This is a genomic window from Streptomyces sp. CB01249 (genome assembly GCF_001905735.1).
Classification (GTDB): domain Bacteria; phylum Actinomycetota; class Actinomycetes; order Streptomycetales; family Streptomycetaceae; genus Streptomyces.
Genome location: NZ_LISW01000004.1, coordinates 511314 through 568984 on the forward strand (window position 1 = coordinate 511314; position 57671 = coordinate 568984).

Here is a 57671-nt window from a genome sequence, read left to right on the forward strand (position 1 = left end):
ACAATGGGAGATCGGAGCGACGGGAGCCACGCGTCGAGCGAAGCGGAAAGGCGGTGCCCCATGTCCGTGTGGGACGACCTGGTCGGCCAGGACCGGGTGCAGGAGCAGCTGGGCGCCGCCGCCCGGGACGCCGATGTGCTGGTCACCGCCGACGCGGCGGGGGAGCCGGTGCCGCCCGGCTCGAAGATGACGCACGCCTGGCTGTTCACCGGCCCGCCGGGCTCCGGGCGCTCCACCGCCGCCCGGGCCTTCGCCGCCGCGCTCCAGTGCACGAGCCCCGACCGCGCCCTGGGCGGGGCGCCGGGCTGCGGCTTCTGCGACGGCTGCCACACCAGCCTCATCGGTACGCACGCGGACGTCGACGTGATCCGCACCGACCTGCTCTCCATCGGTGTGAAGGAGACCCGTGAGCTGGTGCGCCGCGCCCAGCTCTCGCCGGCCGTCGGGCGCTGGCAGGTCATCGTCATGGAGGACGCCGACCGCCTCACCGAGGGCGCGGGCAACGTTCTGCTGAAGGCGGTCGAGGAGCCCGCCCCGCGCACGGTGTGGCTGCTTTGCGCGCCCTCGCTGGAGGACGTGCTGCCGACGATCCGGTCGCGGTGCCGCCACCTCACCCTGCGTACGCCGCCGGTCGATGCCGTCGCGGACGTCCTGGTGCGCCGGGACGGCATCGACCCGGAGCGGGCCGCCGCCGCGGCCCGTGCGACGCAGGGGCACATCGGCCGGGCGCGCCGCCTAGCCACGGACGAGCGGGCCCGGGCGCGGCGGGCCGCGGTGCTGAAGCTGCCGCTGCGCGTCGAGGACATCGGGGGCTGCCTGAAGGCGGCTCAGGAGCTGATCGACACCGCGACCGAGGACGCGAAGCAGGCGTCCGAGGAGGTGGACGCGAAGGAGACCGAGGACATGAAGGCGGCGCTCGGGGCCGCCGCCGGAGGCCGGATGCCGCGCGGCACGGCCGGGGTGATGAAGGAGCTGGAGGACAAGCAGAAGCGGCGCAAGACCCGCACCCAGCGCGACAGCCTCGACCTGGCGCTCACCGAGCTGACCGGCTTCTACCGCGATGTGCTCGCCCTGCAGTTCGGCTCGCGGATCGCGATAGCCAACGCCGACGCCGAGGACGCCCTGGACCGCGTCGCCCGCGCGTCCACCCCGGAGCGCACGCTGCGCCGGATCGAGGCGGTGTCGGCCTGCCGCCGCGCCCTGGACCGCAATGTGGCGCCGCTGCTGGCGGTGGAGGCGATGACGATGGCGCTGCGCGCCGGCTGAGACGGCGTGCCCGTACACCTGCCGAATCACCCGAAAGAGCGCGGAATCGGGTGAACGACCGGGCTGCGGCTACGCTCCGGGCATGGACACCAGGCGCCCGTTCCGCACTCTCGCCCTCGCGCTCGGCACTGCCGGCCTGCTCGTCTCCGGGTGCAGCGGCGGGGATTCGTCGTCGGGAGCCTCGTCCTCCGCCGACGCGGCGTCCGCGTCGCCCTCGGCGGTCCCGGCCGCTCTGAAGCCGTACTACGCGCAGCACCTCAGCTGGCGGGACTGCGGAGTCAGCGGCTTCCAGTGCACGACGATGAAGGCGCCGCTGGACTACGCGAAGCCGGACGGCGGCGACATCAAGCTGGCTGTCTCGCGCAAGAAGGCCACCGGCCCCGGCAAACGGCTCGGCTCCCTCCTGGTCAACCCGGGCGGCCCCGGCGGATCGGCCATCGGCTACCTCCAGGGCTACGCCGGGATCGGCTACCCCGCCCAGGTGCGGGCCCGCTACGACATGGTGGCCGTCGACCCGCGCGGGGTGGCGCGCAGCGAGCCCGTCGAGTGTCTGACCGGGCCGCAGATGGACGCGTACACGCAGGTGGACCAGACCCCGGACGACGACGCCGAGGTCACGAAGCTGAGTGACGCCTTCCAGAAGTTCGCCTCGGGCTGCGAGAAGCGCTCGGGCGAGGTGCTGCCGCATGTCTCGACCGTGGAGACCGCCCGCGACATGGACATGCTGCGCGCCCTGCTCGGCGACGAGCGGCTGAACTACGTGGGGGCGTCGTACGGGACGTTCCTCGGCGCCACGTACGCCGAGCTGTTCCCCGGCCGCACCGGCCGCCTGGTCCTCGACGGGGCGATGGACCCCTCGCTCTCGTCGGTGGAGATGAACCGGGCCCAGACGGCGGGGTTCGAGACGGCGTTCCAGTCGTTCGCGAAGGACTGCGTGAAGCAGGCGGACTGCCCGCTCGGGAGCACGTCCGCCTCGGATGCGGCGGACCGCCTGAAGAAGCTCTTCGCCGACCTGGACGAGAACCCGATCCGCACGGGCGAGTCCCGCGAGCTGGGCGAATCGCTCGCCACGACGGGCGTCATCGCCGCGATGTACGACGAGTCGGCCTGGCCCCAGCTCCGGAGCGCGCTGACCGGTGCCCAGTCGGGTGACGGTGCCGGGCTGCTGGCCCTGGCCGACAGCTACTACGAGCGGGAGCCGAGCGGTAAGTACACCAATCTGATGTTCGCCAACGCCGCGGTGAACTGCCTCGACCTCCCGCCCGCCTTCACCAGTCCCGAGGCCGTCGAGAAGGCGCTCCCCTCCTTCGAGAAGGCGTCCCCGGTCTTCGGCAGGGGCTTCGCCTGGGCGGCCCTGAACTGCGGCCACTGGCCCGTCCCCGCCACCGGCACCGCCCACCGCATCGAGGCGAAGGGCGCCGCCCCCATCGTCGTCGTCGGCACCACCCGCGACCCGGCCACCCCGTACGCCTGGGCCGAGTCCCTGGCGGACCAGCTCGCCTCGGGCACCCTCCTCACCTACGAGGGCGACGGCCACACCGCGTACGGACGCGGCAGCGACTGCATCGACACGGCGATCAACACGTACCTCCTGGAGGGCACCCCGCCCACCGCGCACAAGAAGTGCCGCTGACCTGCGCGAACGGTGCCGGAACAGGCTGGTTCGGAGCACCCCTGGAAACTGTGTAGACTTGGCGTCGCTGCTGTTCGCATCATGGTGCGAACAGGGCGCGCCGCCTTAGCTCAGTTGGCCAGAGCAACGCACTCGTAATGCGTAGGTCTCGGGTTCGAATCCCGAAGGCGGCTCAGCGAAACCCCAGGACTCACTCGCCGTGACCTGGGGTTTTGTGCTTTTCGAGATCAATCCTTAGTGGCGGGGCACTCCTCTAGGGGCACCATGGTCGCCTCCGGTGGACGACCGGTGGACAGGCGGACGGCGAGCGTGCAGAGCGGTGGACGAGCGAGCGACCCACGACAGGGCCGAGTCAGGAACTCATCTGTGGTTCAGCACCGATGGTCTTGCGGGAGGGTTCCGGGAGTTCCTATAAGACGGAGGCTGAGGTGCGAGCGATGGATCCGTATGCGTCGGCAACTGGCCAGTTCTATGGGTGATTCGGGCAGCGCGGTCGTGGAGGAACGCCTCCTGCCGGTACTCCTGTCCGACCTGGCCTGTAGCGGAGGCCAGGGCAGCGGTCCGGGACGGCGCCGCAGGGATGGCCGGTCGGGCGGTCGCCGAACGCTTGCGTACAGTGACCGCGGCGACGTGCCTCGGACTCATTCAACTAGGGTGTGCTCGCAGTGCGTGCAGGCCCCTCGCGCAGCGTGGACGGGGCTGGACGGTAGTCGGGACGGAGCAGACGGCGGATATGGCGGACGAGCAGCTGGGCCTTGGATTTTCCGTGCCGGAGGAGCCCAAGAAGCGTTCCGAGGCGGCCGCACCGCCTCGTGCGCTCGGGGATGACGAGACGATCGACTACATCACGGGCAAGGACATCCTCAAGCTGACCGAGGCCGAGAAGGTCCGCCAGCACATCGCCCGGGTTCTTGTGCACCAGTACGGAATCAACCCCGATGACATGAAGCGGGACTACACGATCGAGATTCCGGCCCCTGATGGCGGCCGCAAGACCCGCAAGAAGGTCAGCATCGCGGTCTTCGCGCCGGGCGAGGCGAAGACCCCCGATCATCTGCGGCGCATCGTCATGACCAAACCGCGTCCCAGGACCGGCCGCACCGTCACCAAGATCCGTACGCACGAGCAAGCGACGAGCGACATCGAGGAGCTCCAGTTCCTGATGAGCGTGGCAGGGCCGGAGTGTCATCTGGGGCTGTGGACCGACGACATCGACCTGTACTTCGTGGAGAAGCTCAAGCGCGACGACGAAGGGCGGAAGGTCCGCTTCGAGGACAGGTTCCGGCCGCTGCCGAACTGGCCCCGAGGGGACGACTCGGCCTTCGACGCCACCGGTGACGCGACCTCGCTGAAGGAGATCAGGCGGGCGGACAAGTACATGCTCCGTTTCGCCTTCCGGCGCTGCCACAACTACATCCACGGCAACGAGGGGCTGCCCAAGGATGCGGCGTTCTGGCAGTTCCTCTACGTCCTCTTCGCGAAGATCTACGACGAGCGCCAGGTCCGCGAGGAGGGCAGGGACTCGCGCTTCCGTATCGACATTGCGGACCTGGTGCGGACCGAGACGACCGCCACCGGGGCCAAGCGCAGGTCAGGAAGCCCTGAGGTGGCAGGCCGGGTCAAGGAGCTTTTCCAGGAGGTGAGGGAGTTCTACAAGGACCAGAAGCTCTTCGACCACCGGGACGAACTCAGCCTGACCGACCAGGCGCTCACCTTCATCGTCGGTGAGCTGGCCCCCTACGACTTGGGAAGCACCGACATCGACGCCAAGGGCGTCGCCTATCAGGAGTTGGTCGGCGACAATCTGCGCGGCGACCGAGGTCAGTACTTCACGCCCAACGAAGCGGTGAAGCTGGTCGTCGACATCCTCGACCCGAAGGAGCACGAGACCGTCTTCGACCCGTGCTGCGGCACGGGAGGTTTCCTGCGCGAGACCCTGAACCATCTGCTGCGCAAGTGGCAGAAGGCCGAGGAGGACGGCGCCACCTTCACCAACGCCAAGGAACTGGCGCTGAAGATGGCCGACCACCGCCGGAAGCTGGCCGCCTACGCGGACGAGCACCTCTTCGGCGCCGACTTCGACCCCTTCCTGCGCCGGGCCACCGTGATGAGCCTGATGACGCTCACCGACACGGCCGGACACGCCTTCCACATGGATTCGCTCGCGTTCCCGGACAGTCACCTGGCGGGCAACGACGAGGCGATGCGTTTCCCGCAGATACAGCTTGGCAAGCTGGATGTACTTATGACGAACCCGCCGTTCGGTTCGGACATCCCGGTGTCCGAGGACATGATCCTCACGAAGTTCCGCAAGACCGGAGGCCAGTTCGGCGTCGCCTACAACTGGACCCGTGACAAGGACACCGGGAAGCTGGTCAGGGCGGGCGAGTCGACCGCGGTCTCGCCGGAACAACTTTTCGTCCAGCGGGCTGTGGAGTGGGTCAGGCCCGGCGGGCGTATCGGCATCGTCCTGCCGAACGGCATCCTGTCCAACCCAGGCCCCTCCGACGAGGCGGTCCGGCGCTACATCCTCGACCAGTGCTGGGTCCTGGGCAGCGTGGAACTCCCCGTGGAGACCTTTATCGCCGAGGCCAACGTCAACATCCTCACCACCCTGCTCTTCCTGCGCCGCAAGACGGTCGAGGAGCGGCAGGAGGAGGTCGAGTTCGGCAAGGCCGACTACCCGGTGTTCATGGCCGTCGCCGAGAAGGTCGGCATCGACCGCCGAGGGAACAAGGTCTACGTGCGCACCCCGGACGGCGAGATCGTGACCGAGGAGAAGACGGAGCACGAGATCCTGCGGATCGGCGGTGCCGAGGTGCGGCGCAGTATCAGCCGCCGCGAACCCGTGCTCGACAACGACCTGCCGAAGATCGCCGAGGCGTACCACGAGTTCTCCGAGCGCCACGCTCACGAATTCCCCTGGAACGCGCGCTCGTGATCACCCGTATCGAGGCCTACAACTACCGCTGCTTCGAGAACCTTGCCGTCGACCTGGCCGGTTTCCATGTGCTGGCCGGTGCCAACGGCTCTGGCAAGAGCACGCTGCTCGACATTCCGCTCCTGCTCGCCGAGCTGCTCGGCGCCGAGCGGATCGAGGACGCCTTCCTGCGTCCGTCCACCCGCACCGGCCGGCCGCCGCGCGCCCAGTCGCTTAGCGAGCCCGCGCACCGGGGCCGGGCCGGCGGTTTCGGCTTCGCGATGGAGGCGCGGCTCCCGGCGGAGATCACCGAGCTTCTCGCCGAGGCCACCCGCAACCCGCGCCTTCCGCTCCCCACCCACCTGCGGTACGAGTTGCACCTCGCCCCGGTCGAGGGCGGCCGGGGGGTCGAGATCGCGGGGGAGTACCTGGTGCTGTTCCCCGAGGAGCATCCGGTACGTCCGGTGCCGGGGGAGCGGGCCTTCGAGGACCCGGACGAGACCGTGACCACCGGGCGGGGTGGCAGTCGCCGGGTCCGGTGGGCCTGGGAGGAGAACTGGCGCCCGGTGATCGCCCGCACCGGCGGTCCGGTGGCGCGTTTCACCTCTGAGACCGGGGGACAGCCCCCGCTGACCTGGCAGAGCCCGCACAGTCGGCTCGCGCTGGACACGGTTCCGTTCGACGAGGCGCAATTCCCGGTCGCCCTGTGGTTCCGTTCCCTGCTGAAGGAGGGAACGCTCGCCTACGCCCCCGACTGGGCCGCGCTGCGCCAGGCCGCCCCACCCGTCGGCCGCAACCCCCAGCTCGATCCCGTCGGTCGCAACACCCCCTGGCTGGCCCTTCGCCTCAAGGGTGAGGACAAGGAGCTGTACGACGCTTGGGTGGACCTGGTCCGGATTGCGCTGCCGCAGGTCCAGGCCATCGACGTCGTGGAACGCCCGGACGACCACCACGCCTATTTCCGCGTGACGTACGCGGGCGGCCACGAGGTCACTTCCTCGGGCCTGTCCGACGGCACACTGCGCGTCTTCGCCCTGACGCTGATCGCCTTCATGCCCGACCCGCCGGCCCTGCTCGTCACGGAGGAACCGGAGAACGGCATCTACCCGCAAGCCATCGAGATCGTCACGCAGGCGCTGCAAGCCGTACGGGACTGTCAGGTGCTGGTGGCCACACAGTCGCCGCTGGTCCTGGCCAACGTGGAGCTGCCGGACGTGCTCGCCACGCGTGTCGACTACGCCACCGGTGCGGTGACCGTCGTGGGCGGGGACCGGCATCCGCGGCTGGCCGACTGGCGGGGAGATCTTGATCTGGGGACGCTGTTCGCGACAGGGGTGTTCGAGTGAACAAGGGGGCTGGGTCGAGGGCAAGGCGCGGTGGGAGAACGACCGCTCCGGTTCCTCGGCAGGCGACCGCGCCCGAGGCCGCATCTGGGAAGCGGGATGTGGTTTTCTTCGTCGCGGACCGGGGGATGAAGGCCATGATCGGCGCCTTCCTCGACCGCAAGGACATCCACCGCAAGGTGGGGTGTGGTCCCTTCGTCTTCGACGGTGAGCGGGACATCAAGGTCAGTGACAACAAGGACTCAGAGTTGCCGGTACGGGCTGGCGCGCTGCTGCAACCGTGGCGGGGCGAGTACGAGCGCGCGATCGTGGTTATGGACCACGCCTACGCGGGCGCGCCACCCGTTGTCGAGATTCGCAAGCGCATCAGCAAGCAGCTGGAGGACTTCTGGCCGCAGTACGAGGTTGTGGTCATCGAGCCGGAGCTGGAGAACTGGTTCTGGTCGGACCACACCGAGGTGATCAAGAAGGCCCTCGTGTGGCGGCCGAGGAAGGGCGACGAGCGCACGCCGCGTCAAGTCCTGGAGGACGCCGGCCTGTGGATTCAGGGCAGGGACAAGCCCGACGATCCGAAGGGGGCCGTCGAATACCTGCACAGGCTGAAGTACACGGGCCCTAAGAACAACGGCATCTTCCGGCGCTTCGCCGAGCAGGTTCCTTCCGTACGGGGGTGCACGGACGCGTCGTTCAGGCAACTCACGGCGACTCTTGCGGCCTGGTTCCCGCCGATCGGTACCACGACCGCATACATGACGACCACGACGACGGAGCACGGGCAGTGAAGATCGCGGCGAAGGACAATCCGGTACGGCTGGGGTGGCTGCGCGAGCAGGGGCTTCGGATGGACGCGGCGCCGTATCTGTCGGGGGCGTTCGAGGCACGGAAGTTGTTGGAGCGGTTGCCGCGTACGGTGCTGTTGCGGGAGGTCACCCGGGGCGGGGCAGGGATCTTCCATGCGGGGCGGCCTTTGCGGCGCTGGGTCACCGCGCCGGAACACGGGGTTCGGTTCTTCTCCAGCACGGACATCATGGAGGCGGACTTCTCGAATCTGCCGTTGATCTCCAAGACATCCGTCGCGCTCAATCCGCGCCTGACGATTCGGGCGGGCTGGACTCTGATCACGCGCTCAGGAAACGTCGGCCGTATCGCGTACGCCCGTCCTGACATCGACGGATACACATGCAGCGAGCATGTGATGAGAGTCGTACCTGGCCAGGGACTCATTCCCTCTGGGTACCTCAACACGTTCCTACGCAGCCGCTTCGGTGTTCCGATCGTTGCCAGCCAGGCGTACGGCGCGATCATTCAGCACATCGAGCCGCATCACATCGAAGGGCTTCCGGTTCCGCGCTTTGATTCGGCGCTCGAAGAGGAGATCCACGACCTTGTCGAGGAGTCGGCCAAGCTGCGGGCCGAGTTCCAGGCGGGTGTGGTCGGGGCGACCGAGGATCTGTTCAGGACAGCGGGGCTTGAGGAACTGATCGACCTGAGGTGGCATGACCAACCTCGGGATCTGGGCTTCGAACAGCGGAAGTTGACGCCTACGACGCTGCGGGCGTTGAACTATCAGCCGAAGGCTCGGCGGATTTTGGACGCGTTGCGTGATGTGGGCCATCGAACGCTTGGTGAGATCTGCAAGGAGAAGGAGGAGGGGGGGCAGCTCAGTCGGGGCCTGCGCTTTATGCGTGTGGACGGAGCAGAAGATCCTCGCTACAGCTATCAGCTTGTGGGGCAGAGGCAGGCGTTTTGGCTGCGGCCAGAGGGGCGTTGGATCAGTAAGGCAAAGACGTCGCGTGAGGTGCTGGCCAAGGATGAGACGATCCTTGTTGCCTCTCAGGGCACGCTGGGTGAGAACGAGGTGTACTGCCGACCGATCTTTGCCACCGGAGCATGGCTGTCGTACGCGTACTCGGAACACTTCCTCCGGATCAGGAGCGGCGATCCCGACATCCCAGGCGCCTACCTCTTTGCTTTCCTCCGCTCCGAAGCTATGTTCCGCGTCCTGCGTTCCATGTCCACCGGCGGGAAGCAGCAGGACATTCACGAGACGCTGCGCGCTCAGATCCCCGTTCCTGTCCTCACCGCACCTGACCGAGAGCGCATTGCAGAAACGGTCCGTAGCGCCTTCCGGAAGCGGGATGAGGCTGACAAGAAGGAAGACAGGGCTCTGGAGCTGTTGGAACAGGCGGTGTTGGCGCACAGCGCGTCTTGAGTCGTGGTCAGCTCTGTTCCGTCTGACATGGCGGAACAGAGCTGGATAACTCGGCTCGCCGAGCGTTGTGGGACCGGGGCGTCAACAGAACGGGTCAGATGGTGCGTTCCGCGCTGTTCTTCACCGACGTAATGAACGCGTCCCATGGGCCTGGGGTGAAGAACAGCGCGGGGGCAGCGGCGTTTTGCTGTCACGTACGGGAACCAGACCATCGAGGCCGTCGGCCACTTCGGCACACTCGCTTCCGCTATCGCCTGTGCTGTAGCCGGACTTGCGCCAGTGGGCGACGCTCAGGTCTGGGGTAGCTCGCATGGCTTCAAGTTCTCCATCGCCGCTTCGATCAATGTTGCCGACGCCTCCGGCGAGAGAGCGCAGGCTTTCGTGCGATCGTAGTCTCGAAGTCGCTGACCGACGGTCGCCCGGTCGTCGAAGATATCTCCGCTGGCCCCACCTTCCTGATGGGCGGTGGTGGAGTTGTCGGGCAAGGTGAGCAGGATAGTGATGCCGTTCATCCCTGCGTACTCTCCGGCCTCGAAAGGGATGACCTGGATCGTCGTGCGCTCAGTGTCCACAAGTGGGGAGTAGCGCTGCGAGTTGCTCGCGCATCACAGCTGGCCCGCCTACTGTGCGGCGTAGGACTGCGCATTAAGAATCGCCTAATAGTCTGGTGGGTTGTCACTCCGCAGAACCTCCTGGCGGCTCATCTGGTCCGCTGCCAGGCTGGCGATCTTCTCTGAGGTAGCAGACGGATGGGAACGGCGGAAAGCGGCGCGGGCGTACGCTGGCGTCTGGAGCAGCCCCGGCACAAGCGTCGCCCCGTACGCTTGAAACCGCGCCGCCTTCGCCTCCAGCTCCAAGCAGTGGTCGAACCGCCTCGGCGTGTGCTCCTGCTTGACGCCCTCCACAACCCCTGGAACAACTCCCCCGTCCCAAACGCCACATCCAGCTTCTCCGAGAGCGGCGGCAACGGAAGTCGTTCCGCCGTCTCCACCCCGTGCAGGTGCGTCTTGATGTAGTTGACCACGTACGACAGGCCGTCCAGGGACATCCGCGCGATCTGCCGCTGGCGGTGCAGCTCGGTGCCGTACAACTCCCCGGCCGAACGGGCAGGTTTCAGGTCACGTGCGCCAATGGCCATTGGGAGCGCACCCCCGGTCAGGTGCCCCTCCGGCGGTGGACCGCGCGGCTCGAGCACGTCGAACTCGTAGGTGCAGGCGCGGCGTTGAGCTCACAGGTGGCGCGCGTCGACGCCCGCAGCCCGCAGGAGGTCCTGTGACCCGGCCGCCGTGCAACTGACGTACGACCGGAAACGCCACCGTGCCCAGGACGGCCGTACCGTCGTCCGAGCCCCGGACCTTCCGAAACCCAACGCCTACGACCCGCCCGTCGGTCTTCCCGGCCTCTTCGTCGGAGCCCTCGTGCTCGACCAGGAGACCGGACGCGACGGCACCTTGCGGGACGTGGTCCTCTATCTGCCCGCCGACGTTCTGCTGGGCCCAGAAACACGCCCTGCCCGCCGGCTTGCCTTTCTCCGTCCGGTGGGCGGAGGCAGAGAGTGGACCACCGAGGTGGACCAGGTGGTTCCGGCGAGGCGTTTCCGTACCCACCGTGTGTCCGAGCCGGAGCCGGACTGAGCGCATCGATCAGCTGTACGCGGTGTCTAGCTCAAGCTCACCCCTCCGCGTCCAACTCGTCCTCGGCCCGCAGTTCTGCCGCCAGGTCGACCAGTGAGCCCTCCCCCGGGATGTGCCAGTACAAGGTGCCCTGGACCTGCTGGCTCTTGCCCATGGCGTCCTTGCGCATCTTACGGACCAACGTGCTCGGCGCGTACGCCTCGCCGTCGACAGCCCAGATCAGCGGCTTGGACGCACTGGTGCCCCAGGTCGCACGGGCCCGGTCGGGGTTCTCCGAGAGCCATTCGGACAACCCCTGCCGGTCGGGCCTGGTGACTGGGCGGAACTCCAGCGTCGTACCGACCGGAATCCGCTCGGCCTTGACGATGAGGCTCACCGCGTTGGTCGACCGGGCCGGGCTGCCCTGCACCCGCTCTTCGACGCGGTAGTCGGCGTTGTCGGGCGCAGGAATGCCGGCAACCATGGCGCTTAGGACGCGGCGCGAGATCACGCGGACGCGTTCCGGGGTGCGCACGCTGGTCAGGATCTGGCTGTTGCGGCCGTATGCCTTGTCGATCGTGTCCACCAGCCAGCCGAGAGCCTGCTCGACGAGGTCCGGCACTTTCGCCAGCTCGGCGTCCCAGTCCTTGTCCTCGCTGTCGAGACCGTCGCTGTCCAGGTTCTGGAAGACGACGTGGCTGATCAGCAGGTCGCCGTTGCTGGCGGTACTGGCGGCCCGGCCGAACAGGTTCTCGCTCTGCTCAGCGAGCGCTGCCGCCACGGCGCGTACGAGTTGTACGCAGCGCCACACTCGCTGGGCGCTCGGCGCCGTGTTGAGTGCCTTGCCGAAGATCTCCTGGTAGTTCGCCTTCTCCCAGAGAAGCGACGGGTCTCGCTTGGCCTTCGCGCCGAGCTCTGGGAAGCGGTGGGTCGCAGCGAGGGCTATCGCGGCCTCGGTCATGGTGCAGCCGCTTTCCGGGGCGGGCTCGGACTCGCCGCGCTTCAGCACGTAGGTGCGGCCGAGAGACAGCGAGAAGTCGTCCCGCAGACCCGCCTGGATCGGGTCACGGGACTTCCAGTCCCGCTCTTCGATGGGATTCTGTGTGTTGGTGTTGAGCGTGACCTGGTCACCGAATCCCTCGGGGCAGTTCTCCAGGGAGATGATGCGGACGAGCACCCGACCACGGCTGGCCGACGTCGGGTTCCGCTGCATCGCGCGGTGCATTGCGCTGACGGTTTGCGCGCCGTTGACGATGCTCGCCCCCTCCAGGACGAAACCGGCTCCCGCGCCGGGGGCGAACGCCCCCTTGCCCTTCTTGCGGATACGGTCGCAGAGCAGGGTGATGCCGTTGCTGAAGTACCAGAAGTTCTCGGGCTCCTGGAGAAGAGTGGCGCGGATCTTGTCGTTGACGTCGCTGTCCAGCGAGTCACGGATGTTGCGGGCGAAGAGGTGCCGGTCGTGTGTCTCGTACCACTCGGCCACCTCGGCCGCCGAGAGCGTGCCGTAATAGGCGGTGAAGGGGTGTTCCTCGCGGCCGACGCCCTCGACCCAGGCCTCCAGCTCGATCTTCCGGTCGGCGTGCTCACCCAGGATTTCCTGGTACAGGCCCCGGAGGTCGAGAACGCGCCACTCCACCATGTCCTCGGCCCAGTTGCGTTTCTTGACCTCGGAGTCGAGCAACGTCCGGATGTCCCGATGCAGTTCGGTGTCGGTCACCAGGGCCAGCAGCAGTGTGATCTTGGGGGACCCGCTGTCCAGGGCTTTATCGAGTGCCTCGACGTGATGTTCGATGCGCTTGTTGAACCGGTTGAACTCCAGGTTCATCAGATAGTCGAGACCGCGGAAGAGACGGTCCACCTCGCTCTGCCCGAAACCGGCGGTGGCGTTCTCGCTCCACTTCGCCTGGGCCAGAGTGATGTGCGGGCGGCCGCCCTGGCCCGAGGCGGACAACTCGACCGCGATCGCGTCGATTCCCCAGTCGTCACGGCCGTCGATGATCGACAGAGCCGCGTCCCGGTCTGTGCAGCCGGTCTCACGCTTGATGGCGAGGGCAGCCACTCCCCGACTCAGGAACTTCTCTTCTCTCTTCTTCTCGGACGCCCCGGGTTCGTCCGACATATCGATCAGAGTGTCGAAGCGTTCGAGGAGTCGTTTCTTCAGATTTCGGATATGGAACGAATGCGACACATGCCCTCCCCGTAACCGGCTGACCGACAATCACCCTAACCAAGAAGGGGGTGTCGTCCCCTGGTACTAAAGTGACCCTGGCACATTGCGGTGCGGCTCACTCACAACCGTCCGCACTTGACCGAAACGGACGGGGGCCCGGGTACTCATGGCGCGCATCATCAAGGTCGGCGACCCCGTCAACGACGCCGAGCGCATGGTGTTGCGTCACCTTCGCGACCACGCCCCCGACGACTGGTCCGTGATCTCCAACTTCGAGATCTACCGGGGCCGCCAGTGCTTCGAGGTCGACCTCGCGATCCTCACCGACGGGGCCTGCTATATCGCCGACACCAAGGGCACCCACGGGCGCATCGAGGTCTGGGGCAAGAAGTGGTATCCGCAGGGGCGGCAGCCGTTTCCGAGCCCCGTCAAGAAGCTCCGTGAGCACGCCAAGACCGTCGGGAGCTTGTTGCGGCAGTCGCACCTCTCACCGCTGATCGGCTCGGTGTGGTGCGAGGAGCTGGTGATCCTGCCGTACGACGACGCGCTGTTCGTCGACCACGACGGGAAGGACGAGAGGAACACGGTCCTGCTGAAGGACCTGGTTTCCTTCCTCTCCGCCCACCGGCCCTCCCGGCTCGCGCCGAACACGCCGGAGATGCCAATCACCGGCCTGCACGACGATGTCGCCCGCGCGTTGAACGCGGTGTCGCGGGCCCCCTCGGGACGGCGCAGGTTCGGGATCTACGAGGCCCGCGAGACCCTCGTAGAAGCGGACCCCCAACCGGAGGCCGGCCCGGAGGCCGACGCAGAGGACCGGGTGTCGGTGTACCGGGCGGTGCAACCCGACCAGCCGAACGCCGGGACGTACCTCATTCAGGTGCACACTGTGGACCCACTGCTGCCCGAGGCGGAGCACACCCGCGAGCGGGAGCGGATCGGCAATCCCCTCCAGGCGCTGAACAAGCTGCCGCCCAATCCGCACATCGTGCCGTGCGTCCAAGTATTGCCGCTTGAGGACGAAACCGGATACTTCGTCGTCCTCAAGGACGTACAGGCCGAGGCGCTGAGGGTGCGTATGGCGGACGGACCCGCAGCGGTCGGGGCGGACGCCCGGCGCCGCATCCTGTCCGGTGTGCTGGCCGGTCTCGCGCTCGCCCACGCGTACCGGGTGGTGCACCGCCACCTCTCCCCGGACACGGTCCTGGTCGCGCGCAACGGCACTGCGATGCTCACTGGCTTCGACTTCGCGCACACCGGGCAGAAGCGGGCCGGGACCGTCGCAATGGACGCGTACGAGCAGGCCGAGGCCACTTATCTCGCGCCCGAGTGTCTGGATGAGCCCGGACGGTTCTCGGCCGCCTCCGACATCTTCGCAGCGGGAGTGCTTTTTCATGAGCTGTACACCGGAGAGTTGCCTTCCGTTACCGGTGGGGCGCGGCTTGTGGACAGCCTGCACTCGGCCGAGATCAGCCCGGAGATCAGGGAGCTGATCCGGCGGATGCTGGCCGCCGATCCGGCACTGCGGCCGACCGCCCGCGAAGCGATCGCCGAGCTGGAGCCGCTGCTGCGTGGCGGTTCGGGCGGTGGTACCGGTGGCTTCAGCGGTAACGCGACCGCGGGCGCTTCGCCCGAGGACCCCTTCGACTGGGGGAACCCGTACAGCTACCGGAACCTGCCCGACGGCTTCCGGCTCACCGAGAAGTTCCAGGTTCGAAAGAAGCTCGGGCAGGGCAAGTTCGGCGTCGTCTATCAAGTGTTCAACACCCTCGACGACACCGACGAGGTCCTGAAGATCATTACCAGTGACCCGGAATCGGTAGGAGTCCGACTCAAGGGCGAGTACCGGATCCTGCGTCAGCTGCCCACCCATCAGAATTTGGTCCGTGTCATCGACGCCGACTGGATGCCTAAGGGCGGATTCCCCTATATGCGGCTGGAGTTCGCAGAGGGGCAGGACCTTCAGGCCTCGGTCACCCGGGAGCACCGCCTGGGCGCCGCCGACGTCGTACGGCTCCTGGAGGACTGCCTGGCCGGGCTGGGACATCTCCACCACAACGGCGTTTACCACTGCGACATCAAGCCCAGCAACCTGCTGTGGACGGCGGACGGCATCAAACTGCTGGACTTCAACGCGGCGGTCTCCGTCGACTCCACGCTGACGCCCACCCTGGGCTCGCTCCGCTACCAGGCCCCGGACGCGGTGCTGCGGCAACGCCCCACCCGGGCGGAACTCGCCGACCTGGACCTGTACGCCCTCGGCGTCTCCGCCTACCTCGCGCTGACCGGCGCGTACCCGTGGCCAGGGCTCGCGCAGCCACCGAAGGACGAGGAGGCGCTGGACCCGCGGAAGATCAGCGGCCTGGGTGATCTGAGCCGTCCGTTCGCCGATGTGCTGCTGCGGTCCATCGCGCCGCGCCGCGCCGACCGTTTCCCCGACGCGGAAGCATTTCTCTCGGCTGTACGGACCATGGGGGAGGTCCGCCGGACCCGGGCCAGTGAACAGGACGACCAGCCCGAGCCCGAGCCTGTCTGCGCGACAGACGCCGGGCAGTACGGCACCAACGCCTTCGTCAGCCATCTCCAGACCCTCTACAGCCAGAATTCCCGCACCAACGCGGGTACGCGAGGGCTCGACCCCGCACAGTTCCCGTTGTACGTGGCCACCGCCCTGGACACCGCGCTCCGAGACGACGTCCTGAGCGGCGTCCACCGCCTGGTCGTCATCACCGGGAACGCCGGTGACGGGAAGACAGCCTTCCTGGAACAGCTGTCCGTCGAGGCCCTCAAACGCGGTGCCGAGCCAGGCCAGAAGCGCGTCAACGGTGACGACTTCGTCTACCGGGGGCGTGCCTTCCACACCAACCACGACGGCAGCCAGGACGAAGGGGGCCAGAACAATGACGCCGTACTCGACGCCTTCCTCGCGCCCTTCCAGGGAGAAGTCGCCGACGCCTGGCCCCAGAACCAGACGCGGCTCATCGCCGTCAACGAAGGGCGTCTGACCGACTTCATCACCGCCCACGCCAGCCGCTACCCGCTTCTCGCGCGCACCATTCGGCAGGGGCTGGCGAACGGCGCCGCAGACCACGGCATCGCCGTCGTCAACCTCAACACCCGCGACGTCGTCGCCGACCCGGCGGGCACCAGGGACTCCATCCTGCACCGCATGGCGCAGACGCTGACCGACCCCAAGCGCTGGAGCGGCTGCGCCTCCTGCGACCTGGCACCCCGCTGCTACGCCCGGCACAACGCGCAGACCTTCGCCCACCCGACGGCCGGGCCCGTTGTCATTGAGCGGCTCGCTGCCCTGTACCGGATGACGCATCTGCGCGGACGACTCCACATCACACTGCGCGATCTGCGCTCCGCCCTGGCCTACATGCTTACCTCCGGCCGGGACTGCACCCAGATCCATGAGCTCTACCAGCGTCCGGAAAGCATCCAGGAGCGTCTCGACAGCTTCTACTTCACCAGCTGGACGGGTCTGCACACAGGTGGTGAGCACGAACAGGACCGCCTCCTGACACAGTTGCGTGAGCTGGACGTGGCGACCGTGGCCGATCCGCAACTCGACCGCAAGCTGGACTACACGGGCCCAGACGGCGGTCACAGCCTGATCTCTGTCGACCAGCGGGGCAGCCATGACGCGGAGCTGCTCGCCGAACGATTCGGGGCGCTGCCCCGCACCCCGTCGGCAGACCAGGCGGAAGCCGTCACGCACCGTTCCTACCTCGCCGCCGCGCGCCGCCGCTTCTTCTTCGAGAGCCTGGACGGCGAGCGCTGGAAGTCCCTCCTCAGTTACCGCGCGGGAGGCAGGTTCCTGGACCTGCTCGCCGGGAGTGAACCCGTACAGGCCGAGCTGGGCCGGATCATCGAGGCCGTCAACCGGGGCGAAGGACTGCCGGGGGCACTGTACGACGGCGAGCGGGCCCTGGCGCTCCAGGTCAGGTCCGTGCCTGGTGGGACCGTCCGCAGTCACCGGCTGTTCCCCGCCGACCGCTTCACCATCGAGGTCGGCAAGCCCGCGGCCTCCGACTACGTGGAGACCAGCCCCCGCGAGATCGTCGTCCGCTACCGGGGGCGGACGCCGGACGGATCAGCCGAGCACCGTGCCGAGCTGGTGGTCCGCCTCGACCTGTACGAACTCCTCGACCGGTTGCACGCCGGCCATCAGCCGGGTGTCGAGGACCGCCAGGGACAGAACCTGGCGCTGGCTGTGTTCAAGAATGCGCTGTCGGCCACCTCGTACCAGGAGGTTCTGCTGACCGCGCCGGGCAATGCGCCGCACCGCATCACCAGGCTGCCGGACGGAACGCTCCGGCTGGGGACCGAAAGTGAGCACGGCGGCATCGCGGCGACGAGGGAGAAGTGATGGCGCTGCGCAAGCGTGACAGCGAGTTCCGGCATCTGGGCGTGTCCTACCTGGACTTCAAACGCATCGAGATGGACAGGGTGTTGACCGGGTTCCTGATGAGGGTCAACCACAACGGCCAGACCAGCAAGCTCGCGCGGGGCAGGGCACTTGCGGACGAGTTCGTGGAGGAGTTCCTCGCCGAGGAGCACTCCGGGAAGTTCCAGGGGTTCCGGGACTCCCCGGACATCGCGCAGCGCTGGATCGAGACCCAGCTCCTGGACATGGTCAACCGGGGAAAGCCCAACCAGGCCGTCGCGGGTCTACGCCCGCTGCACGGACTGACGTACAAGTTCCGTAACTACAACCACTCCCGCGCTTACGGAGCCGACGCCCAGCTCTACGAGATGCTGCGACATGCGCGGGGCGGGCGCGGCGCACTGGCGCTGGACCGGATCCGCGCGTTCTTCTTCACCGGCCTCGACCCCGCCCTGGGCACCCAGCTGCCCGGCACCAGCGTCGATATCGAGACCCAGGCTGTGCTCCACCTCAACAGCCAGGTGAAACAGGACTCCCCGACGAGCGTCAAGGGTTGGTACTCGGCTCCGCCGCTGTGCGTGGGACAGTCCGACCTGCTCGCCGATGATGTCCTACGGCTGCTTTCCCTACAGGACCTGCTGCCCCGAATCGTCATGGTCGAGCACCTGAAGATACTCTTCGCGTTCCACTTGGCCCTGGGTCAGCTCAAGGCGATGAAGCTACTGCCAGCCATCGTGGCACGCCTCGCCGCCGAGCCGACCTGCGGACCCGAGAACTGCCCCTCGGGTGATGGAGGTTCGGGCAAGGTTTTGGGCAACTGCCCCTTCGAAGTCGGGCTTCTGGTCGATGCGGCAGGTGTGCCTGGCACCCCCGTCGCTGCCCTCGCGGAACACAGCGCGGACGTGTGGCTGCGGCGCATCCCCGGTTTCGTACGGGCCGGGTACATGGTGCGCAAGCTGGGCGAGTTCGCCGATCACCTCGCCGACAGCAAGGAGATCACCAAGCCGTCCCGAAGCTTCTTCACCGTAGCCGAACTACTGCGGTACGCCGGCGAGGGCTACAGGGAGCGGCGCGAGCGGTTCTTCGCGGCCCGCATGGACACGCTGCTCGACGAGACTCCGATAGACGAACAGCCCGAGGGTGTACGACCTCTGCTGGGCGCGGGAATGGGGCTCGGCGCCTTCGAGCAGTACATCGAGCTAATCATGGCGTACCGGGGTAAGTACCACTACGACTACATCGTCGATGCCATCGACTCGCTGCTGCTGAAGAATCGCCCCGGTGCGGTCATCACCCAGCCCCATCGTGGCCGGCGCCGCTTCGTCATGGACAGCGCGCTCCTGGAAGTCCTGGTCCAGATCGCGCTGCTGCGGCCTAATCCGCGCGGCACGAAATCGCGGTTCCCTTACCACACCGAGCAGTTGAGGCTGGACGAGTTCATGGACACGCTGCGCACTCGCTACGGCCTGCACGTCGACCGGCTGCCGACCGACGACGGTTTTCCCACCGCCGGGTTCGAGGAGCAGGCGGTACTTCGGGCGAACGCCGAGGCGTTCACCACCCGGATGCGAGAAATCGGCTTCTACAGCGATCTGTCCGACGCGTACCTCACCCAGGTGATCACACCCAGATTCGCGATCGCCATGGACGGCACGGTCACGACCGATGGAAGGTGACGGGGATGGCACGCGGACTGACCGAGCTCACCGAGGCGCAGTGGCGGGACGCCCTGGAGCATGCCCTGCTGCCACGGTTGGCCGCCGTACTGCGCGGCAGGCAGGCCGGGCACTGCATGCGCCTGGGCGATCTGGACACCAACCTTGCCGCACGGCTGGTGGGGGGGCTGCGCACCCTGGTGCCCGACGCGCAGGTGTTTGTCCTGGGCGAGGGAGACGGGACGATCCCCACCGGTGCCACAGTGACCAGTACTAAACTCGTCGAACTGCGCAACCCCGACGAGGAAGGCGGGCTCCGCCCGCCGCTTCTCGTCTTCGTACCGCCCGGCACCCGGGCCAGCGCCGAGGACTCCTTCGGTATCGCCACCTTCGAGCAGCTAGCCCTGGACGACGTGCACGCGAAGCTCAAGGCGTCGCTCCTGCGCGAGTTGCCCGACAAGTTGCGCCCGAGCGTCACCGAACTGCTGGAGAGGCAGGCCGAGGAAGGTAGCCTTGTCGCGGACGACCGGGCCGCCGTGCGCTACCTGTTGACGCTACGGGAGAACGACCACGACCCCGAGGCGGCAGGGGCCGCTGTTCATCTGCTCGGGCTAATCCCCGACTTCGGCCTGTACCAGGATCCGACCCTGGTAGGCCGCAAGGCTGACCGTAACCGCAGGACCGTCGCCAAACTTACCGAGGCGACGACCACCGACCGCCAGCGGGTCCTGAGCCTCGGGTTGCCCCAGAACTCCCCGGCGGCACAGGAATTCCTCCGCCGGTTGGTGCGGTTCGCCTCGCGCACCGGCCTGGACACCCCCTCACGCTGGTGCCGGGCGATCGCCGTGGACCCTGACAACTGGCCGCTCGCTTTCCATCACTGGCCACAGGAGAACGAGCTCGGTGACGAGCGGGTCGGCATCGAAGTGCACGAGCTGGCTGTCCTGCCCAAGGCGGGTCAGAACGAGGACGACCTACGCAATCACCCGGCGCTGGAAAGGCTCTTCGGTGGACAGTATCTGCTGCCCGGCGGACTCACCTCGCTTCCCGTCTTCTTCACTGTCGACCCCGATCCTCGCCACGTCGCGGGCCTCATGCGTTTCTCAGTCCAGATCCTCTCCGAGAGTGAGACCGACGAGGACCGCGGTGCCACCACGGTCAGTCCGACCGGTTTCACCAGCACGGTCGCGGTGGCCAAGGTCGCCAAGACGGTCTACCGGGCGACCATCAAGCTGAAGAAGGGCCGCAAGGCCGACTGGGAGGAGGGGTGGCACTTCGTCCGGGTCACCCCGCTCGACCGCAATGGCGATCCCATGCGAGTGGCCGGTGCGGAAGGCGCGCACCGGCCCCATGAGAGCGACCGTTTCTATGTCGTCCCCGACGGTGAGTTCGACGATCCTCCCGTCCAGCGTTCCCAGCACGCACCCGGGCTCGCCCAGGCGATCAACCGGCTGCGCTTCACCGCGCGTGCCGAGGGACGCGATCCGTGGCGGGTGTCCTGTCGCACCGTGGGCTGGGGAGCGCGAACGGCCAAGACCTGGCCGCTGCGCGCGGGATTCGGGCCGGCGGGTCTGATCACCGTCGATCTGCCCATTCCGCTCGCGGAGGCCGAAGAGCGGATGCTGGCCCGGCCGCACGCCCTCGAAGGGCCACGACTGAACGTCGATGCCTCGGGGCGCTGGCACCTCAGTGACGACGAACCTCTGGCCGTCACGCCCGCCGACGGCAGCGAGCTCGACGGCTTTCTCCAGGCGCGCACCACGCTGTTTGCCGCGGTACGAGCCGACGCAGACGGTTCCGTGCCGCTGGTCCTGGAAGGCACCGACCCCCGCGCCATCCGCCAGGAGGCGGAGGCCTGCGCGGAGGCGTATCTGAGAGCGGTCACCCGATGTGTGCGTGCGCTTGAGAACGCCCGGGGCAGTACGGGTGGGCAGGATCGGGCCGAACTCGCGTTGCTGCTGCGTACTGACACCGTGCCGGTGGAGCTGGCAGACGCGCAGGGCGGACATCGCCGGATGGTGCTGATCTCGCCCACCCATCCGCTGCGGGTGCTGTGGTGGTGCGGGCAGGCGGCGCTGGCCGACCACTGGCTCGATCGTACCGAGGGCCAGGACAAGGGCCGGGTTATGGAGACCCTGCACAGCCTTGTCGAGCGGCTCGCCCCGCTGGGGTTCCCCCTGGTCGTGCCACTCACCACAAGCGAACTAGCATTCGCGGCTGGGCAACTGACCGACTACTGGCAGGTCTGCCTGCCCAGCGAGACCGCCGACCCCAGGGGAACGGTATCCCGGCTGGCCTCCGCCCTGGGCGTCAGCGACAGCTCCACCACCTCCGGTGTGGTCACTGGTGCCGACCTCGCGGACCGCGTCGAACGCTATGTGCGGCTGCACCCTTATGCTGACTCCCTCGTCATCAACGCCCTCGGTGTTGGCCGGGGCGAGGCGCTGGTCACGATGCTGACTGAACTCCAGAGCCGCAGACACCTGGCTCATCTGCGCTATACGATCCGCCTCTTCACTGACCACCCCCGGGAGCCATGGGTGGGCGAAGCGCTCACCGACCTGTTCTCCCCGGGGTCCGGACCGCGCGCCGCCGCCGCCGAGGCTTTCGGCACGCCTGGAGACCCGCTGCGGCCGAAGCTCGCCGTCGTGGTGCGAGACGCTGCAGACCTCCGGACCCGCGCGACCGACTTCCCTGCACATCTGACAGTCCTGTTCGATCCCTTCGGCGGCGAGCAGTTCGACATCGCGCCGGGCGCACGCACCTCGGGCCGGGCAGCGGCACACGGTCTGGTGCAGGAACTGACCAGCTATTACGCCGAGGACGAGGAGTTCGTGTCCTGGAGCCGCCAGCCTCGGCACGGTGCCACGGATCCCGTGCCCGGAGCCGAGGAGACTGGGGACCTGATGGCAGCGCTGCCGGAGGTCCTGTCGGCCGCCGTGGTGACCATGACATCCGGGGAACCGCGTCCTGGACAGCTGCCGCAGATAACGCTGCGTCTCTCAGCCCGTGACAAAGCCCTGCTCCACGATGTGCACCAGGCCAGTGACTGGGTCGTCACGGTGGACCGGACCCTCGGAGTGGAGTACTTCGACCACGGCCGGACCGACCGGCCCGAGTACGTCATCGACTACTCGGCGACCGCGCAGACCGGTATGGGCCATCACATCGTGGTCTCGTCGCGGTCGGTCGAAGAGTTGCGCGCGCTGATAGGACCAGTCCTCGACGACCGGCAACTGAACCTCGAACCTCGCCATGTAAGGACGTTCTTCGACCAACTGAGAGAGCTCTCGGGCAGCTTCGCCTTCAAGCTCGCCGCGCTCGGCAGCAGCAGTCGCACCGAGGTCCTGGGTCTTGCTCTCGCCAGGCTGTACCTCGGATACCAGGGCGCCCTCCACAACCAGGTACTCATCCCCCTGGACGCGCACACCGACCTCTACGGCGAGGCGCAGCGCCGTATCAGCGTCGGCGACGGTGCCATTCGGCTGCACCGGACGGACCTGGCGCTGTTCGACCTGGATGCCGAACGCAGAGCCGTGGTCTGCCGGCTGGTTGAGGTCAAGTGCTTCACCGGGGTGGGTGGCCTGGGCGCTTACGACGCCAAGAAGAAGCAGATCAGCCAGCAGATCGACAACAGCAGGACGATCCTGGCCGCGCAGTTCGACCCGCTCGTCGAGCGGCCCGACCGTCCCTTGCAGAACCTGACGCTCCGTTCGCTGCTCGACCACTACCTCGCGCGCGCCAACCGTTACGGCCTTTTCAACGAGAAGGGGTACGACGAGGCGCGCTGGCTTCTCGATCACCTTGACCACGGTTACACACTTGAATTCGCTGGTACCGGTCTCATCTTTGACCTGAGCGCTGATGGCACGGACATTGAGACCGACGGCGGAATCACTTTCCACCGGATCGGCTGTCAGCAGGTGACCGAACTGCTGGGCGCCGTGGAGACCGAGTACCTCGGCGGAGCGGTGCGCAGCGCGCCTCATCTGCTGGCGGAGGCGGAACTGGAGGGGATCGGGCGTGGCGAGGCCACTCGCAGCCTGTGCCCCCGTACTCGCGGTCGCGAACTGCCGGAGGAGCCGGCCCCGCTCAGCGCGGTGCTGGATGACGAGGCCCCGCCGACGGCGGCCGATCGAGCGGAGGTCGCACGTGAGGCGGCTGAGGCTGAGGCACCTCAGGTCCCGTCGCGGCAGGTCTCCGACAGCTCTTCCGACGGGGAGTGCTCCTCAGGCTCGCCGGACGCCCGCGCCACAGGGACGGAGTGTGTCGCCATCGTGATGGAGGCCGAGGGCTCGGTGGCAGGCGCGGAACCAGAGACACCGGCCTTGCCCACCCAGGAAGGCACGGCAGAGCCGACGGACAGCTCACCGGAACCCGATGTCTTCCTCGGGGTCTCGAAACCGACCGGGCAGTACGGCCTGCTCGGCGTGAGCGCGGGCCGGAAGGTCGCCCTGGACCTCAACGAGACTCACACCATTAGCCTGTTCGGTGTGCAGGGTGGAGGAAAAAGCTACACGCTCGGGTCGATCCTGGAGATGGCAAGCCTGCCCGCCCCTGGCGTCAACCAGCTCTCACATCCCCTGGCCAGCATTGTCTTCCACTACAGCGATACGGAGAGCTACGCGCCCGAGTTCACCAGCATGACCCGCCCCAACAGTGACCGGGATCAGCTGGCCACACTCCGGGAACGTTACGGAGCCGAACCCGCGGCGCTGTCCGATGTCCTGCTGTTGGCCCCCGCCGACATGGTGGAGGAGCGGAAGGGCGAGTTCCCTGATCTGGACGTACGGCCGCTGAAGTTCTCCTCCTCCGAACTGAAGGCAGCTCACTGGCGGTTTCTGATGGGAGCTGTCGGCAACCAGGCGCTCTACATCCGCCAGCTCGGAAGAATCATGAAGGCCAACCGCGACAACCTGACACTGGACGCGATCCGGCTCGGGGTGGAGCAGTCCTCCCTGTCCGACTCGCTCAAGCAACTGGCATACGACCGGCTGGAACTGGCCGCCGAATATATCGATGACGACGCCCGGCTGCAGGACCTCGTACGACCTGGCCGGTTGATCATCGTCGATCTCCGTGACGGCTACATCGGGGAGGACGAGGCGTTGGGGCTGTTCGTCGTCCTCATGCAGCTGTTCGCTGATGCCCGCCACGAGGGGCACGCGTTCAACAAGCTGGTCGTCTTCGACGAGGCACACAAGTACATTCGCAGCCCCGATCTTGTGGACGGCCTGGTCTCCAGTGTCCGCGAGATGCGGCATAAGGGAATGTCCATTCTCGTGGCCAGCCAGGACCCGCCGTCCGTGCCGATCTCGCTGATCGAACTGTCCAACCACATGGTGCTGCACAAGTTCACCTCGCCTGCGTGGCTAAAACATCTGCAGAAGGCGAATGCCGCCCTCTCCGCCCTGACGGCGGCGCAGATGGCGGCGCTGAATCCCGGTGAGGCCTTCGTGTGGTCGGGTAAGGCCACCGACGACGCCTTCACTCGAGGCGCTGTGAAGATCCGGTGCCGGCCGCGTGTGACGAGTCATGGAGGGGCCACCAAGACGGCCATCGTGTGACAGCGGCGTGGGCGCCCTTATGCCGCACTGTGGTAGGCGACGGGTTGACCGGGCCAGGGTGGAAGGCGGCCGCCGTACCGTTGCCAGAAGAGGGGACGCCTTGACCCTAAGTGTGCCGTCGTGTCGAAGAATGTTGTTCGCCACACCTTCGCTGACCTCGGACGACCGCCGAAGCGCCCCGACACCGGTGGAGGCGCGGGCAATCAGAGCCGGAGCGTTTCATCACGAGGTTGTGGGTGGGGCAGGTCCAGCCGACGGTGACGAGGTGAAGGTTCACTGACCGTGACTATAAGTGATCGACAACACGTGAGTCGTGGAACTCTGGTTCCTCCAGCGAGCCCAGAGGTGGCCACGGGATGGCCGGACACCTTCGGACGGTGCAGCACAAGGTATGGAGAGCGGCGAGGTCTGTGTCGGGGCCGAAGTCGATCTCTAGAATGTGCTTGCCGGGCCTAGGAACGAGGTCGGTCCGGACAGCGGTCGCCGTCGTCGCTGATGTCGTTTGAAGGCGGCCAGGTCGCCACTGGCCGAGATCACTCGTATGGGTGAATCGGTCAGTCAGGGAGTTCTCTTCGCGCGCTTCGGTAACGCTGGGTACCAGCGCGGGGGCGGAAGAAGATTTGGTGTCACCCCCGGCGGCGTTGGGAGGGCGCAGTGACTGAAGAACCCGGAGTAATTGACGATGCGGCCCTTACCCGCAGGTACGTGCTGGCACTACCACCTACGGTGAGCTTGCAGACGGCCAACAGAATCCTTTCGCTGGGGAGAAGCACCGGCTACGGTCTGGCGAAGCGTGGCGAGTATCCGTGCAAGGCGCTGAAACTGGGTAATGCCTACCGGGTAGTGACCGCCGACCTTCAGCGTCTACTGGCGCTTGATGAGGCGGCAGAGGAGCTTGTGCCGACGCTGCCGCCGCAGGTTCAAGGGAGTACTCCCACGCGTGAGGAAGCGACGAGGGATTGCTGCTGCCATTGCCGTTGTTGATTCCTGCAGGATTCGTAGGCAGAGCATTGGGTGTGGCCCATCCCTCGCTTGTTGGGTTGCTACAGCCGGTGTGACGGGAGCATGAAGCCGGTATCACTCGTGGCCGGGGTGCTCCTGGTGGCCGCCCGGTGGCCGGACGCCTTTGGACGTCGTCATACGAGGCAACGTAGGACAACCGGCTGTACATGCCCTGATCAGGCTAAACGTCACTCAGCAGCACGACGCGGCATTGGGCAACATGAATGCTTCTGGTCTCGTAATGCGTAGGTCTCGGGTTCGAATCCCGAAGGCGGCTCCGTTGAGAACCCCAGGTCACTTTCGTGACCTGGGGTTTTTGGTTTCGGGCCTGCGGGTCAGGTCGTCAGGTGGTGGGCGAGGCGGAGGGCCAGGGCTACTACCGTCAGGGTGGGTGGGGCATAGCCGCCGGTGGGGAAGGTGGAGCCGCCCGCGATGTGTAGGTTGGTGACGTCGTGTACGCGGCTGTCGCTGTTCACCACGCCCTCGGACGGGGAGTCGGCCATGCGGGTGGTACCCAGGTGGTGGGGGCCGCCGACGGTGTCCAGGGACCAGGCGTTGGGGCGTATGCGGGCTTCGGTGGCGCCGAGGGTGTGCAGCAGGTCGCGGGCGGCAGCCGCCGCCACGTCCACCGTGCGGTGGTCCGTGTCCGTGAGCTCCCAGTGGACGACCGGCTTGGGCACTCCGTAGCGGTCGCGGTCCTCGCCGAGGACGACGCGGCTGTCGCGGTTCGGGATCTGCTCGGTCACCGCGACGAGGGCCAGTTCGTCGCTCGTGGCGGGCACGCTCTGCTTCAGGTGGACGGGGCGGTCCCGGTGCTCCACGGCGATGCGGTGCTGGGTGTGGGCGCCCACCTCCTCCAGGAACAGCTGCGCCCTGCCCACCCCGGCCGCGCGGCAGGCGTCGTCCGAGAGCATCAGGGCGCCGGTCGTGGACATGGGCTGTCCGTCACGGGACGTCCCGGCCGGTTCGCCCGCGAAGAAGCCCAGGTCGAAGTCGGCGGCGTTGCCGCGGAAGCGGAGGATGTCGACGTGAGGGTGCTCCATGAAGTAACGGCCCACGATGTCATGGCCGTTGCCGAGACCCTCGGGCCACTGACCGTTCGCCGAGGCGAGGAGCAGGCGGGGTGTCTCGAAGCCGCCCGCGGCCAGGACGAAGGAGCCGCCGGTGACGCGGCACTCGCCCTTCGGCGACGCCACGACCAGGTGGTCGACGCTCGACCCGTCCGGTGACGTCACGATCCGCGTCACCGTCGCGTCGAGCAGGAGGTCCGCCCGGCCCGTCGTGAACATCCCGGCGTGCCGGTGGCCGAGCTGGACGGCCCCGAGCGCCGGGAAGCACCGCGACTCCAGCGGGGAGCCCGCCGTACGCGCCTCGTCCTGGCGCTTCCAGGACCTGAGGTCCACCTTGTCGGGCACCCCGCAGAAGGCGAGCGCTTCGGAGTAGTACGGCGCGAGCTCCGCGTGGTCCAGGCACCAGCCGGACGCGCCGGTGACCTCGGGGCGGTCCTCGAAGTCGATGGGGTCGAGCGGTTCGATCCAGCCGCCCCACAGCGTCGTGCTGCCGCCGAGACCTCGCGGCCGGCACGCGGCGAGGTTGTAGTACGGGTTGCCGCCCTCGATCCGGCCGCCGCCCAGATCGGGGTCGGGGGCGGGGCGGAAGGCTCCGCTGTCGAGTACGAGGACGCGGCGGCCGGCTTCGATGAGTCCGGAAGCCACCGCCATCCCCGCGGGGCCGGCGCCGACAACGACTACGTCCGCTTCGAGCGCGGGCTGCTGCGGATCGATGGTGGAGATCACCGGACTCGTTCCTCGTGTCTCGTATCAGGGGTGGGCGGAGGTGGGGTCTATTCGGCTTCGGTACGGATCTCCGGGCGCCCACCGGCGTACGGGCCCGTGAGCAGCTGCCGCTGGCGCGGGGTCCAGGGCTGGTCCAGGTTGGCCCAGGGGGATGCCTTCTCCCACTGGATGTGCCCGGGGGCGTACTTGCAGAGAACCGCGCGCCGGTCGTGCCCGGCGGCCCAGGGGAGCGATCCGTGGGTGACGGCCTCGGTGAAGATGACCGCGTCGCCGGCCTTCATGGGCACATGGACGACGGGCGGTTCCTCGCCGGTGATCGCACGGATCTCGTCCGGGACGGGGAACGACGACTTGTGGCTGCCGGGTATGACGCAGAAGCCTCCGTCGCCCGGGTTGACGTCGCTCAGCGCGAAGGACACGACCACCAGGCCGTTGTACATGCGGCCGTCACGGACGAGGTAGTACTGCGAGGGGTCGAACGGCGTGGCCCCGTTGTGCAGGTGGTGCGGGGTGCCGTCGCCGGCGCCCGCGCGCATGAAGATCGCGTAGCTGTGGTCGATGCGGAGCTGGGGGCCCAGGAGCTGTTCCAGGGCCGGCAGGATGCGCGGGTGGTCGACGAGGTCCCGGAACGGCTTGCCCCAGTCGCTGAGGAGACCATTCGTCAGGTCGACCGGGCCCATGGCCTCGTCGTCGTTGCCCTCCTCGGAGTCGGGGAACCCCGTGTGGATGTAGTGCGTCTTCTCCAGGAGTTCGGGTACGCCGGCCTCGTCGACGCCCGCGTTGAGGGCGGTCAGCTCCTCCTGGCTCAGCACATCGCGCAGCACGATGTAGCCGTTGAGGTCGAAGAGGTAGCGCTCGGTCTCGTTCAACGGATGTCCTTCGGTAGTGACGTGTGAGGGAGGCCGCGGTACTTCCCGGGCCTTCCGAGTACTGCCGGTGCTACTTCGGGGCGAATTCCGCCCGCAGGACGCATTCCTGTCCGGCCCCGGCATCGAGTTTGTAGAGCTCGTCACCGCGCCCGGTCCGGAGACGTGCGCAATCGCGCGCGGTGAGTTGTCCGAGCGTTTCTTCCAGCAGGATTCTTCCCGGACTGTACTTTCTGAAGTCCGTGGAATAGCTGCGCATATAGAGAAGAGGATCCTCCGGTGGGCCGACATGCAGGTCCTCGGCTATGCGGAGGCCGTCCAGTTCGAGCACCCATAGCCTTGCCATATTGCGCTGTGCCAGCCCGCACATCATGGTTCCCATGAAACGGGGAAATCCGGGGAGGCGTTCGACCGCGGGAAGCTGATCGATGCGTCCCTGCCGGGTCCAGTTCTCGAATCTGGTCCGCAGGAACCTTTCGCCCTCGGCGACCGTCAATTCGTCCCCGGTGACGACGCCGAAGGTGAGAGGCCCCCGGCCGCCCAGATAGCGCATTCTTCGTGCATGTCTCGCGGCGTTGACGCGGGCCAGCGCCGGCGTGATGACGGGCGCCGCCTCCGCCTCCAGGGCCCACTGCGGGGACCCCCGCAGCTCCCGGGTCAGCCGGCCGTCCGGCGCCAGGGCGTCGAGCGTGACCTTCATGCTGTCCTCGGCGGCGATGTCCTCCAGCAGTCCCACCAGTGCGTTGACCAACTCGCCTGCCCGGTGGGGGCGGTGGAGGACCAGGTCGTGCTCGTCCCCCAGCGGTTGGCCGGCGAAGGTGAGCGTGCCCGCGCCCGGCCCGCCGGCTTCGGTGAGTGCCACCGCGGCCCAGGCGTCGTCGTCGCGGACGACCGCCACGGCGGGCTTCCCGAGTTCGGGCAGGTTGTTCCATGCGGAAAGGACCCATTCGGGCCGGCAGAACTCGGTCGCGATGATCCCCGCGGGCCAGTTATTGACGAATTCGACGGCGTCGGACGAACGAAGCACTATTGCAGAATGCAATTGTTCTGACACCTCCCCCGTGTCTGCGTTGATACTACCCAGCAAGATCGCGCCGTCAAGCGTCATTCGTGGTGGGCTGCGGGTGCGCGCGGCACCTGCCTCGTTGCCCATGACGCCATGTCAACTACCTGCGGTTCCACCGGTGGTGGGATCGGTGGTGTAACGCACAGCACATGCCCCCGGCATCCGCAGGGCGGTGATCGAGATGTCTTCTATGTCGTTTTGATCGGACTTTTTCTTCCGTCCTGAAGGCGCCTTTGTGTGCTTCACTGTTTGCCGACTGAAGATCTGGTCACCTCACAAGGGGGATGTAGTGACGGACGCAGCCGATCTGATTCCTGCCCTGCCCGACATAACCGATGACCTCGGCACTGCCATCGAGCACGTACGCGCATACGGATGCGCACGATTGGCCGGTGCGCTGTCCGAGGAAGAAGTCGGTGAGCTCCGCGAAACAATTCACGCGGAAGCGGCGAAGGACTTGGCCGACGACAACGATCACATCTATTCCGACGGGTCGAACCAGCGCGTCTGGGCGCTGTTCAACCGCGGTGAGTCGTTCCTGAAGCTCGCCGAACACCCGACCGCCCTCGCGCTCATGGAGTCCTGCCTGGGGCCGGATGTACGCATGTCCAACCTGAGTGCCAACATCACCGGTCCGGGTGGCGGTGCCATGACGCCGCACTGGGACCAGGACTGGGCGGCACGTCCCTGGCCGCAGGCGCTCGCGGCCCATGTCATCTGGATGGTGGACGAGTTCACGGAGGAGAACGGGGCCACTCTGGTCGCGCCGGGTAGCCATCTGCTCGACGGCCCGCCGCCGGAAGGTTCGATGGTGCCCGCCACCGGCCCCGCCGGCACCGCCCTGGTCATCGACGGCCGGATCTGGCACGGCACGGGGGCCAACCGGTCGGCCGGCTCCCAGCGCACCGGCGTGCTCGCGTACTACTGCCGTCCGTACATCCGCCAGCAGGAGAACTTCCAGCTGAGCATGGCCCCTCGGTGCGCGATTCGCTGTCGCCGGAGCGCCGCGACTTCTACGGCTTCGGCTTCTACGAGTACCTCAACATGATCAGCGGACCGCCGCGCGACCTCGACCGCTACTGAGCAGGGGGAAGAACGGAGTGAAGGTCAGTATCGGCATCTTCGCCCACAACGAGGAACACACCGTCGGCCGCGCGATCGAGGCGATGCTCGCGCAGGAGCCGGAGCAGGCGAAGATACTCGAGATATTCGTGCTGTCCTGCGCGAGCACGGACAGCACCGTCGCGGCCGCCGAGGCCTACGCCCGCCATGACGCCCGCCTCACCGTGGTGAACAGACCGAAGCGCGAAGGCAAGCTGGCCGCCATCAACGACTTCCTCGCCCGGGCCACGGGCGACGTCCTGGTGATCGCCGGGGCGGACCTGGTGGTCGCGCCGGGTCTCGTGGAACGCCTCGTCGAGCCCATGAGGCGCGATCCGCGGTGCGGGATGACCGGACCCCGAATCGCCACCCACGGCACGGCGGGGCTGACCGGGCGGATGCACGATCTGCTCTGGCGCATGCACCACGAGATCGCCTCCATGCAGCCCAAGCTCGGCGAAGTCGTCGCGCTGCGACGTGAGTTCGTGCCGGAGGGGCTGCCCACGGGCATCCACTGCGACGAGGTGGTGATGGAGGCCGAGGTGATCCGGCGGGGCGGCCTTCTCGCGTACGTCTCCGAGGCGGAGGTGCGCAACTTCCCGCCGAGCGACGTCCGCGAGTTCTACGGCCAGCGGCGCCGCATCGCCTGCCAGCACCGGGCGGCGGACCGTCGGCTGTCCTACCGGCCGGCCACCCTGAGGAAGCGGAACGTCGTGCGCGCCGCCCTCAACGTCGTGCGCGAGGACCCGGGCCGGGTGCTCACCCTCGCCTCGCTCTGCGGAGTCGAGCTGGCCGCCCGGATGCAGGGGGCCATCGATGAGCGGCGCGGGCGCACGTACCAGGTCTGGAGCCCGGTGCTGCGCGAAGTCCGGGTCAACGCCACCCAGCCCAACTGAACCGCCCGCAACGTGAGGTGAAGAGAGACATGCCCGAATACGCGGCACAGCAGTACTGGGACGAGGTGGCCGGCCACATCGGAGTCCGCTCCGACGGAGGCGGTGTCGTCGCCGGGGACGACACGGAGTTCTACCGGCTCAAGCGCTCCATGTTCATGCGGCGGTTCCTGGGCCCGGCGCTGCGGGACGCGGCCACGGTCCTCGAAGTCGGCTGCGGCCCCGGCGGCAACGTCCGGTGGCTGACCGAGCAGGGCAAGAAGGTCGTCGGCGCGGATCTTTCGGAGACCATGCTGCGACACGCCGGGCGTACGGTCGACGCCGAGTTCGTCCATATCGACGGCCGGACCCTGCCGTTCGAGGACCGCCGCTTCGAGGCGGTGTTCGTCGCCACGGTCCTCCAGCACAACCCGCCCGAGGACGCCCGCTCGCTGCTCCTGGAGATGGCCCGGGTCGCCGAACGAGACGTGCACCTCTTCGAGGACACCGCCGTGCTCCCGGTCCACGACCGGTCTTCGCACTGGCTGCGGCGGCCCTCGTGGTACGCGGCGACGCTCCGCGACGCCGGTTTCACCCCGGTGGCGACCGAGCGGCTGAGGCTGAGCGCCCAGGAGGTGTCCGCCGCGCTGGTGCGCGCCGCCGCGTCGGGCGGGCGGCACGAAGGAGCGAGGGCCACCCGGCGGCACATCAGGGCCGAGGCAGCCGTGCTTCCGGTGGCGCGGGTGGTGGACGCGGTGGTGCCGCCGGCCGTGGGGCTGACCCGTATGTCGTTCCGGCGGGTCCGGTAAGGAGCGGGTGCGCCCGTCCTTCCGGGCGTCAGCGCGAGAAGCGGTTCAGCGAGCGGCGGTAGGTGCCCATCCCGATGAGCAGGGGCTTGGCGGGGGTCCTGGGCGCCTGGCGCCGCTCGTCGCTCTGCCGTTCCTGCGGCGTCCCGGGCTCCTGGGACGCCGGGGATTCCTGCGGCCTCCGAGACTGCTGCGGCTCCTCGGTCTGCTGCGAGGGCTCGGGGCCGGTTCGCCGGTCGCCGATGAAGACCGTGGCCGGGTGGCCGTTGACCAGGATCTCGTGCGTCTGACGGACCGCGAGGCCGGCGTCCGTGAGCGCCGCTTCGAAGGCGGGCGCGCCCCGGCGGGCGCAGAGCAGCACGTACCGGCCCTTCGCCGGGTTCAGTACCCGGGCCAGGGAGAGCCCCGTGGTCCTGGCGAACTCCTCGTACGGAACGGGCAGTTCCTCGTGCTCGCCCCACGGCGGGTCCGTCACGACGGCGTCCACCGAGCCGTCGGCGATGGACGGGAGGTCCATGGCGTCCTCGTCCAGCAGCCGCAGCCGGCGGTCGCGCAGTGCCTCGCCGGGCAGGAGTTCGCGGTGGTCCGCGAGGTCCAGGTCGGAGTAGACGACCTCCCGGGCCGGCAGGGAGAGCCGGGCGACCACGAAGGAGCCGCTGCCGGCGAACGGGTCGAGGAAGGTGTCCTCGGGGCGCGGCTCGGACGCCAGGACCAGCATGGACGACAGCTCGTGGGAGAGGGCGCCCCGGGCCTTCTTGGGGCGGGCGGGCTTGGGCAGCCGGGCGCAGAACATGAGGTCGCGCATGTCCAGGCGGCCGATGACCCAGTACTCCTGGCCGCGGCCGCTGGGTTCGAGCCGCATGCCCGTGCAGGCGGAGACCGTGCGCTCGATCTCCCGCTTCGGGGCGCCCGCGACGGACGCCAGTTCGCCGTCGACGTGGACCATCACGCGGAAACCCCGGGCGCGGGGACCGGGGAGCGGCGGGAATTGCGATTTCTTCAGCGAGCCCGCCAGCTGCGCCACGTTCGTATTGATGTCGCCGCGCCGGATTTCGGAGATCACCGCAAAGGCGTTTTTCGCGAAGGGAATGTCCGCGACGCGTTCCATCGGTGAACTGGACGAGAAGAGCATGGCGCTGTCGTCCTGGTACTCCGCCCGGAAGTCGTCGACGAAGTGCGACATGGCATCCGCGACGAGGTCGCTGGTGCCGGCGGGGTACTGGATGAAATAGCGCATCCGGGAAGCGTACCGGAACCGGGGGCCGCCGGAGGCGGCCGTCTTCGGGGTGCGGAGGGCCCCGCGCCCCGGTCCGGTCCGGGGCGCGGGCGGCCCTTCCCGGCCGCGTAACCGCCGGTGAACCGCCCGCTCCCCGGCACGGCCCCGCGGTCAGCGGGAATGCGACGCGGCAAGGGGCCAGGCGGTCGACGTCGCCCGGGCGTATACCTCGCTGATTTCCGCCCACATGCGGGCGACGCCGAATTCCTCCAGGGCGCGGAGCCGGCCCGCCCCGCCCATTTCCCTCGCCTTCCCGGGTGTCTCCAGGAGGGTCCGCAGCGCATCGGTGAGCTGGGATTCGGAGCCCGCGTCCGTCAGCAGGCCCGTCGTGCCGTCGGCCACCAGATCGGGAAGTCCGCCGACCCGGGTGGCCACCACGGGCAGCCCGGCCGCCATGCCCTCCACGACGGCCCGGGGCGTCCCCTCGGTGTCCGAGCAGCACACGAGGATGTCGGCGCCGGCGAGCAGATCCGGGACGTCCCGGCGCAGGCCCGTGAAGTGGACGCGGGCGGACAGCCCGAGGTCCGCGGAGCGCTTCTCGTACTCCGCGAGCAGCGGGCCCGCCCCGATGACGACGAAGGACACATCGGCACGCTCCCGCGTCAGGGTGCGCGCCGCGCCGAGGAAGAGATCGGGCCGCTTCTCCGGGGAGAGACGTCCTACGTACACGACCTTGGGGCCTTCGGGGGGCAGGGGGAGTTCGTCCATGGGGAAGGACTCCCCGCCGCCCGGCGCGGCCCGGACGCCGTTGGCCACGTACTGGACGTCGGCGTGGCCGAGCGCGCGCAGCCGGGTCGCCTCCGCGGCTCCGGCGGTGATGATGGCGTCGGCGAAGCGGAGGCAGCGTTCGTTCAGGACGGTCATCGCCCGCAGTTTGATCCCGGTGCGTATGAAACCGTGGCCGGAGATGACGTAGGACGGGAATTTCCCTTTTCCCGTGCCGGACATCACCTTCAGGGCAGTCGTCACGTAGTCGGCGTCGTAACCGTGCGAGTGCACGAGCGTGGGGCCGATTTCTTCGAAGTACGCCCGGAGGTGCCTCGTCCAGCGGCGCAGTCCGTCGGCCGGCAGGCCGGAATTCTCGATGCCCCGGGCGTCCAGGAGGGCCCCGTACTCGGGATTTCCGTAATGGCAGACGAGTGCGCGTGCCCCGGTGCGGTTCTGTTCCTCGGCGAGGTCGGCGATGTGCAGGTCCGCGCCGCCGACCTCGCCGGGGGGTTGCGGGCGGATGACGTGGAGGACGGTCGGCAGGGTCACGGCCGCCACCAGTAGCGCTCGGCCGGGGTTCCGTCGCCCAGGGCGGTCGCGTGCGCGGTGATCTCCTCGCGGCGGGAGTCCGGTTCGAACCAGAGAATGGGGTGCTGGGACGCGTAGCAGTCGATCGCGTCGAGCTTCCGTTCCCAGTTCTCGCGGGAGTACCGGCTGATCAGCGGGGTGCCCGGGGCGATCTCCGCCTCCCAGCCCGCGCAGTGGTCGTAGAGGATGTACGGCAGTTCCTCGTACCAGAGGACGGAGTCCCGGGGGCGGTCGAGCCGGCGGGCCGCCGCCGCCACCAGGAGGTGGTCGGCGTGCCGGCCGACGCCGAGGGGGGCGAGGACGAGATCGGCCCGCTGGACGGCGGGCAGGGCCGCGAGGGCTTCCGCCAGCCGGCCGGTCAGTTCCGGTTCCAGGTCCCGGGCCTGCTCGGGGACGAAGATGTCCTGGTCATGGGGGTAGAGGTGGCGTCCCGACGCGTCGCACCGGTACAGCGCCTCCGGCATGCCCAGTCGCGTGGAGCCGACGCCGAGCAGACCGTGCGCCCTGTCGTCCTCGGCCTCACGCGGTCCCATGGGATCGTCGGTCAGGCCGATCGACTCGTGGAAGCTCAACGCGGCCTCGGACAAAGGGCTTTCGGGCATCCCATTGAATACGGTGACGGTCGTGACGCGGGAGCCCCATTCGGCGCAGGACGACAGGAGCGCGCCGCAGGACAGGACCGCGTCGTCCAGGTGGGGCGAAAGGACCACGAGGGAACGGCCCTTGAATATGTCCGGGTCCTTCCCGGCGCCGGGAATCGGCTGAATGGCTGCGGACGTCATGCTTTCCCCTTGTGCATGTGTTTCTGAACTACCCTTTTATTGAGCGTACTTGAGGTATCGGTGCCGGAAGTAAGGAATATGAGTTGACGGGCTTCGACCGGATTGAGGTCGCCGGCTTCAACCTTCACTGGGGGTGTGGCGGCGACGGGGTTCCCTTCGACGTGACGGCCGCGTGCGCGGCTCTCGGCGCGGATGTGATCGCCCTCCAGGAGGTGTGGACGCCCAACGGCCGGCCGAGCATCGCAGCGCGGGCCGCCGAGGAGCTGGGTTACGGGATCAGGGAGCTGCCCCTGACCCGCCTGGCGGACATCGACGGGTTCCGGGTCGTGGAGCGCGAGCAGGAGGCCACCGGGTCGTGGGGCCTCGCCCTCCTGACCCGCTTCCCGGTCACCGGCCACCGCGTCCTGGACCTCGGCCGCGCGGCGGGTGACACGGTGCGCCGGGCGGCGCAGTCCGCCATGCTGGAGCTCCCCTCGGGGGGCACGCTGCACGTGGTGAACACCCACCTGACGCACCGGCTGCACGCGGGCCCCCGGCAGTTGAGGCGGCTCGTCCGCGGGCTCGGGCCGCTCAGCGGGGCCGTGGTGATGGGCGACCTGAACATGACCGGCCCGGTTGCCGCCGCCCTGGCCCGTCGGCGGCGCGCGGTAACAGGGCGGACCTGGCCGGCCGGGCGACCGGTCGCCCAGCTCGACCACATCCTCGTACCCCGCGGATACGAGATCGCCCGGGGAGAGGTGCTTCCCGGTCTCGGCTCCGACCACCGGCCCGTCCGGGCGGCGCTGCTGCCACGCGCACAGTGATCACTCGTCCTCCGCGGGAAGCGGCTGCGGTGCCCAGGTGCCGCCCGCGTCCCGCACCAGGAGGACCGTCGCCGGGCGGCGGTCGTCACGTTCGCCCAGCGGGCTCGTACCGGCCCACACCAGGTGGATGAGCGCCGCGTCCGAGCGGTTGTCGTAGCGTTCCCCGACGCCCGCGCGGATGCGGCAGTCCCGCCAGCGGTCCGTGGCCGACGCGCCCTTGAAGTAGTCCGGGAAGGCCTTGCGGCCCGTGCCGGTGACGTCGGCGAGCAGGACCTTCCCGCCGAGGTCCACGAGGCGCTCCTCCAGCGTGGGCGGGATGTTCGCCTGGCGGGTCAGCCGCAACGAGTGCAGCAGGGCCGCGTCGCTGACCGACCCCGCCAGGTCGTCGCCGTCCCGGGGCGCGGAGGCGGACGGGGACGGCGACGGCGATCCTGCGGTGCGGGACAGGCTGGGCGTCGGCTTCGGCCCCACCGTGGGCGTGGCCTCGGGCGAGGGGGCGGCCGTCGTGGGCGACGGGGCCGGTGAGCTGACCGGGGGCCGGGCCACCGGGGCCCGGCCGCCGCTCATGTCGGGCCAGAGCAGCGCGACGCCGACCACGGACAGCACCGCCGCCATGGCGAGCATCACGAGGCCGGAGCGCTCCGCGCCGGTCACTTCAGGTGTCCGATGCTGTCGAGCGAACCCATCCGGACGTCGGACTCCTTGACGAAGTCGTTCGGTTTCGGCGCCTCGATCTGTCTGTTGCCGCCCAGATAGATGGACACGTGGAAGATCCCCTTCCCGCTCCCCGGGTTGTCCGAGAAGAACAGGAGATCGCCCGGCTGCGCGTCCTTCAGGTTCCGCTGGTGGGTGACCCGCACCTTCCCGCTGTCGTGCTGCGCCTGCGCGGTGCTTCCGATCATGATGCCCACCCTCCCGTAGGCGTACTCGGTCAGACCCGAGCAGTCGAAGCCCTTGATGCCCCGGCCGGAGTGGCCGCCCGGGGAGCAGCAGATGCCGTACGAGGGGCCCAGGGTGTCCCCGCCGCCCCAGGAATAGGGCTGGCCCGTCTGCGACTTGGCGGCCTGGATGATCTGCTTGGCCTTTCCGGAGGCGTTGACGGGACCGGAGATGTCGCCCAGGGCGTCGTACTCCGCCTTGGCGTTCAGGACGTCCTTGACGTACTGCTCCGAGTGGTTGTAGCGGAAGATCGCGTCGTGCTCGGTCTTCGCGTCGGACATGTCGACCTCGCCCTTGCCGCACAGGAGCGCGGCCGTGCTCAGCGCGGAGTCGAAGACGTTCTGCGGGTCGGTGTCGCCGTCGTCGTCACCGTCCTGGGCGACGCTCTCCCAGGTCTGCGGGATGAACTGGGTGGGGCCGACGGCCCGGTCGTACGTGGTGTCGCCGTCGTACTTGCCGTTGTCGGTGTCGTAGATCCGCTGGGTGTTGTGGGTGCCGTCCAGGACCGGGCCGATGACCGGCGGTTCCACGTTGCCGTACTTGTCGCCGTACTTGTCGATGACCTTGCGGCCCATGAACGTGCCGTGGTGGGACTCGATCTTGCCGATCCCGGCCAGCAGGGTCCAACTGAGGTTCTTGCACTTGGGGCGGACTTCCTTGATCTTCTCCTCCGCCGACAGATACGCCTCGCAGGTCGGCTTGGGGATGCCGGACACCTTCACGCAGCTGACCGCGACGGGGACCTTCTCCTCGCTCGACGCGCCGCCGGGCAGCATGCTCGCCGCGATGAAGGTGGCGATGATGAAGAAGATCCACGGGGCGAAGGCGGTGATGGCCAAGCCGATGGCCCACTTCTTGCCACTGCTCATCGGCTCGGCCTTGGCGGCTGCGCTCACCTGCCGTTACCTCCGCCGCCTCCTCCGCGTGGCGTGCGGCGGCCGTTCCGGCCGGAGGAGCGCCGGGCGTTGCGCTGCTGGTTGCGGCGGCTGTTGACCGTACCGTTCACCTGCTGGCTGCCGCTGCGCTGCCGGCTCCTGGTCTGGCGCATCCGCCGGGCGGCGTCCCGCTGCGAGTCGCGGGCGCGCTCGCCGTCGGTCGGCGGGACGCTGTCCGCGAGGTTGCGCCGCTCGGCTGCCGCCGCGTTCCGGAACCTGCTCCGGGTGATGGGGGCGTCGTTCTTCAGGTACCGGCCGGTGCGGGCGGCCGTGAGGGTGGCCCGGCCGACGCGGTTCTTCTGGAGCCGGTTCGTCGCAGCCTTCTTGAGGCGGGCCTTGAGGGCGGCCTTCGCCGTGGCCTGGACCGCGGCGCTGGTGCCGCCGGAGCCGACGGCCGCCGCGACGGTGGTGCCCAGCTTGACGGCGCCCTGGACCCGGTCCTTGAGGCTCTTCTTCGTCTTGCCGGAGCCGGCACCGCCGCCTCCGCCGCCTCCGCCGCCCGATCCGCCCCCGCCGCCCGGTGCCTTGCCCTTCCAGAGGTCGCGGGCGCGGCCGCCGACCTTGCTGAGGGTGGCCCCGTCGTCCTTGAGCTGTTCCAGCCCGGACTTGCCGTTCTCGGTGGCGCTCTGGAAGGCATTGGGGGGTGCGTCGTCGGGATCGACACCGTTGCCGGTCTTGGAGGCCATCCGCTGGCCGAAGTTGGAGGAGATGTTCTTGGCCGCCGCGGTGATCTTCTTCCGGAAGATCAGGAAGGCCACGGCCAGGAAGTCGATGGTCAGGAACTTGACCGTCATGACCTCGCCGGTGTCGGCGTTCAGCAGGGCGATGACCATGACGAGGAAGAACGCCAGGAACATCACCGACAGGAAGATGGCCAGGATGACGCGTACGACCCCCGACACCCAGTTCCACATGGCGGTCCGGCCGCCACCGGGCAGGATGCCGGCCACCAGCGCCGGCTGGGCGCGGATGACTTCGATCGCCATCCACACCTGGGAGATCAGGAAGGTGCAGGAGACCGCGACCACCAGCACCACGACGATGATCGCGGCGAGGGCGATGAACCAGACGCTGAGCAGGTTGTCGAGCGAGGCGGAGATCTGCTGGTCGTCCATGGGGACGTCGCCGCCGCACGCCTTCTGGACCTTCGGGTCGGCCGCCTGGTCGGAGCCGTTCTTGCCGCTGATGTAGGTCTTCCAGGCTTCGGTGCCCTCCGCCTTCTTCTTGAACTCCTCTACGGCTTCCTTCTGTTCACCCTTCACCACGGTGTAGATGGCCCAGGGGTTGCCGGTGGCGATCAGCAGGCTGTCCTTGAGCCCGTCGAGGGAGAACACGTCGCTGAACGCGTCACCGAGCTTCTCCATCCAGCCCTTGTTGTTCTCCTCCTCGATGAGCCGGGGCAGGACGAGCCGGTTGAAGTTGTAGCGGGCGAGCGTCGCCTTGCCGTACGCGGCGCTGCACGCGCCGTCGATCGGCTTCTTGGTGTAGAGCACCCACACCGGGCGCTGGATGAAGGCGTCGACCAGCCCGTCGGTGATGGGCCGGGCGACCGAATCGCTCTTGGACTTGCCCTTGCCCTGGCCGTCGCAGGTGGTGGCCTGGCCGTCCTTCTCGGCCGGGGTCACCCCGTCCGCCGCGCACCGGTCCTCCAGGATCACGTCGGCGATGTCCAGGGAGAACTGCTTGGTCTTGCCCAGCACGCCGGTGTCGTCGGCGTTGCCGATGAGGAAGGTGCCCGGACTGGCCAGCGTGACCGTGGCGATGGAGGCGATCACGAGGGAGGTGCAGATCTCGATCCAGCCCTTGGACCGCTGCTTGAACAGGATGAGGTAGCCGGCGTACACGGCGACGAGCGTCAGGAAGAGGATCTTCAGGCCGAGGCTGTCGATCACCTGGGCCTTGATCGTCGCGGCGACGTCGGACACCGGGTTGAGCAGCTGCTTCGCCAGACCGAAGTCCAGGGCCCAGTCCACCAGCCAGCACGCGAAGCCGATGACGGTCCGCAGGACGCTGAAGCCGACGCCGATCAGGAACGCGATGATCTTGCTGATGACGTCGAGCATGCCGCCCTGGTCGACGTTGAGACCGTAGGCGCTGATCGGGACGCCGTTCTTGTCCACCACATCGAAGATGCCGAGGACCTTGCCGTTGTCCTTCGGCTTCGGCGGCTCGCAGAAGAGGTTGGGAACCTCGTCCTTCGGGCTGCAGTTGTCCGCCCAGGCGTGGTGCGAGAACAGCAGCGTGAGCAGGATCGGCACGCCGACCAGCACCAGCAGCCGCAGCCAGGTGCGGCGCTGCTGGATCACCCCCGTGAGTGCGGTCATATGCGCTGCGCCTCCACCGCTTCCATGGCGTCGGCCGCCTCGATGGCCTCGGCGGGCTCGTCGAGCGTGGCGCGGCCCGGGGTCGTGTGGATGGCCTCGGCCGCGTGCTCGTCCGCCGGGATCAGGACCTTCATGCCGCCGATCCGCTTCTTCAGGTCGTAGTAGAGGCACTCGCCGGAACGCAGCAGCCGCTCGTCGTCGGAGACGTTGATCGGCGACAGGTTCTCGGTGACCAGCTTCAGCAGCTCCGGATCGGTGCCGTCCAGGCCCAGGAACTCCAGGCCGCGCGCCGCCAGTTGGCGGTTGCGGTGGCGGAAGAGGAAGCGGTGCGAGACCAGGCCCCGGATCTTCTCGCCGTACTCGGAGTTGGCCGGGCCGACGTCGTACGGGTCGTGGGAGCCGGCGAAGGCGCCGCAGCCGTGCTTACGGCCGTCGTTGATGATCTCCAGGAGCAGTTCCGTACCCTCGGCGGACGAGGTCAGCCACCAGCACTCGTCCAGGAAGACGCCGACGAACTCCTCCGGGTCGGCGAAGGCGATCTCGCGGCAGAGCGCGGCCACCAGGTACATCAGGCGCCAGCCGAACTTCTTCTCGACCTCCAGGCTGGACAGCCGGTGGCCCTCCAGCTCGGTCTTCTTGGGCAGACCGATGTTGGCGGCGGAGAAGATGATCGTGTCGGCGTCGGTGATCTCCACGATCGGCAGGCTCGGGTCGAAGATCACCCGGCCCAGGTCCTTCTTGGCCAGCGACCGCAGCTTCCGGGCCAGTTCGCTCGCCGCCGCCCGGACGTTGTGGTCGTCCGGGTCCAGCGGATCGGGCGTCTGCGCGCGCTCCGTCAGGGTCTCCAGGAGCAGCCGCATGCTGGGCTCGGGCGCCTTGTGCGTGGCGTCGATGGCGTCCGCGAGCGTCACGCCCTCGGTGGACATCGAGGCGATGTCCAGCAGCGGGGTCAGGAAGGACTCGGTGTAACGGGCGGCCCGCGGGCCCTTGAAGACGCGCAGCGGGTCCAGCGACACCGAGGCGTCCTCGTCGACGGTGATCACCTGGGTCTCGCCGGGGCAGGCGCGCGCGAACCGGGCCCATTCCTGCTGGGGCGTACGGTCGATGGCCAGCGCCCGGCCGCGGCTGCGGGAGCGCCCGACGCGCCGGCCGGTCGTCAGGATCGAGTACATCGCGGTCTTCATGGCGACCGACTTGCCGGAGCCCAGCTCGCCGATGAACACGGCGGACGCCGAGGCGTTCATGCGCGGGCCCAGACTGAAGTCGACCAGGACCGGGCGGGCGCCGCCGCCGTTGAGCTGGAGGCCGAAGAGCGAGCCGCCGTCGTCGCCGAGCGCCTGTCCGCAGAACGGCAGGGACATCGCGAAGTCCCGGGCCAGCAGGAACTGGGCGTAGTCGTTCATCACCCGGGGCGTGGGCGTGCCCGGGAGCATGCTGTGGAAGAGGGACGTCTGCTCACCGATCGGGCGGACGAGCGTGTAGTCGTTGCCGCCGAAGTGGTTGATCAGCGCGGCGGCCTTCTCCTCGGTCTCCTCGGGTGTCCCGCCCCATACGCAGGTGACCACGCTCGCCCTGATCTCGACCTCCGTCGAGGACGAGGTGAGCCGGGAGCGGTACTCGTTGAGCGCGCTGCTCGCCTTGTCCAGGCTGGCCGGGACGCCCGCCGTCTCGCCGTCGTACTCGCCGCGCTGGTGGGCGAGTTCGCGGGCCTGGCGGCGCGACTTGGGCTCGGCCTTGGAGCCCTGCTCGATGTGCAGCCGGACCGCCCAGTCCACCGGGAACCCGAAGTCGTCCAGGGCGGCCAGGTATTCGCTGCCGGGGAAGGCGAAGGAGTCCGGCATCTCGGCCAGGATCGAGAACGACTGGTAGCTGTCACCGAATTCGGTACTGGACTTCACATAGCGGTGCCGGAACGGGTTGAGCGGGACGCCGCGCCGCTCCTGGATGCCGTCGCCACGCCCGCCCTCGTCCAGGATGACCTCGCTGTACGCGGCCACGGGGCGCCCGCGCCCCACCACCGAGCGCGGTTCGTCGTGCTCCGGGAGCAGCGGCTCGGCCAGGCCGCGGCGCGCGCAGTGGCCGTAGATCCACAGGATCTCGCCCTCGGTGGCGGGCCGGAGCCGGATGGCGCTCGGCCAGGTCGCGGCGAGGTGCCGGGCCTGCTCGATCCGGCGCTCCTCCTCGGCCCTGCCGACCGGGGTGGTCGGAAGCCCGAGGGTGTTCATGACCTCGTAGTGGGCGGAGGACAGGACCGCGAACGCGCCCTGCTTGAAGTCGGTGTGCTTCATCGGGACGGCCAGGAAGTCGACCCGTCCCGAGAGCTCCATCTCCTCCAGCTCGTCCAGGACCCGCAGGGACAGGTCCACGTACTCCGGGGACGCGTCCAGGTCGATCCCCGCCGTCATGCGGGTGACCACACTGGCCGCGTCCACCTGCGGGCAGAGGCTGAGCAGCAGGGCCTCGCCCTTGATCGCCTTGAACAGGGACTCCAGGGCGTTGAGCCGTTCGTGCTTGGCCGCCTTGGAGGCGTGGCTGTAGTTGTCGGAATCGACCCGCCACACGGCCCACACCGTCGCGTTGGTGGTCCAGATCAGATGGCCGCTGATGTGGCGCACGGGAAGACGCATGGCAGTTCATCCATCCTTCGGTTCAGTGCTGCCGCTCTGCTTCGTCGAGCAGTTCCTGGAGGCGGGTACGGGGCCGGGCCGGCGCGGAGCCGGCTGCGGGCGGTGCCGCCTCGGCAGGGGGCCCACCGGTACGGCCCGTCGTGGTGACGAGCCGTACCGGGCGGGCCTCGGGGGCGGGGGACGGTGCGGGCTCCGCGGGGAGCCGCACGTTGACGGTCACCCGTCCCGTCACCAGCTTGGTCTTGAAGGTCCGTTGCGGGCGGCCGGCCAGCCGGCCCCCCGGCGGCGAGGTGCCGTAGGTCAGCAGTCCGAGCAGGGCCCGCGCGGGGTCACGGCCGTCCATCCGGGCGTACCGCATCAGCCACGCGAGTCCCCACGGGACGACGACCAGGACCAGGGCGTTCCCGAGTCCGAAGAACGCCCACAGATCCCGGAGGCCCAGCAGGAGTACGAAGACCCCCACCATGGTCACGATCTGGGTGATCGTGTACGGGCCGCCGGGAATCCGTCCGCCGCCGGGGAGCTTGCCGATGACGAGAGGGTGCTTCCGTGCCCGGGTGTACGAACGCCCGATCAGCGGCTTCCCGTCGGACGGCTGCCCGCCGCTCACAGCAGGTCGGCCTGGCCCACCGCGGTGGCCGGCGGCTCATAGGGCTGGACCACGGAGATCGCGTCCTTCGTCGGGGCGTCGGGCACCTCGCTGTCGACCATGTTGCTGAGCGCGTCCATGTTGCCGACGGCGAAGACCACGACGGCGCCCAGGATGGCGGCGGTCAGAGTGCCCGCCCAGGACTTCGTCTTCACGTACGCCATGACCGTGCCGACGATCGCCATGGCCAGGGCCGCGGAGACGGCGAGAGTCTGGACGTTGTCGATCGTGTCCGAGACCCAGTCGAAGATCTTGCCGTCGGCCGCAAGTTGCACCATATCGGTGTTCGCGTAACTCACTTGTGCTTCCCCTCGTGTGATCAGCTGGGTGGTGTGTCGCTCCCCGGCGTTGTCCGCCGAGGCGTCTGAGGACTCGTCCGACTAGGCGTCCGGCGTGGCCCCGGAGTCGTCGGCGACCGGTCCGGTCTGGTCCGGGGACAGCGCCGGGGCGGTGTCGAACGACGCCACCTCCCAGCGCCCGTCCCGGGTGGTCAGGGTGAGTGCGTAGCTGAGCAGGTAGTCCTGGCCGCCGGTCGTCGCGCTCACGGAGACCAGTACGTGCCGCTGCGTGCCGTCCTCGGGGACCGCGTCCGCGTCGTCGCTGTCGGCCGGCTGGTCGTCCCGGACGCCGGTGAGCAGCGTGGACTCGTACGGGGCGGGCGTGATCGCCGCGACCTGGAGGCCGGGGGACACGTAGCGGTTGAGCTCGCCCTGACCGGTCAGGTAGGCCGCGAGGAAGCGGCTCACGGTGTCGGTCACGGGGTTGTCCGCGCTGACGCCCCGGTCCGATCCGTAGGCCAGGTCGCCGTGCTCGGCGGAGGCCGGGGCGTTGACCTCGGCCGGGAGGGAGGTCGCCGCGTAGAGCGCCGCCGGGCCCCGGGGTGCGGGGGCCGGGGCGGAACCGCTCGGCTCCGGCGACGCCTGGGCGGCGGGCGAGGACTGCGCGGGGGACGGGGCCGGGCCCGAGGCGGCCGGGGACGCAGGCCCCTCGGCGGTCTTCGACGGGTCGATCGTGCCGCCCGCCTCCGGTGTGCCCGAGACCTGGACGCCGACCCGGTAGTAGTGCATGCCCCGGTCCTTCATCTTCCCGGCCTTGTCCTTCGCCGCGATGCGGGCCGCGACCGTCACCGACCAGTAGCCCTTCTCCGCCTGCTGGGCCGCCACGGTGACGACGTTCGACGCGGAGCGCGAGCCCGGTTCGTTCGCGAGGGTCACCGGCTCGGAGTAGTACGGGAGCAGGTCCTCCTCCGTGCCCTCGCCCGCCGCCAGATACGCCGCCACGTACAGCTCGGCGAACCCCGACGGCCCGGTGGCGGACGGGGCGGAACCGGTCCCGCCCTGCTTGCCGGTGGTCGTCGGTGCCTGCGAGGAACTGGCCACCGCGACCGCGAAGAACCCCAGCAGCGGTCCGGCGACGACCATGATCCAGACGACGACGGTGACCAGCTTGGTGAGGCCCGCCATCTTGACGGTGGTCTGCTGCCAGCCGGTGGCCGCCTCGTCCAGCTCGTCGGTCTCCTCCTCGGCGACTGCCTCGGCGGGCACCGCCCGGGGAGCCGTGGCGTAGCGCGAGGTGCGCGTGGCCTTCGGCTTCGGCGGTGCCTGTTCGGTGGTCTTCTGCTTCTTGTTCGCCAGCCTGAGGCCGCGCTTCATCGCATGTCTCCCTGAGCGGTCCGCAGCATCGGGTGTGCACGGGGCAGGTGGATCCGGCCGTACGGGTGTGACGTCAACAGGCCACCATCCTGGGTGACTTGTGTCACTGGATCGTCACTTCGCTGTCGCGAACCTGTCAGGGGTCGCGAACCTCCCGGAGGCGGCTGCCGTGAGCCGCCGGACGGCCCTGCTCCGCCGCTGCCGCTGCCGGGCGCCGTCCCGCGCGGAGGGGCGCGGGGTGACCGGATGACCGGCCGGCCGGTCCCGGTAGTAGCCGGTGATGAGGCGCGCGTCCTCCACGTCCAGCGCGCCCGACTCCAGGGCCCAGACGAGGAGTTCGACCAGCTCCGCCCGGGCGTCCCAGCCCGCCGCGCGCCCCGGTTCGTCCTCGGCGAGCAGCCGGTAGTCGGCGGCCCTCGCGAGGAGCAGGGTCAGTTCGGCCTGGGAGGCGGGCGAGGGGTCGGCGGTGGAGATCCCGGCCGCGCTGTCGGGGTCCAGGGGCACGGCGGACGTGTCGTGCCCGATCAGACGGCGCGTCAGGCGCAGGGTCTCCAGCGAGAGGTTGGCCGCGATGCGCCGGGGTCGGCGGTGGACGGGATAGGTCCGGACGACCTCGTAGAGGGCGCCGACCGTGAGGGAGACCGTCTCCTCCCAGTCGTACTGCGGGCGCAGCTGGCTGCGGGCGATGCGGATCGCCTTCGGGAGCATCGTCTGCACCACGGTGCGCGCGGCGAGCGGGCCGCCGGGGCCGCCCGTGACGGCCGCCCTGAGCAGCGGGAGCAGGATGCGGTCCTGGGCGCCGGAGGTCCGGCAGGCGCGCAGGGTGTCGAGCAGGGACTGCGGGCCGGTGGGTGCCGGGTCGCCGTACCAGTGGCGCAGGTGCAGCCGGAACGTCTCGTCCTGGCTCAGGTCCGCCCACTCGGTGTTGAGGCGGCCTATGAGCCCTTCGCTTCTGGTGGGTGGTGGTGCGTGGGTGCGCATTGGATCGTCTCCCCCTGGACGCGCTGTGGAACACGGCTGATGGTGCGCCTCACCCCTTGACCGCCCCCTTGACCGCGCGACGGACCCTTCTGGACAAGGGTGGTTGGCGGTGCGGGCAAGGTCTTGACCGGCCAACTCGAAGCCGCCTCCGGATCGTTGGCAGGGATGTGATCGGTGTGGCGGGTGAGGTGATCAGATTCTGCTCATACGCAGGTCATCAACCGGCCCTTCTGTCACCGCAGTCGGACATAGTTGTGACAGAACGGCGCCCGTTCGGCCCGGGGCCGTGATGCAGAATGACGGCACATCACTTTCCGGACGCAGACGACGATGCGCACCACGGCGCATGACCAGGGGGGTCCGATGGCACGCGGGAAGAAGGCCGGCCTGATGGCCTGTTCGGGGATGGCGGTCTGCCTCCTCGTACTGGCCACGGGCTGTGGTGCGAAGGACGAGAAGAAGCCCGCCGAGCCCACGGCGAGCGCCACCAAGGACGACGGCGCGACGAAGAAGCGCGCGGCCGCCGAGCGGGACGCGCTGGCCGCGTACCGCGGGATGTGGGAGGCGCAGACCAAGGCGTACTCCACGGGCAGCATGAAGGACGTGAAGCTCAGCGAGTACACGACCGGCAACGCCGCGGCGAACATCATCGAAGGGTTCACGTACTACCAGAAGACGGGCATCGCCTTCACGGGCCCGCCGGTCATCTCGCCGAAGGTCACGGCCGTCGATGTGGACTCCTCGGTGCACACCGCCACGATCACCGACTGCGTCGACGTGACGGGGATCGTGGTGCGCCGGGCGACGGGCAAACCGATTGCAGGTGTGAAGGAGGACGACCGTCGCCCCTGGACCGCGAAGGCCACCACGGCCAAGGACGGCAAGGGCGGCTGGCGGATTGTCGACTACACGATCGACAAGGACCGGACATGCTGACCCCGGGGCGATACGCGCGCGGCGTGCTCGTCGCGCTGGCCGCCGGGGCCCTGGCGCTGGCCGGCACGCAGGCCGCCGTGGCCGACGGCGACGTGAAGTGCCCGCCCGGAACGCAGGTCTGCGACATCACCGCCGAGGACCCGGGCGAGCCCGGCGACGGCGGCTCCGGCGGGGGCACGGGCGGGGGTTCCGGGGGCGGCCGGAAGTGCCACCGGGAGAACGGCCAGGAGATCCCCTGCTACGTGCCGGGGCTCGGCTTCTGGAACGAGTCCTGCTACTGGACCCTGCTCGACCCGCAGCCCCCGGCCGACGACTACATCATCTGGGGCAACCACAAGCCCGACGAGGGCGACATCTACCACCCCACGAACTGCCCCGACTTCCCGTACAAGGGCGCCGGGACCTTCGTACCCCGTGACACGTTCTTCCCCAACGGCACGATCGGCAAGGACGCCGGGCCCACCCCGGCCGAGCTGGCCGAGCGCGCCGTCGCCCAGATGACCCTCAAGGGCGCCGACATCGGCATCGCGCCGGAGCCGGGCCGCACGGGTCTGGTCGGGCTGCCGGTCTGGATGTGGAACAAGCAGCACCCCAACACCACCGGACCGCAGGCCAGGACCGTCACCGCCGGGGCCGTCTCGGTCACGGCCACCGCCAAGGTGTCGAAGGTCGTGTGGAACATGGGCGACGGCTCGTCCGTCACCTGCACCGAGCCCGGCGAGCCCTACCGGGCGTCGTACGGGAAGCGGGAGTCGCCCGACTGCGGGCACGTCTACCGCCACACCTCGCGCGGCGAGGCCGGAAACAAGTTCAAGGTCACCGCCACGTCCACGTGGACCATCCACTGGGAGGGCGGCGGTGAGAGCGGCGACCTGACCGAGACCCGGGAGTCCGCCACCACCGTGGCCATCGGCGAGCTCCAGGTCGTCGGCTGACGACCGGGAAGCACCACCGCCCGATGACGAGCGCGCGCAGCGAAAGCACTGCTGGAGGCACCCATTGAGCAGGACCAAGACCGCCGCCCCGCCCTACCAGGGCGGCGCGCCGGGCACCCCCACCCCCGTGGCGCCCCCGCGGGCACTGAAGCAGCGACGGCGCCGCCCGGCCCTCATCGCCCTGTCCCTCGCCCTGACCGCGGTCGGCGGGCTCTCCGGCGCCCTGCTGTTCACGGCGACCGGCGAGCGCACCGACGTGCTCGCCGTCACCCACGCGGTGGCCGCCGGCGAGGTCATCGAGGACGGCGACCTCACCGAGGTCTCCATATCCCTGGACCCGGCCCTCAAGCCCGTCAAGGCGGCGGACCGGGGCGGCGTCGTCGGCAAGCGGGCGGCGGTCTCGCTCACCCCGGGCGCCCTGCTCGCCCGCGACCAGTACACCTCCACCAGCCTCCTCAAACAGGGCGACACCCTCGTCGGCGTCGCCACCAAGCCCTCCCAGCGGCCCACCTCCGGGCTGTTCCCGGGGCGCAAGGTCCTCATCGTCAGCACCCCGGGCGAGAACGACGAGACGTCCGACGCCCCGCCGCAGACCATCGCGGCCACCGTCGTCGCGGTCGGCGACCCCGCCGACGCCACCGGGGTCGCCACCATCGACGTGGCCGTCCCGGCGACCGACGGACCGGCCCTCGCGGCGCGGGCCGCCACCGGCCGGGTGGCGATCGTCGTGAAGAGCGGGAGCGGTTCCTGATGTCCGTGATCGCGCTGGCCGGCGGGACCGGGGCGCCGGGGGTGACCAGCTCGGCGCTCGCCCTGCTGCTCGCCTGGCCCCTGGGCCCCGGGCGCCGGCTGATCCTCGCCGAGTGCGACCCCGACGGCGGGGCCGTCCTCGCGGGCGCCCTCCAGGGCCGCATGGACGCCCGCTACGGGCTGCGCAACCTCGCCGTGGCCCAGCGGAAGGACGAACTGGTCGAGGCGTTCTGGCGGCAGCTGGTCGACATCTCCGAGGACAACAGCAGCAGCCGGCTCCTGCTGCCCGGGATCACCGACCCCGCGCAGGCGGCCGGGCTCGACCCCGCCTGGGGCAGCCTCGCCGAACTGTTCGCCCGGATCGAGGACCACCAGCACGACGTCCTGGTCGACCTCGGCCGGCGCGGCGCGTTCGGAGCCTCGGCGGTGCTCGCCAGGCGGGCGGACGTCGTCGTGATGGTCGTCCGCAACACCCTGCGCGGGGTCCAGAGCGCCCAGGTCCGCGTCGAGGCGCTGCGCAAGTCGCTGGCCGGGCCCGGCGGTACGGGCGCCGACGCGCTCGCCGTCCTGCTGGTCGAGGGCGGGCCCTACACGTCCGGCGAGGTCGAGAAGGCGCTCGGGGTGCCGGTGCTCGCCAGGATGCCCTGGCGGCCCAAGCAGGCCGAGGTGCTGTCCGACGGGGTGGACGGCGGCAGCCGCTTCGACCGCTCCGACCTGATGCGCGCCGCCCGGGCGGCCACCGGTCCGCTGCGCGAGCGGGTCGCCCTGCGCCGCGACCGCCTCGCACCCCGCGCCCCGGGCCCGTACCACCAGGGCGCCTACCAGCAGCAAGGACCGTACGGGGAAGGGGAGAAGGCCGATGCGCGCTAACCCGCTCCACCCCGACCCGGTGATGCACCCCAACCCGGCGGCCGAGCACACCGTCGCTTTCAAGCGCGGCGAGTTCGGCCCGCCCGTCCCGCCCCGGACCGACCCGCGCACCGCGCAGCGGCCCACCGCCGGGGTCTCCTCGATTCGGGCGATCGGCGAGACGCACCTCCCACAGGCCACCGTGGACCACCGGGTCGCCGGCGAGATCAAGAAGCGGGTCGCGGACCGGCTCGCCCAGGAGATCAAGGCGTCGGCCCGGATGAGCCCGGAGTCCCAGGCCCAGCGCGGCCGCGCCCTGATCAACGAGGCCGTCGCCGTCTGGTCCGACGCCATCGCCGTCGAACGCGGGGCGAGCACCACCCAGGCCGAGGACGCGGCCCTGGCCTCCGCCGTCTACGACATGCTCTTCCGGGCCGGACGCCTCCAGCCCTATCTGGACGACGAGCGCGTCGAGAACATCCTCATCAACGGCTACGACGAGGTGTGGCTCGACTACGGGGACAGCGGGCGGGTCCGGGTCGCGCCCGTCGCCGACTCCGACGAGGAGCTCCAGGAGATGCTCCGGGACCTGGCGCGCCGCACCGGGCAGAGCGAGCGGACCCTGTCCACCGCCGACCCGTTCCTCGCGCTGCGCCTCGCCGACGGCTCCCGGCTCCAGGCCGTCACCGGGGTCACCCCGAAGACCTTCGTCACCATCCGCAGGCACCGCGTCAAGGACGTCGACCTCGACGGGATGATCCAACTCGGCGCCATCGACGAGACGTTGGCCGCCTTCCTGGCCGCCGCCGTGCGCGCCGAGAAGAACATCATGATCACGGGGGAGCAGGCGGTCGGGAAGACCTCGCTGCTGCGCGCCCTGCTCAAGGAGATCGACCCGGACGAGCGCTTCGCCACCATCGAGACCGAGTTCGAACTCTTCGCGCACACCAACGGCTTTCACCGCCAGGTCGTGCCGATGGAGTCCCGCGAGTCCAACGGCGAACGCGGCGCCGACGGCCGGGGCGCGGGCGAGATCACCCTGCTCGACCTCATCCACCGCGCGCTGCGCATGTCGCTGTCCCGGGTCGTCGTCGGCGAGGTCCGCGGCCAGGAGATCGTCGCCATGATGCAGGCGATGACCAACGGCAAGGGCGGCAACCTCTGCACGATCCACGCCCGCCGCCCCGAGATCGTCTTCGACCGCATCGCGGAGCTCTACCTGCTGGCCCAGGACAACATGACCGAGCAACTGGCCTACCGCCAGGCCGCCAACGGGCTCGACTTCATCGTGTTCGTCTCGATGCGCGACGAGACCCGCATCGAGGGAAAGCGCCACCGGTTCGTCTCGCACGTCCTGGAGGTCACCGGCATGGGCGAGAACGGCCGCCCCGCCACCAACCGGATCTTCGCGCCCCGCCCCGGCGAGCCGCGGGCCGTCCCGCACATGCACCCCTCCTGCCTGGAGGACCTGGTCCGGGTCGGCTTCCCCGTCCACCTGCTGGACCATCCGCACGGCTCCTGGCAGCGCCCGCTGGATCTCCAGGTGATGGCCGGATGAATCTCATGCTGATGTGGGTGCTCGCCGGACTCGCCGTCGCCGGCGGCCTGGTGGGCCTGGTCGCGGGCCTGGTCGGCACGACGGCCCCGCGCCCGGTCCGCCGCTCGCGCAAGGGCCTCGGCGGCAGCGTGGCGCACGACGCGGCCATGCGCCGCCGGACCCGCTGGGCGGCGGGCGGCGTCCTCGCCCTGGCCGTCTGGGTGATCACCGGCGTCTTCACCGGCGGGCTGCTCGTCGGCGCCGCCGTCGTCGGGGTGCCCTGGCTGCTCTCGCCCACGAAGAACGCGACCGTGCGCATCGACAAGCTGGAGGCGCTCGGCGAGTGGACCCAGCGCCTGTCCGACGTGCTGCGCCTCGGCATGGGCCTGGAACAGGCGATGATCGCCAGCCGCCGCGGCGCGCCCGCCGACCTGGAGCACGAGATCGCCGACCTGGCCGACCGCCTCCAGGTCGGCTGGCGCCCCGCCGACGCGCTGGAGTCGTTCGCCGACGCCCTGGACGACGTCACCGCCGACAAGGTGCTCGCCGCGCTGATGCTCTGTGCCTCGGACCGGGGTCCCGGCCTCGCGCAGGCGCTGGAGGACCTGTCCGAAGCGGTACGCGAAGAGGTCGGCAAGCGCCGCCAGATCGAGGCCGACCGGGCCAAGCCGCGCACCACCGTGCGGTGGATGACCATCATCACGCTCTGCGTGGTCGGGGCCGGTTTCCTCGTCCCCAGCTACACCGCGCCCTACGGCACGCTCCTCGGACAGCTCGTCCTGGCCCTGCTGACGGCGGCCTTCGCCGGGGTGCTGATCTGGATGCGCTCGCTGGCCGACCACCGCCCGGTGGCCCGGTTCCTGATCGCCGATCCGCGCAGCCGGGTCAAGCTGCCGGAACCGCCCGAACCGCTCCAGGAGGCCCAGTCGTGATACCCCCGGCCGCGATCTTCGCGGGCCTCGCCGTGGGCGGCGGCCTCGCCCTGCTCATACGGGAACTGGTCGGCCCGCAACCCGACCTGGCGGCCAGCCTGCGCCGCCTGAACGCCACCGCGCCGGAGCCGGACCAGGAGACGGGCCCGGTCAGCCGGGACGACGAGTGGGGCGCCTGGCTGCTCGAACACCTCCAGGGGCTGCCCGGGGTCACCATCCCGCGCAAGGACCTGGCGCTGGTCGGCCAGACCCCCGAGCGGTTCCTGCTGCTCAAGGCGGCGCTGGCGGGCGGCGGACTGCTGATCCCACCGTTCGTCGTGGGCGCCTGGACGCTGATGGGGCTCGGCGTGCCGTTCTACCTGCCCGTCGCGGTGGGTCTGGTGCTGGGCGTGCTGCTCTGGTTCATCCCCGACCTGTCCGTACGGGACCAGGCGGCGCGGGCGCGCGAGGAGTTCTCGCACGCGATCGCCGCCTACCTGGACCTCGTCGCGCTCAAGCGGGCCGCCGACTCCGGGCCGACCGAGGCCCTGGAACGGGCCGCCGCCGTCGGCCGGGGCTGGGCCTTCACCCGGCTCCAGGAGGCGATGATGCGGGCCCGTGTGGACAAGGTCCCGCCGTGGGAGGCGCTGGTCCAGCTGACCCAGGAGCTGGACCTGCCGGTCCTGGAGGACGTCGCCGAGATCATGCGGATGTCGGCGCACGACGGCGCGGCCGTCTACACGACGCTGCGGGCCCGGTCCAAGTCCCTGCGGACCGAACTGCTCGCCAAACAGGCCGCCGAGGCCAACGAGAACAGCGAGAAGATGACCGCCCCCGGCGCGCTCCTCGCCGTGCTCGTGATGCTGATGGTCGCCTTCCCCGCGGTGATCAACATCATGGCCACGTAACAGCGGTAACAACCGGCTACGCGCCGAACCGGCGTGACGGCCAACGGCGTCTCCTCACAAGGGAGTCGACGCTTACGAAGAGAAGGAACGAGGAGGCTCGCAGCATGAACGCGATCAACAAGCTCACGAACCGGGCCGCTGTATCCCTGACCCTGGTCCTGGCGGTGCTGGCCGACCGCGTCGAGCAGGGCGCCAAGGACCCGGACCGCGGTGACGTCTCCATCACCACGGTGATCATCTGGGTCGCCGCCGTGACGGGCGCCCTGCTCATCGCGGGAACCATCGCGACGGTCATCGCCCGGTACAACGGCAAGCTGGCGGGCATCTGATGAAGCCCGCGGTCGTCGCGCGTCGCCCGCTGGACGACCGCGGCGACACCTCGGTCCAGATGGCGATCGTCTTCCCGTTCATCATCCTGCTGACGATCGCCGTGGTGCAGGTGTCGCTCTGGTACTACGCGCGCAACGTGGCCCTGACCGCCGCGCGCGAGGGCGTCGCGGCCGCCCGGGTCTACGAGTCGGGCCCGGGTGCCGGGGCGGAGCGCGCGCAGGCGGTGCTCGGCCGGATCGCGGGCAACACACTGCTCGGCCCGTCCGTCTCCACGGGCGGCAGCACGGCGGAGCGCATCCGCGTCCAGGTCACCGGACGCGCCCCTTCGCTGCTGCCCGGGGTGCCGGGGCTGACGATCACTCAGAGCGCGTCCGGGCCCGTGGAGCGCTGGACCACCGGGGGATGAAGTGAACTGGGACGACCGGGGGAGCGAGGCGATCCAGGCCGCGATCGTCACGCCGTTGATGATCATTTTCCTCTGCCTGGCCCTCGCGGGCGGCCGGGTGGTGACCGCCGGGAACAAGGTGGACGCCGCCGCCGAGGACGCGGCCCGCGAGGCGTCCATCTCGCGCACCGCGGGGGCCGCGCAGAGCAACGCCCTGGCCGCCGCGCAGGAGACCCTGGCGGACCAGGGCCTCACCTGCTCCGGCACCAGCGTCAGCGTGGACGCGTCGGGGCTCAACGCCCCCCTGGGCACGGTCGGAACGGTCCGTGTCACGGTCGCGTGCACCGTTCCGCTGTCCGACCTGATGCTGCCGGGCGCCCCCGGCAGCCACACCCTCACGTCGACGTTCACCTCGGCGGTCGACGCGTACCGGGAGCGCGACTGATGCGTACGTACGACGACCGCGGCGGCATCGCCGTCTACAGCGCCATCATCACCGTGGCGCTCCTCGCCGTCATCGGGATCACCGTGGACGGCGGCGGCAAGCTGCGCGCCACGGAGCGGGCCGACGCCATCGCGATGGAGGCCGCCCGGGCGGGCGGCCAGGCGATCGACCCCGCGCAGGCCATCCCGGGCAAGGCCGTCGTCGCCCAGCCCGCCGCCGCGCAGGCCGCGGCGGCGGCGTACCTCTCGGCGGCCGGGGCGCACGGCAGCGCGACGGTGTCGGCCGACGGGAAGCGGGTGACGGTCACCGTGACCGGCACGTACGACACCCGCTTCCTCACGGTCGTCGGCATTTCCTCCATGTCCGTCCACGGGGAGGGGCACGCCACGCTCATCCACGGTGTCGTCGCCCCGGAAGGGTCGTGATCGCGGTGCGTACGGTCGGCAATCTGATACGGGCCCTGCTGAGCCTGCTCGTCCTGGCGGCGCTGCTCGCCGGGCTGCCGGTGCTGCTCTGGTGGGCGACCGGTGTCGTCCTCGGCAACGGCATCGAGGACCTGACCCACCTGTTCTCCCGGCAGGACACCGGGGGAGCCTTCCTGCTCCTGCTCGCCGCCGTCGGCTGGGTCGGCTGGGCGGGCTTCGCCTTCTCCGTGCTGCTGGAGATCCCCGCCGGGCTGCGCGGCCGCACGGCCCGGCGGCTGAGCGGCCTCGGGGCGAGCCAGCGGGCCGCCGCGACCCTGATCGGCTCCATCCTGGTGCTCCTGCCGACGGCCGGATCGGCCCTCGCCGCACCGGCCGCCGCCCCGGTCTCCGTCACCCAGTCGTACGCCCACACCGGCGCCCAGGACACCGCGCACGCCTCGGACGCCCGCACCACGCGGCAGGCCGCGTCGGCCGACTCGTACACCGTGCGGGACGTCCGTCCGGCCGAGAGCCTGTGGAGCATCGCGGAGGACCGGCTGGGCGACGGCAACCGCTGGCAGGAGATCGCCGCGCTCAACGAGGGCCGGGTGATGACGGACGGCACGGTCTTCCACGCCCAGGGCTTCCTCCAGCCCGGCTGGAAGCTGCGGATGCCGGCCGGGACGGGGGCCGCCCCCGAGGCGGCGGCGTCCTCCGGGGGGACGGCGACCGTCCGCCCCGGCGACTCGCTGGGCGCCATCGCGGACCGCGAACTCGGCGACCCCGCGCGCTACGGGGAGATCTTCGATCTCAACCGGGGTACGGAGCTGCCGGGCGGCGGCACGTTCACGAACCCGGACCTGATCATCCCGGGCCAGAAACTGAAACTCCCGGCCTCCGGCCCGGACGAGGCGGACCCGGCGAAACCGAAGCCCGCGGACCCGGCACCGGACGAGTCGGCCCGCCCCGCCCCGGCCAAGCCCGCACCGGCCAAACCCGCCGAGACGGCGAAGCCGAAGCCCGCCGAGACGGCGAAGCCGCACCCGGCCGAGAGCGCCAAGCCCGCACCGGCCAAACCGGCGGAGACCGCCAAGCCGAAGCCCGCCGAGACGGCTCCCGCGAAGCCCGCCGAGACCGCCAAGCCGAAGCCGGAGGAGTCGGCCAAGCCCGCCGAGTCCGCCAAGCCCGCGCCCGCCGAGTCGGCGAAGCCGACCCCCGGGCGGGAGAAGCCCGAGACGGCCGCCCCCGCCCCCGCCGACACCGCCTCCGGCGGCGAGGACGCCGGGTTCTCCGCCCGTACCGGCGCCGGAATCGGCGCCCTGCTCGCCGCAGGGGTGCTCGGCGTCCTCGGCACGCGCCGCATCGTGCAGCAGCGTCGCCGGCGCCCCCGGCGCCGCATCGCGTTGCCCGAGGGCGATGCCGCCGTGCTGGAGAGGGAGATGCGGGCGGCCTCGGCGGACGTGCCCGAGGGGCTCGACCTGCTGGACCGCGCCCTGCGCACCCTCTCCGCCGAGCTGGCCCGCGAGGGCACCGCGCTGCCGCGGCTCGACGCCGTCGTCGTCACCCCGGACGGGGCCGCGCTCCACCTCTGCGAACCGGCCGTTCCCGTCACGCCGTTCGTGCCCGTGGTGAGCGGGGAGGAGATCTGGTGGTGCCCGAAGGACTCGGGGGCGCTGCTGCCTGCCGAGGGGGCCTCGGCCACCGCGCTCCCGTATCCGGCGCTGATCAGCCTGGGCACCAGCTTCGAGGGGTTCCCGGTCCTGGTCGACCTGGAGCGGATCGGGATGCTCCGGCTCGACGGCGAGACGGACGACGTACGGTCCGTGCTGCTGGCGCTGGCCGTGGAGCTGGCCTCCGACTCGCTGCACGCCGAGCACACGATCCGGCTGGTCGGCTTCGGCGAGGAGCTGAAGACCGCGTTCCCGGGCCGCGTCGTGCACCACGCGACCCTGGAATCCGCCGTCACCGGCCTCCGGAGCCACGACGAGGCGCAGCGGCGGGCGCTGGCCGAGAGCGGGGCGGAGAGCCTGCGCGAGGCACGGCTGATGGGGGCCGGGGCGGACGCCTGGGCACCGCAGATCGTGCTGTGCGCGCTGCCGCTGACCGGCTCGGACCCGAGCGCGCTCGACCTGCTCGACCTGACGGCGGCGCAGCCCCGCACCTCGCTGGCCGCCGTGACGAGCGCCGACGCCGGGCTCGGACTGCCCGAGACGTGGAGCGTCGACGCGGCGCCCGGCGTCGTCGTGACGATTCCGGAGACGGACCTCGAAGTGATGCTGCAACGCCTCGAACCCGCCCAGTACGCGGCCCTGTTGGAGCTGATGGCGGTCTCCGGGCAGCCCATGGACGAGCCGACGCCCGACTGGGCCCGGCCGCAGGACCCACGACTCACGCTCGCCGTCATGGCCGCCCCGGAAGCGGAGGCCGCCGGGAAGGACGGGAACCCGATGCACGCCGTCCCCGTGGAGGAAACGATCACCGCTGCGGCACCGATACCAGCCCACCCGTACATCCGGGTGCTCGGGCCGGTCGGGATGGAGTCGGCGGAGGGGCCCGTCGAGTCCAACCGCCGCGGCCGGCTGACCGAGATGGCCGCCTGGCTCGTCCTGCACCCGGGCCTGGAGCACCGCGCGCTGGACGAGGCGATCTGGCCGGGCCGGGAGGTCGGGCACTCGCTGCGCAACTCCAATGTGAGCAAGCTGCGCGCCTGGATGGGCGGCCAGTCCTACCTGCCGT

General features: G+C 69.5%; 44 protein-coding genes, 1 tRNA gene and 1 pseudogene (1 of these 46 only partly in view). 27 read left to right on the top strand and 19 right to left on the bottom strand.

From position 1 onward, the window contains the following. The first annotated feature begins 60 nt into the window (after positions 1 to 60). The 7 genes from AMK18_RS21960 to mads5 all read left to right on the top strand — a co-directional run bounded on the left by AMK18_RS21960 (position 61) and on the right by mads5 (position 9374). Positions 61 to 1266, top strand: coding sequence for a DNA polymerase III subunit delta' (locus tag AMK18_RS21960; RefSeq protein WP_018102166.1), 1206 nt, complete (start codon positions 61 to 63; stop codon positions 1264 to 1266). Positions 1267 to 1348: 82 nt separating this feature from the next. Then, on the top strand, positions 1349 to 2899 hold the full coding sequence (locus AMK18_RS21965; protein ID WP_073864074.1) for an alpha/beta hydrolase: 1551 nt from the start codon (positions 1349 to 1351) through the stop codon (positions 2897 to 2899). Between the two features lie 99 nt (positions 2900 to 2998). Further along, positions 2999 to 3072: transfer RNA gene (locus AMK18_RS21970), tRNA-Thr, on the top strand. Positions 3073 to 3632: 560 nt separating this feature from the next. Then, entirely contained in the window at positions 3633 to 5840 is a 2208-nt protein-coding gene (mads2, locus tag AMK18_RS21975; RefSeq protein ID WP_079199325.1) for a methylation-associated defense system DNA methyltransferase MAD2, read from the top strand. Beyond that, positions 5837 to 7165 (top strand): methylation-associated defense system AAA family ATPase MAD3, encoded by a 1329-nt coding sequence (gene mads3, locus AMK18_RS34645; RefSeq protein ID WP_073864076.1) that lies wholly within the window; start codon positions 5837 to 5839, stop codon positions 7163 to 7165. Before mads2 ends, mads3 begins: the two co-directional genes overlap by 4 nt. 98 nt (positions 7166 to 7263) lie before the next feature. Further along, positions 7264 to 7944 (top strand): methylation-associated defense system protein MAD4, encoded by a 681-nt coding sequence (gene mads4 / locus AMK18_RS21985; RefSeq protein ID WP_073864077.1) that lies wholly within the window; start codon positions 7264 to 7266, stop codon positions 7942 to 7944. Continuing rightward, the gene (mads5, locus tag AMK18_RS21990; RefSeq protein ID WP_073864079.1) at positions 7941 to 9374 is read left to right on the top strand and encodes a methylation-associated defense system restriction endonuclease subunit S MAD5; all 1434 of its coding nucleotides are present in this window, start codon (positions 7941 to 7943) and stop codon (positions 9372 to 9374) included. Before mads4 ends, mads5 begins: the two co-directional genes overlap by 4 nt. Before the next feature lie 120 nt (positions 9375 to 9494). Here mads5 and AMK18_RS21995 read toward each other — a convergent pair whose 3' ends face one another. From AMK18_RS21995 to AMK18_RS22010, 5 genes and pseudogenes are all read right to left on the bottom strand, one after another. Further along, on the bottom strand, positions 9495 to 9686 hold the full coding sequence (locus tag AMK18_RS21995; protein WP_443333229.1) for a DUF397 domain-containing protein: 192 nt from the start codon (positions 9684 to 9686) through the stop codon (positions 9495 to 9497). Then, on the bottom strand, positions 9665 to 9946 hold the full coding sequence (locus tag AMK18_RS35520; RefSeq protein WP_079199326.1) for a Scr1 family TA system antitoxin-like transcriptional regulator: 282 nt from the start codon (positions 9944 to 9946) through the stop codon (positions 9665 to 9667). Before AMK18_RS35520 ends, AMK18_RS21995 begins: the two co-directional genes overlap by 22 nt. After that, positions 9936 to 10010 (bottom strand): annotated as a pseudogene (locus tag AMK18_RS35690) (hypothetical protein); the annotation flags it as partial. The gene AMK18_RS35520 and the pseudogene AMK18_RS35690, both read right to left, overlap by 11 nt. Positions 10011 to 10030: 20 nt before the next feature. After that, complete coding sequence (locus AMK18_RS35695; RefSeq protein ID WP_079199327.1) at positions 10031 to 10279, bottom strand: Scr1 family TA system antitoxin-like transcriptional regulator; 249 nt, start codon at positions 10277 to 10279, stop codon at positions 10031 to 10033. 766 nt (positions 10280 to 11045) lie between these two features. Continuing rightward, a complete protein-coding gene (locus AMK18_RS22010; protein WP_143202274.1) occupies positions 11046 to 13175 on the bottom strand; it encodes an AIPR family protein in 2130 nt (709 codons plus the stop codon). A gap of 148 nt (positions 13176 to 13323) precedes the next feature. Between AMK18_RS22010 and mads6 the strand changes: the two genes are divergently transcribed. The 4 genes from mads6 (at position 13324) to AMK18_RS35300 (ending at position 25756) form a co-directional block, all read left to right on the top strand. Further along, a complete protein-coding gene (mads6, locus tag AMK18_RS22015; protein ID WP_073864084.1) occupies positions 13324 to 17532 on the top strand; it encodes a methylation-associated defense system protein kinase MAD6 in 4209 nt (1402 codons plus the stop codon). Next, on the top strand, positions 17532 to 19226 hold the full coding sequence (gene mads7, locus AMK18_RS22020; protein WP_073864085.1) for a methylation-associated defense system protein MAD7: 1695 nt from the start codon (positions 17532 to 17534) through the stop codon (positions 19224 to 19226). Before mads6 ends, mads7 begins: the two co-directional genes overlap by 1 nt. A gap of 5 nt (positions 19227 to 19231) precedes the next feature. Next, positions 19232 to 24772 (top strand): methylation-associated defense system ATP-binding protein MAD8, encoded by a 5541-nt coding sequence (gene mads8 / locus AMK18_RS35295; protein WP_073864087.1) that lies wholly within the window; start codon positions 19232 to 19234, stop codon positions 24770 to 24772. Positions 24773 to 25426: 654 nt separating this feature from the next. Continuing rightward, a complete protein-coding gene (locus AMK18_RS35300) occupies positions 25427 to 25756 on the top strand; it encodes a hypothetical protein (RefSeq protein WP_241836614.1) in 330 nt (109 codons plus the stop codon). A gap of 353 nt (positions 25757 to 26109) precedes the next feature. Here AMK18_RS35300 and AMK18_RS22030 read toward each other — a convergent pair whose 3' ends face one another. From AMK18_RS22030 to AMK18_RS22040, 3 genes are all read right to left on the bottom strand, one after another. After that, positions 26110 to 27570 carry a GMC oxidoreductase gene (locus tag AMK18_RS22030; protein ID WP_073864088.1) on the bottom strand — a complete coding sequence of 487 codons (1461 nt, stop codon included), beginning with the start codon at positions 27568 to 27570 and terminating at the stop codon, positions 26110 to 26112. Between the two features lie 47 nt (positions 27571 to 27617). Then, positions 27618 to 28439 carry a phytanoyl-CoA dioxygenase family protein gene (locus AMK18_RS22035; protein WP_018102169.1) on the bottom strand — a complete coding sequence of 274 codons (822 nt, stop codon included), beginning with the start codon at positions 28437 to 28439 and terminating at the stop codon, positions 27618 to 27620. A 70-nt stretch (positions 28440 to 28509) separates the two neighbouring features. Further along, on the bottom strand, positions 28510 to 29589 hold the full coding sequence (locus AMK18_RS22040; protein WP_241836615.1) for a GNAT family N-acetyltransferase: 1080 nt from the start codon (positions 29587 to 29589) through the stop codon (positions 28510 to 28512). Between the two features lie 202 nt (positions 29590 to 29791). Here AMK18_RS22040 and AMK18_RS22045 point away from each other — a divergent pair, with 202 nt between their 5' ends. From AMK18_RS22045 to AMK18_RS22055, 3 genes are read left to right on the top strand one after another with little or no spacing between them, the layout of a single operon-like run. Then, the gene (locus tag AMK18_RS22045; protein ID WP_241836616.1) at positions 29792 to 30550 is read left to right on the top strand and encodes a phytanoyl-CoA dioxygenase family protein; all 759 of its coding nucleotides are present in this window, start codon (positions 29792 to 29794) and stop codon (positions 30548 to 30550) included. Between the two features lie 52 nt (positions 30551 to 30602). Continuing rightward, positions 30603 to 31499 (top strand): glycosyltransferase, encoded by an 897-nt coding sequence (locus AMK18_RS22050; protein ID WP_073864091.1) that lies wholly within the window; start codon positions 30603 to 30605, stop codon positions 31497 to 31499. Between the two features lie 29 nt (positions 31500 to 31528). Next, positions 31529 to 32284, top strand: coding sequence for a class I SAM-dependent methyltransferase (locus tag AMK18_RS22055; RefSeq protein WP_018102173.1), 756 nt, complete (start codon positions 31529 to 31531; stop codon positions 32282 to 32284). A 28-nt stretch (positions 32285 to 32312) separates the two neighbouring features. Here the strand turns inward: AMK18_RS22055 and AMK18_RS22060 are convergent, their stop codons facing one another. From AMK18_RS22060 to AMK18_RS22070, 3 genes are all read right to left on the bottom strand, one after another. Beyond that, positions 32313 to 33518: a TRM11 family SAM-dependent methyltransferase gene (locus AMK18_RS22060; protein WP_073864093.1), complete on the bottom strand. Its 1206-nt coding sequence runs from the start codon at positions 33516 to 33518 to the stop codon at positions 32313 to 32315. A 150-nt stretch (positions 33519 to 33668) separates the two neighbouring features. Continuing rightward, positions 33669 to 34814, bottom strand: a complete 1146-nt coding sequence (locus AMK18_RS22065) for a glycosyltransferase family 4 protein (protein ID WP_241836617.1) — start codon at positions 34812 to 34814, stop codon at positions 33669 to 33671. Continuing rightward, positions 34811 to 35635 (bottom strand): PIG-L deacetylase family protein, encoded by an 825-nt coding sequence (locus AMK18_RS22070; protein WP_241836618.1) that lies wholly within the window; start codon positions 35633 to 35635, stop codon positions 34811 to 34813. The genes AMK18_RS22065 and AMK18_RS22070 overlap by 4 nt, the downstream gene beginning before the upstream one ends. Positions 35636 to 35718: 83 nt before the next feature. Here AMK18_RS22070 and AMK18_RS22075 point away from each other — a divergent pair, with 83 nt between their 5' ends. After that, a complete protein-coding gene (locus AMK18_RS22075; RefSeq protein ID WP_073864097.1) occupies positions 35719 to 36438 on the top strand; it encodes an endonuclease/exonuclease/phosphatase family protein in 720 nt (239 codons plus the stop codon). Here the strand turns inward: AMK18_RS22075 and AMK18_RS22080 are convergent, their stop codons facing one another. The 8 genes from AMK18_RS22080 to AMK18_RS22115 all read right to left on the bottom strand — a co-directional run bounded on the left by AMK18_RS22080 (position 36439) and on the right by AMK18_RS22115 (position 46545). Continuing rightward, positions 36439 to 37092 (bottom strand): hypothetical protein, encoded by a 654-nt coding sequence (locus tag AMK18_RS22080; protein WP_073864099.1) that lies wholly within the window; start codon positions 37090 to 37092, stop codon positions 36439 to 36441. It abuts the gene before it with no gap. Beyond that, entirely contained in the window at positions 37089 to 38273 is a 1185-nt protein-coding gene (locus AMK18_RS22085) for a C40 family peptidase (RefSeq protein WP_241836619.1), read from the bottom strand. The genes AMK18_RS22080 and AMK18_RS22085 overlap by 4 nt, the downstream gene beginning before the upstream one ends. After that, positions 38270 to 40636: a hypothetical protein gene (locus AMK18_RS22090; RefSeq protein ID WP_073864101.1), complete on the bottom strand. Its 2367-nt coding sequence runs from the start codon at positions 40634 to 40636 to the stop codon at positions 38270 to 38272. The genes AMK18_RS22085 and AMK18_RS22090 overlap by 4 nt, the downstream gene beginning before the upstream one ends. Then, a complete protein-coding gene (locus AMK18_RS22095; protein WP_018102180.1) occupies positions 40633 to 43263 on the bottom strand; it encodes an ATP-binding protein in 2631 nt (876 codons plus the stop codon). Before AMK18_RS22095 ends, AMK18_RS22090 begins: the two co-directional genes overlap by 4 nt. Before the next feature lie 22 nt (positions 43264 to 43285). Then, the gene (locus tag AMK18_RS22100; RefSeq protein WP_018102181.1) at positions 43286 to 43873 is read right to left on the bottom strand and encodes a TcpE family conjugal transfer membrane protein; all 588 of its coding nucleotides are present in this window, start codon (positions 43871 to 43873) and stop codon (positions 43286 to 43288) included. Further along, entirely contained in the window at positions 43870 to 44211 is a 342-nt protein-coding gene (locus AMK18_RS22105) for a hypothetical protein (RefSeq protein WP_241836620.1), read from the bottom strand. Before AMK18_RS22105 ends, AMK18_RS22100 begins: the two co-directional genes overlap by 4 nt. An 81-nt stretch (positions 44212 to 44292) precedes the next feature. Continuing rightward, positions 44293 to 45564, bottom strand: coding sequence for a conjugal transfer protein (locus AMK18_RS22110; RefSeq protein ID WP_073864103.1), 1272 nt, complete (start codon positions 45562 to 45564; stop codon positions 44293 to 44295). Positions 45565 to 45678: 114 nt separating this feature from the next. Continuing rightward, positions 45679 to 46545 (bottom strand): hypothetical protein, encoded by an 867-nt coding sequence (locus AMK18_RS22115; RefSeq protein ID WP_073864105.1) that lies wholly within the window; start codon positions 46543 to 46545, stop codon positions 45679 to 45681. A gap of 363 nt (positions 46546 to 46908) precedes the next feature. Between AMK18_RS22115 and AMK18_RS22120 the strand changes: the two genes are divergently transcribed. The 12 genes from AMK18_RS22120 to AMK18_RS22175 form a co-directional block, all read left to right on the top strand. Beyond that, on the top strand, positions 46909 to 47481 hold the full coding sequence (locus tag AMK18_RS22120; RefSeq protein ID WP_018102185.1) for a hypothetical protein: 573 nt from the start codon (positions 46909 to 46911) through the stop codon (positions 47479 to 47481). After that, on the top strand, positions 47475 to 48416 hold the full coding sequence (locus AMK18_RS22125) for a hypothetical protein (protein WP_073864107.1): 942 nt from the start codon (positions 47475 to 47477) through the stop codon (positions 48414 to 48416). Before AMK18_RS22120 ends, AMK18_RS22125 begins: the two co-directional genes overlap by 7 nt. 64 nt (positions 48417 to 48480) lie before the next feature. Next, positions 48481 to 49167 (top strand): SAF domain-containing protein, encoded by a 687-nt coding sequence (locus tag AMK18_RS22130; protein ID WP_018102187.1) that lies wholly within the window; start codon positions 48481 to 48483, stop codon positions 49165 to 49167. Then, the gene (locus tag AMK18_RS22135; protein ID WP_073864109.1) at positions 49167 to 50036 is read left to right on the top strand and encodes a hypothetical protein; all 870 of its coding nucleotides are present in this window, start codon (positions 49167 to 49169) and stop codon (positions 50034 to 50036) included. The genes AMK18_RS22130 and AMK18_RS22135 overlap by 1 nt, the downstream gene beginning before the upstream one ends. After that, positions 50026 to 51573, top strand: coding sequence for a CpaF family protein (locus tag AMK18_RS22140; protein ID WP_073864110.1), 1548 nt, complete (start codon positions 50026 to 50028; stop codon positions 51571 to 51573). The genes AMK18_RS22135 and AMK18_RS22140 overlap by 11 nt, the downstream gene beginning before the upstream one ends. Continuing rightward, entirely contained in the window at positions 51570 to 52484 is a 915-nt protein-coding gene (locus AMK18_RS22145; protein ID WP_018102190.1) for a type II secretion system F family protein, read from the top strand. The genes AMK18_RS22140 and AMK18_RS22145 overlap by 4 nt, the downstream gene beginning before the upstream one ends. Then, positions 52481 to 53371 (top strand): hypothetical protein, encoded by an 891-nt coding sequence (locus tag AMK18_RS22150; RefSeq protein WP_073864112.1) that lies wholly within the window; start codon positions 52481 to 52483, stop codon positions 53369 to 53371. The genes AMK18_RS22145 and AMK18_RS22150 overlap by 4 nt, the downstream gene beginning before the upstream one ends. Positions 53372 to 53475: 104 nt before the next feature. Continuing rightward, entirely contained in the window at positions 53476 to 53700 is a 225-nt protein-coding gene (locus AMK18_RS22155) for a hypothetical protein (RefSeq protein WP_073864114.1), read from the top strand. After that, positions 53700 to 54107 carry a TadE family protein gene (locus tag AMK18_RS22160; RefSeq protein WP_018102193.1) on the top strand — a complete coding sequence of 136 codons (408 nt, stop codon included), beginning with the start codon at positions 53700 to 53702 and terminating at the stop codon, positions 54105 to 54107. Before AMK18_RS22155 ends, AMK18_RS22160 begins: the two co-directional genes overlap by 1 nt. Position 54108: 1 nt before the next feature. Then, positions 54109 to 54531, top strand: coding sequence for a TadE/TadG family type IV pilus assembly protein (locus tag AMK18_RS22165; RefSeq protein WP_018102194.1), 423 nt, complete (start codon positions 54109 to 54111; stop codon positions 54529 to 54531). Further along, positions 54531 to 54956: a hypothetical protein gene (locus tag AMK18_RS22170; protein WP_018102195.1), complete on the top strand. Its 426-nt coding sequence runs from the start codon at positions 54531 to 54533 to the stop codon at positions 54954 to 54956. Before AMK18_RS22165 ends, AMK18_RS22170 begins: the two co-directional genes overlap by 1 nt. Continuing rightward, on the top strand, positions 54953 to 57671 hold the 5' portion of the coding sequence (locus tag AMK18_RS22175; protein ID WP_073864116.1) for a BTAD domain-containing putative transcriptional regulator. The gene runs 518 nt beyond the window's last position; 2719 of the gene's 3237 nt are visible here — the first part of the coding sequence; the start codon lies at positions 54953 to 54955; the stop codon falls past the right edge of the window. The genes AMK18_RS22170 and AMK18_RS22175 overlap by 4 nt, the downstream gene beginning before the upstream one ends.

Excerpts from the sequence above, each read along its gene's own strand:
- AMK18_RS21960 (WP_018102166.1), top strand. The coding sequence starts at position 61 with ATGTCCGTGTGGGACGACCTGGTCGGCCAGGACCGGGTGCAGGAGCAG.
- AMK18_RS21965 (WP_073864074.1), top strand. The coding sequence starts at position 1,349 with ATGGACACCAGGCGCCCGTTCCGCACTCTCGCCCTCGCGCTCGGCACT.
- mads2 (WP_079199325.1), top strand. The coding sequence starts at position 3,633 with ATGGCGGACGAGCAGCTGGGCCTTGGATTTTCCGTGCCGGAGGAGCCC.
- AMK18_RS21995 (WP_443333229.1), bottom strand. The coding sequence starts at position 9,686 with ATGCGAGCTACCCCAGACCTGAGCGTCGCCCACTGGCGCAAGTCCGGC.
- mads6 (WP_073864084.1), top strand. The coding sequence starts at position 13,324 with ATGGCGCGCATCATCAAGGTCGGCGACCCCGTCAACGACGCCGAGCGC.
- mads7 (WP_073864085.1), top strand. The coding sequence starts at position 17,532 with ATGGCGCTGCGCAAGCGTGACAGCGAGTTCCGGCATCTGGGCGTGTCC.
- mads8 (WP_073864087.1), top strand. The coding sequence starts at position 19,232 with ATGGCACGCGGACTGACCGAGCTCACCGAGGCGCAGTGGCGGGACGCC.
- AMK18_RS22040 (WP_241836615.1), bottom strand. The coding sequence starts at position 29,589 with ATGGGCAACGAGGCAGGTGCCGCGCGCACCCGCAGCCCACCACGAATG.
- AMK18_RS22055 (WP_018102173.1), top strand. The coding sequence starts at position 31,529 with ATGCCCGAATACGCGGCACAGCAGTACTGGGACGAGGTGGCCGGCCAC.
- AMK18_RS22060 (WP_073864093.1), bottom strand. The coding sequence starts at position 33,518 with ATGCGCTATTTCATCCAGTACCCCGCCGGCACCAGCGACCTCGTCGCG.
- AMK18_RS22070 (WP_241836618.1), bottom strand. The coding sequence starts at position 35,635 with ATGACGTCCGCAGCCATTCAGCCGATTCCCGGCGCCGGGAAGGACCCG.
- AMK18_RS22090 (WP_073864101.1), bottom strand. The coding sequence starts at position 40,636 with ATGACCGCACTCACGGGGGTGATCCAGCAGCGCCGCACCTGGCTGCGG.
- AMK18_RS22095 (WP_018102180.1), bottom strand. The coding sequence starts at position 43,263 with ATGCGTCTTCCCGTGCGCCACATCAGCGGCCATCTGATCTGGACCACC.
- AMK18_RS22110 (WP_073864103.1), bottom strand. The coding sequence starts at position 45,564 with ATGAAGCGCGGCCTCAGGCTGGCGAACAAGAAGCAGAAGACCACCGAA.
- AMK18_RS22115 (WP_073864105.1), bottom strand. The coding sequence starts at position 46,545 with ATGCGCACCCACGCACCACCACCCACCAGAAGCGAAGGGCTCATAGGC.
- AMK18_RS22120 (WP_018102185.1), top strand. The coding sequence starts at position 46,909 with ATGGCACGCGGGAAGAAGGCCGGCCTGATGGCCTGTTCGGGGATGGCG.
- AMK18_RS22125 (WP_073864107.1), top strand. The coding sequence starts at position 47,475 with ATGCTGACCCCGGGGCGATACGCGCGCGGCGTGCTCGTCGCGCTGGCC.
- AMK18_RS22135 (WP_073864109.1), top strand. The coding sequence starts at position 49,167 with ATGTCCGTGATCGCGCTGGCCGGCGGGACCGGGGCGCCGGGGGTGACC.
- AMK18_RS22140 (WP_073864110.1), top strand. The coding sequence starts at position 50,026 with ATGCGCGCTAACCCGCTCCACCCCGACCCGGTGATGCACCCCAACCCG.
- AMK18_RS22145 (WP_018102190.1), top strand. The coding sequence starts at position 51,570 with ATGAATCTCATGCTGATGTGGGTGCTCGCCGGACTCGCCGTCGCCGGC.
- AMK18_RS22155 (WP_073864114.1), top strand. The coding sequence starts at position 53,476 with ATGAACGCGATCAACAAGCTCACGAACCGGGCCGCTGTATCCCTGACC.
- AMK18_RS22160 (WP_018102193.1), top strand. The coding sequence starts at position 53,700 with ATGAAGCCCGCGGTCGTCGCGCGTCGCCCGCTGGACGACCGCGGCGAC.
- AMK18_RS22170 (WP_018102195.1), top strand. The coding sequence starts at position 54,531 with ATGCGTACGTACGACGACCGCGGCGGCATCGCCGTCTACAGCGCCATC.